Below are 55996 nucleotides of genomic sequence, written 5' to 3' on the forward strand. Positions count from 1 at the left end.
AAAGCAATCTTTGCCATGTATAATCTTTATACTCTAAATGAATGGATGATACAGAGCTTGAAATCGCAAACATCATAAACATAATAGTAAAGCCAAGCGGTATTAAATTCGGTTGCTGACTTGTTTCAACCAATGAAATGGTGCCAGATTCATTTAACTTGTTTAAAGCATTGGTGAGAGAAACACTTTTCTGCTCTTTCACACCCTGATTGATTTGATAAATGATGGTCGCTGTCTCTTTTAAATAGGGAGATAAGACTGCATATTCCTCAGTTTTCTTATAAACTGTCACATCAAAAATCTCTTTATCTTTCAGATGGGACTTTAACGGGTTTGCGACTTTCACAGACGCAATGACCTTTTCTTCAGATACTAAATCTTTTGCATCGCTTTCAGTCGCCTTTACCCAGAGGAATTTGGTGTTTTTTTCGAGAATTTGAAAAATTTCTTGATCAAGTTTACCTTGACTGGACTCTAGAATAAATGCAACTGTTGGTTTCTTTGTATCAGATGCGGTACTTCCAAAGATAAAACTAAATACAATTGGCATAATAAATAAAAAAATGAGCGTCAATGGGGACTTTAATGTTTCTTTTAGCTTTAAAGAAATAATGGCTGATATTTTATGCATAGCGATGCTTCCTTTCAAAAGACATTCTAATTAAAGCAGTGATGAAGAAAACTAGTCCCATCCCGCAGCTTAGTATAAACCCGCTTTGAATTTCACTAAAATCAGCACCTGCCATACTTTTCAAAAACATTTGAAGTGCAAGAGAATTAGGTAAAAAATAGCTGATATCAATTACCCATTGTGGGAATAAGTATAAGGGCACCATACTCCCACCTAAAGCAGCTAACACTTGTGTTCCTAAAATCCCCACACTGTTAAACGTTTTTTCTCTATTGATAAAAGAACCAATCAGCACCCCGAAACCCGCAGCATTTAATATAAAACTACATCCGATCATAACAACAGTAAAAGGCTCTCCCCAGTTCACTTTAAAGACAAAGCTAGTAAATAAAATAATGACCGCAAGTTGAATCATACTCATCAAAACAATACCCAATAACTTCCCAACGATGTAACTAGTATTACTTAATTTTGATACAATCAGCCTTTTATAAACATCTTCCTCTTTTTCCTCTATCATACTTCCAACTAGAAAAACAACTGTCATTAATAAAAAAAGCACACCCATCCCGCCTGCGTAGTATTGGAAAGACGTAATCGGCTGGCTGTTGATATGGATATTCCTCTCGTTCACCAGTTCTTTTTTCAGTTGATCAGACACAATTTCCACTTCTTTACCTTGATTCAACGGCACCAGAATACGATTCATATGATAATGTTGAAAGAATTGCAAAACCACATTTTGAAGAACCATTTCCTGTAAATCCGAATTAGGTCCTCTCAAAATATCCAATTGCACATGATCGTGATTTAATAGACTTTTTTCAAAATTCGGCTTGATGATTATGCCCATTGTAATGTCTCTACTATTTAGATCTTTCTCTAATTGATTTTTCGAGGTGACCTTCACCTCAAATATGTCACTGAGTTCACTCTTAGACAATGTTGAAAGAAACATCTTACTTGTAGTGGACTTATCTTGATCTGTTATTCCTACACGAAATGAATTGATCTTGACTTCACTATCTTTCTTCATGTTATCTCCAAATGCTGCACCTAAAATAGCAATCAATATAATAGGCATAAAAAAAAGTGTAAAAAAGCTTTTCTTATCTCTAAAAAACAATAATAGATCTTTTAGTACAACCCAGATGCTCATGTGTCCACTTCTAAACAGTCTAATCCCTCAAATTTTTACTAGTTACATACAAAAAGACATTTTCTAAATTTGGTTCTACGATTTCTGCTGAAATAATTTGAATATTTAATGCGGTCATTCCTTGAATGAGATGACTTAATAATTGCTGAGGATGTTGATCAAATATTTTTATTTGATTTCCTTGAACCACGATTTCTTTCATAGGATCGGCTTCTTGTATGAAATGACGCACTCGATCTATATCATTTTGTCCATGTTCATTTTTTATGGTCAAAACAATTTCTCTTTGATTTCCGACAAGCTCACTTAATTCATGCTGATCCCCTAAAGCAATGATAGACCCATGATCCATAATGGCCATTCTTTCACATAAAAATTCAACTTCTTCCATGTAATGACTAGTATATATAATGGTCATTCCTTCTCCATTTAATGTCTTAACTGTTTCTAATATATGACTTCTAGATTGGGGATCTATGCCTACAGTAGGCTCATCCATGATTAATAGTTTTGGTTGATGTAATATCGCGCAACCGATATTTACTCTTCTTTTCATTCCTCCAGAGAATACTTTCACTTGATCATTTGCTCTATCTTTAAGACCAATTAGCTCAAGTGTTTCTTGTACTCTGCTTTTCAACTCTTTTCCTTTGAGTCCATACATTCTCCCCCAAAACATTAAATTTTCTTTTGCTGTCAAATGTAAATATAAAGCGATCTCTTGCGGAACAATTCCTATCATTTGCTGCGCCTTTTTTGTTTCTTTTTTTACATCTATACCTTCAATCGTTATGGTGCCGCTTGTGGCATGAATCAGCCCTGTCAAGATGCCAATCAATGTGGATTTCCCCGCACCATTCGGACCTAATAGTCCAAAAGATTCTCCTTTTTTTAAGTGAAAGGTTATCCCTTTTAATACCTGTTTATCTTCATAATATTTCTTGATGTTGTGTACGTTTAGCAATCAATACCTCTCCCTAGTCATTTAATATCAATTAAATTATCTGGTATGAACTTCAACTGTAGAATAATTTTTCCAATTCATATATTTTAACATGAGATGTATTGCAGGAGAATAGTACAGGTCATTTTAAAATAGAACATAAAAAAACTTACAGGATATAATCTCCCGTAAGTTTTTTCGATTATTCTCATTGATTCATTATTTAGAAATCAACCCATGCGGGTCAATGACAAATTTTTTCGCCACACCCGAATCAAAGTCGCTGTATCCTTGAGGGGCTTGATCAAGGTTAATGACGGTCGCATTCACCGCTTTGGCGATTTGTGCTCTTCCGCTTAAAATGGATTTCATTAGACTGCGGTGATATTGCATGACAGGGGTTTGACCTGTCACAAAGGTATGCGCTTTTGCCCAGCCAAGTCCAATTCGCACTTTCAGAGATCCAACTTTTGCATCGGCATCCACTGCACCTGGGTCTTCTGTGACGTAGAGCCCTGGGATTCCGAGCTTACCGCCAACTTTGGTAATATCCATAATTGTATTTAATACAGTTGCAGGTGCTTCTCCTTGATCTCCATGACCTGAAGCTTCAAAGCCGACACAATCGACGGCACAGTCGACCTCTGGCTCTCCTAAGATATTGGTGATTTGTTCGCCGATTCGATCATGTTTTCGTAAATTGATCGTTTCACAGCCGAAGCTTCTGGCCTGCTCCAGCCTTTGTTCATTCAAATCACCGACAATGACCGTAGAAGCGCCAAGGAGCTGAGCGGAATGCGCTGCGGCAAGACCTACTGGCCCTGCACCGGCAATATATACGGTTGAACCAGGTTTTACTCCAGCCGTATACGCACCGTGAAAACCTGTCGGGAAAATATCGGAAAGCATCGTCAGATCAAGTATTTTTTCCATCGCTTGATCTTTGTCTGGGAATTTCAGCAGCTGGAAATCTGCATATGGCACCATGACGTACTCGGATTGGCCGCCAACCCATCCGCCCATATCGACATATCCATAGGCAGAGCCTGGACGGTCCGGGTTTACATTTAAGCACACATGGGTTTTTTGTTCCTTACACATGACGCATCGTCCGCAAGCAATATTAAAGGGAACGGACACAAGGTCTCCTTTTTGAATAAACTCCACATCTCGTCCAACTTCAACGACTTCACCTGTAATTTCATGACCAAGGACGAGTCCTGCAGGCGCAGTCGTACGACCTCTCACCATGTGCTGGTCACTTCCGCAAATATTCGTCGTCACTACTTTTAAAATGACGCCATGCTCACATTTGCGCCCCACATTGGCTTTCGGTACACCCGGGCCATCTCTTAAAATCAAATCAGGGTATCCAATATCCTCAACTGCTACATTTCCTGCTCCTTTATAAACGACACCTTTGTTTCCCGACATGTTTTCATTCCTCCCTTTTTGTTTAAAAATGAAGTCTCTACAATTTTCTCTACTTCTGAAGCAATTCCCTGCTCCAAATGGCACAATTGATAAAAAAAAGCGAAAAATGTATCTTCCAGTCAAATAAAAAAAGAAAATATTGAAAAAAAAGCTAAACTTTTGAAGAACGGTGTCGATATAATAAATAAGCCAGACAGGTATCCTTAATCGACAAACAAATTCCTTATATATACTATCATTCCTTACACACCTGGCTGGCGCCTACATCATATACAAAAGTCTCTTCTGGTGAAGAGACTTTTTTTAATTCGTTCAAACATGATTCAATGACACGCAAAGAAGCTCCTCTCACGAAGAGCCTCTTTTAGAATGCTTGTTCATTACCTGGGAAATATTTTCATCATTTTAACGCTTTGATACAGATGTATGTATCATAGTGATAAACCGAAACTTCTCTAAAGTGATACGCTGAAAATAGGCGGCTGATCTCTTGTTCACTATACGATGAAAAAGAATGTGACCGCTTTTGTTCCTTCATCAGTTCCTGCTGTTGGAATGATAAGAATACTTCTCCATCCACTTGAAGAACGCGGTACACTTCCTTCATGACTTGCTCAATATCCTTCAAGTAATAAATGGTCTGCACCGTAAATAATTTATTGAATGATCTGTCTTCAAAAGGTAAATGCTCGGCTTTACCAAGAGTCACAACGGCTTTATCCTGTTCCACAAGCTTCTTATGTTTTCTTTTTGCATATTTGATCATATGACGAGAGGCATCCACTCCATATACTTTACCGCGATCAAGTTTCTCTGCTACCTTCGATAATGTCATGCCTCTTCCAGTACCGATTTCTAAAATCCGGTCATTTTCTTGTATATTTAAGAGTTGAATCGTCCATTCATTGATATTATGATGATTTTTTTCCATATAGCGGGCAACCCATTTTGAGAACAAGCCTTTTGGTTCCCTCATTTGTTTTCCAATCCAGCTTTGAATCAATGTTAACACCTGCTTTGCACCAGTAAATAAAACTATTTACGAATTTTCTTACTTTTCATATCGGCTCACACCTAACAAAGTTTAAGACCTAGTCCTAATCATTTGTTATTGATTAGACGGCATCTTTTCAGAAAATGTTTCGCAGAACTTCAAAAAATTTAATCCGAATAGGCGTTTTCATTAATTGTGCTCAGATTGATTTCGTTTTCTGCATGAGCTGCATATTTTATGAATGTATCTTGATTAGATAAAGGTGGTGCTAGATTATGGGCTTTGGTGGAGGTTATGCTGGAGGCTGCGGTGGTTACGGTGGCGGCTTTGCAGGCGGATTCGCATTGCTTGTTGTACTGTTCATTTTGTTGATCATCATCGGTGCAAGCTGGATTTGCTAATGTAAAAGGAGCAGGAAACGATAACGTTTCCTGCTCCTTTTCTTTAATACCAATAAGCTCGGTACTGATACATATATTGTCTGAGCATTTCCTCTTGCTCTCTTTGCATTCGGTACGGATTGCCGTATCCATGCTTTAAGGAATGCGGAATGGATGTATATCCGTGCCCCACTGACGGAAACCTCATATATGGTGACATCGACATTCGTTGATCACCTCACAATCTCCTTTTACGGATATCATATGTGCAGATGATCAATGTGGAGCGTGTCTAAACCTGGTCCTTCTCCATAGTATAACAATCAAGTATTGCAAGCATCATAAACATGTCAATCTCCTCCTTTTCGCATTTTTCTTTTCGTATTTTAGTTCATGTACTTTAGTTGTTTCTGCTTCATTTCTTCATACAATGTTTCGACTTGTTGTTCATAAAGAACTGTTTCAATGTCTTTGTATTTTCGTCGGATCGTCAATGTGATAAAAAATAAATGGATTGTCATATACGCTCACCTCCCTTCAGTTCGCGGCACGCGAAATAGCCCGCAGATCTTCTTTGTCAGTTGACCTGTGGGCACACAAAAATGCAGATCAAAAGACAGTGTCTTCCAACCTGCAATGGATGATACGTAAAATCCTCGTTTACTTAAACAGTTCTGAAGCGTGCACCGTATAAGGTAAAGGAAGGACACGAGCTCTTCCACAGGCTGATGACATGATGAAATTGTTGGTTGAATTGTTCACAAGTAGATACGAATAACATATTCTTCAGCCTCCTTTACGTTTTTAATTACTTTGTTAGTATATCCAGCAAGCACCATTTTGTAAACCTGTTTTTAGTAAAATAGATGATTTTTGTGTGTTTGACTAAATTTCTACATTTATTCTTGTCCGATTGTCCAATACAATCAAAAAAGCCCCCTCACGTATATGAGGAGACTTTTCGAATTAATCTTCATCTAGTTCTTGCAGTTTCTTTTGAAAAAAGATCGCGCGTCTCACACAAAGAAAAGCTGCTAATAAGAAAATACAATCAATTCCCATCATCAGCATTTTTGGAGATGCTTCGATGTGTTGGCTTGGTATGATCGTACCAATATATAAAAAGGTGCTGACAGCAAGCAAAATAAAAGCGTACTGCTTGTAATCTGTCACTAAACCACTCCACTTTTTCTTCACTTGAATCACCTTCCTGTTTAACATGTCTATTGATAGCTTAACATAGTAAAAGAAAGGTAGTGGCATGTAAATCTATCCATTCACTAGTGCGTTTAGTCCCTGCTTCATATCATTCAGTAAATCATCCACATCTTCAATCCCGACAGATATACGAATTAACCCATCAGTGATGCCAAGCTCCTCGCGGCGGTCTTTTGGAATGGACGCATGAGTCATTCGAGCAGGAACAGAGATTAAGCTTTCAACCGCTCCAAGGCTTTCTGCGATCGTAAACAGCTTAAGCTGACTTAAAAACACATCGACATGTTCTTCTTTTCCAATGTCAAAAGAGATCATGCCGCCGTAGCCTGATGCTTGCGTTTTTGCAAGTTCATGTCCAGGGTGAGCATCAAGACCTGGGTAATAAACACGTGTGACTGCTGGATGTTGTTCTAAAAACTCAGCGATTTTCTGTGCATTTTGCTGATGTGCTTCCATTCTTAGTCCAAGCGTTTTGATTCCTCTCATGAGAAGCCATGAATCCTGCGGTCCAAGAATTCCACCAGTAGAATTTTGAACAAAATGCAGTTCTTCCCCAAGCTCTTCCGTCGCTGTTACAACTAGCCCGCCTACGACATCACTGTGGCCGCCTAAATATTTAGTGGCACTATGCAGGACAATGTCCGCCCCATATTCAATCGGCCTTTGGAAATAAGGTGTGAAAAATGTATTATCAACAATCATTAAGATGTTGGCTTCTTTTGTCAATTGGCCGATCGCTTTGAGATCAGTCATTTTCAGTAAAGGATTGGTTGGTGATTCAATGTAAACCGCTTTTGTTTCAGGTAAAATCGCCTTTTTCACTGCTTCAGGATCACTTGTGTCAACAAAGGTCGCTTGAATGCCAATACGGTTGAGTACCTTTGTGATGACGCGGTACGTTCCGCCGTATACGTCATCTGTCAGGACAATATGATCTCCGCTGTTAAACAGCATCATCACTGCCGTAATGGCAGCCATTCCTGAACCAAATGCGTAGCCGTTTGCTCCTCCTTCAAGGTCACGAATGACGGTTTCTAGTGCCGTTCTTGTTGGATTCGCAGTTCTTGAATATTCATATCCTGTATGTTCGCCTGCTTTCGGCTGCTTATATGTGCTCACTTGATATATCGGCACAGACACAGCGCCCGTTTTTTCATCACCAGTTGTTCCGCTGTGTATCATCATTGTTTTTCGTTTCATTTTATTTTCCTCCCTCATAAATTCCTTTACTTAAATACCGTTCACTGCTGTCAGGAAAAATGGTGACGATGACTGTCCCAGGTGCTGCCTTCTTCGCTTCTTCTAAAGCGGCAAATAACGCTGCACCCGAAGAACTCCCGATGAGAACGCCTTCTTTTTCAGCAGCTACTTTCACCATTTGGAAAGCATCATCATCACTGACGGTATATATCTCATCGAATAAAGCAGATTCCATATAATCTGGGATAAATTCAAGGCCGATTCCTTCCGTTCTATGCGGACCCGGATCTCCTCCATTTAAAATCGATCCTTCAGGTTCGACAACAACTGTTTTTAACGCAGGATGCTGCTCTTTTAAATAGGCAGCACACCCTTGAAAAGTCCCGCCAGATCCCGCTCCTGCCACGAATACATCGATATTTCCTTGCAAATCGGACCATAATTCTGGGCCAAGCGTTTTATAGTAAGTCAATGGATTTACTTGGTTTTTAAATTGTAAAACGCAATAGGCATTGTCAAGGCTTGCCTCTAGTTCAAGGGCTCGATCAATCGCACCCTTCATGCCCTCTTTTCTTGGTGTATGAATAATCTCTGCACCGAGCGCTTTCATGAGCTGTTGTTTTTCTTGACTAAAATGTTCTGGTACGCAAAAAATGGTCCGCAATTGATGCTTTCTTGCACTGAGGGCAAGCCCAATTCCTGTGTTTCCAGCAGTTGCTTCAATGATGGTTCCACCAGGGCGCAATTTGCCAGATGCCAATGCTTCTCTTATGAGCATATCACCTAAACGATCTTTAATACTTCCACCCGGATTCATCATTTCAAGCTTTGCATATACCTCTACACCTTCCGGGATGCCGATTCCTGACAGTTTTAAAAGCGGTGTGCGGCCAATTAATTCTGTAATATCCTTTATGACAGCCATATGATTCCCTTCCTTTGTATGGAAAAGAAGGGGGAATCCCCTTCTTTTATTGAGTTTACTTTATCATACGCAAGACAAGGTCGGTTGAGTGAATCGCTGCTTGTTCAAGAAATTGATCAAATGAGACATTGGATTCTTTCCCTGCAATATCAGATAGCGCTCGAACGACAACAAATGGCGTTCCAAAGAGCTGGCAAACTTGTGCAACGGCTGCGGCTTCCATTTCCACCGCATATAGCTCTGGAAACTTCTCTCTCACAAACGCTACACGATCCGGATCATTCATAAATGAATCTCCGGTTGCAATCGTTCCTTTTGCCACTTGGATATGATCGATCTCTAAAGCCGATTCCTCTGCCAGCTTCACAAGCTTTTCGTCTGCAACAAAAGCAGCTGGCAATCCTGGTACTTGTCCGTATTCGTAATTAAAGATCGTGACATCCACATCATGATGTCTAACATCAGTAGAGATGACAATATCCCCTACATTTAATGTGTGATGGAAACCGCCAGCTGATCCTGTATTGATCACATAATCCGGCTGAAAGCGGTCAAGCAGAAGTGTTGTGCTGACCGCTGCATTCACTTTTCCAATCCCTGATTTTAATAAAATCACTTCTTTATCTTCATAAACACCTGTTGTGAATTCACACCCAGCGATGTTTTCTTGTGTAGCATTCTTTAGTTGATCTCTTAATATCGTCACTTCTTCTTCCATTGCACCTATGACTGCGATTTTCAAATCAAAAACATCCTTTCATTCCCTTTTCTTCGCTTCTACGATCCAAACAAAATCATTCATTTGATGAAAGGACGTACTAAAACCTTCTTCTTCAAAGATTTGCTTTAGCACATCGATGGATGGATAATATTCTGTTTCTAAATCTTCAGCAAGCTGATCGAATCCTGACGCTTTCGCTTTGTCAATTTCAGCTTGATGTGCTGCTTGATTTTGAAACATTGTATCAGCAAAGACTATTTTACCATCTGAGTGAAGGATGTTGCTATAGGTGTGAATGGCTTGTTTTTTTTCTTCGTCCGTTAAATGGTGGAAAGCATATGAACTGACGATTGTATCCGGCTCAAATGGCGGCGCTGGAAATGATAAAAAATCCCCATCATGAATCACATCGGGTATTCCCTTTTGAAGAGCCGCTTTCTTCATGGCGTCTGATGGTTCAACGCCAAATACGTTCTTATCAGCTGCGAGCAGTGCCGCTGTTAAATTCCCCGTGCCGCTTCCAAACTCAAGAACATCTTGACCTGCACGCAGAACAATTTCTTTTAAAATAACCGGATACCGGCGAAACACTTCTTCATACTGCTCATCATGACCACTTACCGTGTCGTCATAAGAGTCAGCCCAATGATCAAATAAAGAAAGAAACTCACGTCCCATTTTCTTTCCCTCCACTTTATCTATTTATTCCTATGCGTATAGTATGTTTTAATCCGTCGAACAGTTCCTATCCTACCACATGTTCAGTTTCTTTCCTACTAAAAAATACTGGGAGGGGTAGAAAAATATTTGCTCTTTTAGAGGAGAGAGATTAAGATGAATGAAGAGTATGGAGAGGTGAATCAAATGGATTTTCAGTTGGATTTTCTAAAGGATAAAATTGAATTCTTTGAAGCATCGTCTTTAAAAGAACTTGAACAAAAGATCCAAAAACAAATTGAACATAATCAGGCAATCTTGCTGACCGTTCATTCTGTCAGTCATCAAACGACTGTGATCGATGACCGGATTTTGTATACAGCGGTTGTTCATTTTAAGGCGAATATCTAAAAAAAAGATAGCATGGCTGCTATCTTTTTTTCATGTTTATTTTAATTTTTCAACCTTTACAGGTTTCCAGCCTTTTTCATCTACCCATGTGATTTCCACGCGGTAGCGTTCGCCTGTTGATTTGTCACGGATGGTTCCCTTTGCATCTTGAGGGCCTCCGTTATTTCCTAACCAAAGAACTGTCATTTGATCTTCTGAAATTCCCGTTGCATAGGACATGGCTTTCATCATTTCTTTCCAGTCTTTTGAGTTAGAATCATAGGTTGCTGTATGTGAACCGGATTGCTCTGTTCCTACAGGCTCCCAGTCATCGCTTTCGTATGTTTTGTCTACGTCACTCGTTTTGCCGCCATCTGTTTCTTTGGCGTCTTTTAACGCATCTTTATTAGGCTCTTTTTCATCATCTGACTTCTTCGCATCGTCGTCTTGATCAGATGAGTCATCTTTTTTTGCATCTGAATCATCGGATGTGTCTTTCTTTTGATCTTTCACATCTTCATCTGATTTTTGTTTATTTTCACTTGTTGCAGGCGCTGTTTTAGATGGTTCTTTCGCTACATCTGTGTCTTTCGGTTTATTAAAAATTAATAAACTCGTTGCGACCACCAAAATAAGCACCACAACGATACCAATTAATATGTTAAGCACCATATTGGCCTTTCTGCGCTTATCACGATGTTCAAATCGAGAATTTCTACTCAAAATCTCTGCACTCCTTTGCCTCTGTTCCCTAAGTCGTTACTATTTTAACATGACATGAAGGGATGTTCTATGTCTGTTTCTTTTCAATTTCGTTGACCTTTTTTACAATATCATAAAACGCATCATTTGTCTTAGCCCGGCCACTTGTCTCATCAAGGTGAACAACGACAAGAGCATATTTTGGTTTTTCCACCGGAAAGTATCCAGCAAACCACTTATGATAAAGCGGATTCCCCTTTTTATCTTTACTGCCAGTTTGGGCAGTGCCTGATTTCCCCGCCACATCAAATGGAAGGTCTCGAAACCTTCTTCCTGTTCCTTTGTCAGACGTTACCACCTGCCTTAAGTACTTTTGCAGTTTTTGTGCTGTATAGCGGTCAATACTGCCCCCTTCTGGTCGTTTGTTTTGAAAGGTTAGCATCGTTGTTCCGTTTTGATACAGCACTTTTTCAGCGATTTTCACTTCTTTTCGTTCTCCGCCTCTTGCAATCGACGCCATCATATTGGCCATTTGCAAAGGAGTCGTTTTGACATTTTTTTGCCCTATTGCGGTTTGGGCAATAGCCTTTTTAACATGCTTGTCTCTTTTATCCCCCCACACATTGCCGGTTTCTTCACGATCAAACTGTTTGAAATGCTGCTTATGATAGACATCCCCTTCCCAGCCAGCTCGATCAATGAGTCCAAGCTTTGCAGCCGTCTTTTCAATGATTTGATCATCTGTTTGGATCAGCTTGTCAGCAAGTGTTGCAAAGGTATAATTACAGCTCTGCGAAAAGCTCTCAGACAGATTCAGCACTTCCTGCGTTCCTTCTGGCTCTCCATATAAATTCTTTCGACAGTCATACATCGTTTGTGGCTGGTCGAGGGTTTTTTCGATTGCTGCGGCAAGTACAGCGGTTTTAAAGACAGAGCCTGGTGCCATGGCAGTCAGCATGTAATTTCTTGCTTCATGCCGGTTTTTGCTTGTGACGTTTGGCATACTTGCCATCGCCAGCACACTGCTGCTTTCAATGTCGAGCAGAACGGCCCCGCCTTTTTCGACGCCCTGGTCTTTCAGTACCTTCTCCATTTCAGCTTGCATGTTTTCATCAATTGTTGTTTGAACTTGAAGAGGATAAAATGAATGAGCCTCTGCTGTATATTTGACGTCCATCCCAAACAAAGGGTTTCCCCTTCCGTCCACATGATATAACAATTTTGTGTCTTGCTCGGGTAATAAAAATTCGTCAAAGGTACTTTCCAGCCCAAAAGTGCCGATTTCTGTACGGATGGAAAGCTCTTTTTTGTCAGGATAACGCTTTCTGAGCAATTCTGGATTCTCGCTCGTGAAGCCTAATGTGTGGAGGGCAAGTCTTTTTTTGTCCTTCTCTTTCATATATACGCCGTACACACCTGAATATTTCATATCATTGATGTCTTTCAGCTTTTTTTTCGTGATGTCATCTTTGAGAATCAGAGGTTTTTTGGTTTCTGTCAGCTGTTTTTTGAGTTCATCTTCTTCCATCTCAAGAATAGAGGCGGTTTGTTTTAAATGAGGAAGATCATATTGCAGGAAAGGAAATAAGATCACCGCAGGCTGTTCTTTTGTGAGAAGCGCCTCGCCGTTTCGATCTAAAAATTCACCGCGGCCATCTGAAATGACCACTTCTTCTGTACGCTGTTTGACACTTTCTTGTATTAAATTGATATCAAGCTTTGAAAAAGATTCTGTGAAAAACAGTTGAATTTCTGCCAGTCTGATGAGAAGACCGAGCAGCAGCATAAATATAATAGCACCTGTCCATTGAATTCTACGTTTTTTGCGCATAAAAACACCTCGTCCCTATTGTGGACGAGGTGTTTATCGTATAAACGTGATTATGAAATTTTTACAATTTGGACGAACATTTCTCCGCCAGGTGTTTGAACGGTTACTTTGTCGTCTACTTGTTTGCCTAATAGGCTTTTTGCAATTGGTGAATCGTTTGAAATCTTTCCTTCGAACGGATCAGCTTCTGCACTTCCAACGATTGTGTAAGACTCTTCTTCTCCGTCTGGTAATTCAACGAAAGTGACTGTTTTACCAAGTGAGACAATATTTGAGTTTCCTTCATCTTCGATAATTTTGGCATTGCGAATCATATTATCAAGCGTAGTGATACGCCCTTCTACAAACGCTTGCTCTTCTTTAGCAGAATCATATTCCGAGTTTTCAGAGAGGTCTCCAAAGCTTCTAGCAATTTTAATACGCTCTACAACCTCTTTACGTTTAACCGTTTTCAAATGTTCAAGCTCTTCTTCTAATTTACGTTTTCCTTCTTCTGTCATTGGAAATACTTTCTCTTGTGCCATGAATCATTCACTCCTTCTATTAATCCTCATCATACATACTTTCTGCACGTGAGTGACGACTGAAATATACAAGAATGAGGACTTCTTCATGCCCTCATTCCTTCTGTCCCATATTTGTAAAAGTCCATCTTACATGGCGTCCCTTTTAGATGCAACTATTATGCCTTTTCTCAGATAGGACCATCCGCAGCGGTCAAAAGATGATCTATCTTATCGCACAAACTGTGGAAAGGCACAGGAAGCTCCTGTACCTCGTTCGCCATTTCGATCATATGTAGAAGAATAGCTTATCCATTCTCCATCTTCCCAATACATAATATGGTCAGTGTACGATATGTCTATGCTATATTATTACATAATTGCTTTTTGATCAAGAATTGTTTGAAAATTTGTGATGATTTGTTTGTCGTTTTTTTAATATAATTTTACAAAATCGAAACCACTTCAATATTCAGCTTGAAAACGACATTTTTCTACATCTATTTCACATCATTGTTTTCCTATCATATCAAATCTTTCATTCAAAGTGTTACTTCTTAAAATATTTAAGCAGCTTCTACTTTTAGAAACAAGTGAAATATGGTATTTATTCTCTTTATTATGATGCTGAAAAGACTTTACAATGTAAAGGTTTTTTTCTCCTCCACCATTTACTCTGCTCGGTTTTGAAGAATCGTTTGAATTTTTGTCACCATTAAGTCAATGGTCTTGATATGTTATTTATTGATAACAAAATCAACTGAAACCCAATGCTTTCAGAGTTTCTCTATGTTCCGCTATGTTGATATTTTCATTATTTTTAGATCAATTATATTTTTTTGTGGGCAAACTGTGGGCAGAGACAGCATTTACAACAGAAATCTTTTTGAATACTGTTTTTAGATTCATTCTTCTACAAAAACCCTTTGTTTTTAAACTTCAATTACGGATATTATGATAAACTTATATGGAAAATAATTGTTACGGAGGGTTTATATTGAATCACATGAAAACGTGTTTCTTCCTATTATTATGTATTACATTGTTAAGTGGATGCAACACCACTTCAAAAGAAAGCGGGACAACAACCACAGAGAGTGAAGGCTATAATTCCAATAACAACTTAGAAAAGAGCAATAAAAAGACATTAGATAAAGTTGGTGACAGTTTATACGACCCTGATACCGGAACAGTCACTTTAAACAATGTAAAAGATATAAGTGATAAAAAGGTCCGAATAGGTGATTTGAAAATCGTTTTCCACAATATAAAAGTTATTACAATCACCGATCTTACTGATAATTTTAAAGCTGAATTGGAGGAACATTTTGATGGGAAACTAAATAAATTCACTTATGCCCAAATCCTTTATGAAACAGAAAACACAGGTAAAGATCAAATCTCTTGGAGAGGATTTAGAACTGCTGTCACTCAGGGAAAACACCAAGTAAATTTAGATTTTAATTTATATATGGGATTACCAAATCCATCATCTATAGAAATGTTGCCAGAATCGAAATTAGAAAATAACATGGTCTGGATTCCTCTAAATGAAAATGAGAGGGCTATTAGAATAAAAGCCGAAGATGTATTAAAGAATGACAACAACAAGCCTGATGCAATCGTCTATGGAAAAGAAGTAAGTTTTGATATCTAAGGAAGTTCATCATGACTGATCTTGAAGAGTGGTCATCATATTTGAAGATTTCGTTGAAAACCATTTATAAATTCCTTTATTGTTATATAATGGTTATTTACTTAAAAGAGCGCCATTCTTAGGGGGAACAAAATGGGAATTTTCATTTCAATATTTGCCGGTTTAATGATTATAGGAATTTGTGTAGGACTTATTCTATTAATTTTCTCGAAATCAAGGAAAGTAGGAAAAGGCGTTTTTATTACTTGTCTTCTTATATTGTTATCAATATCATTTTTGAATTCATTTGTTTGGAAATATGAAAGCTCAGAAATAGCATCAATAACTCCTGAAAAGTATAATCAATTAAAGGAAGGTATGACTCCTAAAGAAGTTAAGAAAATTGTTGGTGGTTCCGCTAGATCAGAAGAAATAAAAGAAGATAATTATTTCATTTGGGAATATGAAGGGGAAAAAGGAATTGAAAATGATGCCTCGGCAGACTTAATATTTGAAGATGATCGACTAAGTTCTAAATTTGAAAGTGGTTTGCTGACAAAGCACAATGAAACAGATTCCGAACAGGTATACGAGTCAGAAGTAGCAGGTGAAGAAGATGAATTAGAATCTTTGAAAAGTGATGCTGAATATGAAATTGAATCTATTGTAGAAGATAATTACACTACTGCCTCAATTGAAAAAATAGAAATAAATGAAGATATGGGATCAGAAAAGCCAAATAAATTAATTGCTCTTGTTCACTTGTCATTTGATGCAAAAAATTCTGCTCAAACATCTTATAATATGGTGGAAATGTATAGTGATGACCTAGCTGCTAAGATTGGATCGGAAAATGATACTGTCAACCAAATCGCTGTATTTTGGAAAGTTCCTTATATAGATGAAGATGAAACATTAGCTAAATTCTCATACGAACGTTCAGGAGAACATATGATAATCACTGATAAAGTATCTTCTTTACGATGACCCTTCGACTTGAAGGGTTTTTTATTTACATTTATAATCGAACATACATTCTTTTATAGGAGGGTACGGTGTGACCGATCTTGAAAGGAAACTTTACCGAATCATCTACAATATGAGCAGATTCAGAAAGAATCCCTCGATGGATGACCTTAAAAGGAAAACGGGTAAAGATGAGCCAACAATTCGTAAGGCGGTTAAAAACTTAGTTTCTGGTAAGGAAATGACGTGGGATAAGGAGAAGAAGGAATGGAGGTTTAAGTAAACAACAAAAGCCGCCCGGATGGACGGCCGACAAGTATCATTTGTTAATGTTTTTCTTTATTTCTTCTATCTCGTTTCTGAGGGATTTATTTTCTCGTTTGATCTTAGAAACCTCTACGACTGTCAGTAACAAAGTTGCGATTATGAGTAAAATCAAAATATATTCAAACATAATCAAATGTCCATGTAGTAGTCATCGAAGCCAAACGTTCCGGGAATACCGATAACAGGTACTAATGCGGCTCTGAATTTCCATCTATGTTTTTTGTAAAACTTCTTGCTGAGCTGTTTACGTTTGTACAGTTGTTTTGCTATGTAACGACCTGCACCATATCCTGTACCAACAACGGCAGCCATGCTTGTAATTGCCGCCATTACTACAAAAAACGGATTATGTACTGTGGCTTTATCTTCTTTGTCGAAAAGACTGTCGATTTTAAAGATGTCATTGTCAGATAGGCCAAGTTCTAAAGCGCCTTGATATAATTCAGGATCATTCTTGGTGAAAGATTCTGTTGTTTCGTTTTGTTGCACATATTGTGACTGATTAGTTTTTGCATCTGCAAACTCTCCAAGCGTACAGGAAATACCCAACGCAGCTACAATGGACAATGATATTCTTTTTATCCATTTTTTATTCAAGTCAAACCCTCCCCCTTTTGTAATCACAGGTTAAGGATAACTTAAAATATACAGTAATTTCCATAGTTACAAATAACCGAATACCAAAGGGCTGGTTAGTAATAAAGTATGGAAATTACGACAAATAAAAAAAGCCCCTCCAATGAGGAAGGGCTTTTCATTTACTTCAAGAGTGCTTCGAGTTTCGCTTTTGTCTTCGGTCCGTAAATGCCGTCAGCAGCAAGCCCATGCATAAGTTGGAATCGTTTGACCGCATTCGCTGTTTTTGGTCCGTAATAGCCATCAATGCCGTTATTTTTTGCGCCTTTGTCTGGATAAAAGTAGAGTGCCGCTATAGCTTCTTGAATTTGCTTTACAGCGTCACCTTTCATCAAAGGTGCTTTTACCTTAAAGATGCCTGTTGGGAGCTTGTACGCCTTCTTAGATGCTTTTTTCTTAGGTGTTGTTGCTGATGATGTTTTCTTAGGCTTAGATGATGATGTTTTACCGCCCAATGCCTTCAGCTCTTTTTCAATGGCTGCTTTAAATGAGCTCCATCTACCTTCAGATAAGATCCGGTGTGGACAATACTTTCCGTTCCAGTCTTGATGCTTGCGAACTCGATCAACACCCCAACTACGTTCTTTTAGTAACTGTGCCACAAATTGAATGGCCAGTTTTTCCGCAGTTTTATATCTAGTTCCACCAGATTGACTATAACAAATTTCAATAGCGATTGACTTGCGGTTACCGGTTCCGTTTGTGCCGTCTCCAGAGTGCCACGCATTTCGGTCTAACGGAATTGCTTGGATTACCTCTTTATCATCAACCGCAAAATGATAGCTCGTTGAGCTAGTATTATTGATCATATAGCTAATTTCACTTTTAGCTGCTGCGTCATTCGCTGTATTGTGGATGGTAATGTATTCTGCATCCATTTTGTTCGGACATTTTAAACCGTATCTGATGGATGGGACCATGTTCTTTTTCACTTTGATTGTCATGCTCATCTACTCCTTAATTTGTTTTTATATAGAAAAAAGCCGCCGATTACTCAGCAGCTTTCTTTTCCTCTTCTTCTTTTTGGCTGTCAGACTCGATCACATGAAGACGGTCTGTGATAGAAGCTGGAATTTTCACGCCGATCTGTGCAAGGTTTTCTGTGATAGAAAGCCCTTCGTTGGCGATATAAAAAAGCACTGTCCCGAAAGTCAGCACTCCATTTAAGCCCATGATCTGATCAATGATGTTAGCAACAATCACGACAACAAAACTAAGCATTTTACGCACGTAACCGAACCATGCTGTACGGCTGCGTAGTTTGCCAACTTTCCACGCTTTGATGATACCCGTCAGAACGTCAATAACACTTAGCAGCACGAGCAAGTCCAAAAATTTCACACCGCCAAATAAATAAGTCTTCGCTAAATCCAAAGTTTCAAAGTTAATAAACACTATCGTTTCCTCCATTTCGTTAATCACCTCCTTTAAGAAGGCAAAATAAAAAGCACCTGTTAAGATGCTGTTGTTCCTAAATCTACTGATACACTTGGCTTGTCGAATGCAAGACCTGTTATCTCTTCAAATTCTTCTTTTGTAATGACGCCCATTGCTACATAATCACGCATAATCTCAGGTGTATAAACTTCCCAAGCCCAAAACACTTTTAAATCTTCTGCTGTAGGGTATATCACGATGTGCCCCCTCGCTGTAGCTGTGCTACTTGATGCGTTAGCATGGCAACTTGTTTTTTAAGCATTGTGACAGCATCAGCAGGTTGCGGCTTTGGCTTCAAGCTATCAATATACTCCTTAGATGCTGATTCAAACCACTCTTTCTTGCTCTCATCGTATTCAGGAAGATATAAACCCTTTTTCGGCCGTACATCCGTAGCATTTTTCGGAATCTCTTCATAATCACTTATCACATCTTCACCTTGATATTTAAAATTTTCGTCATAGTAATAAACGTGCATGATGCTTCCCTCCCTTACCACAATGGAATTTCTTCGTTTATCTCAATACGTGTTACTTTTGAGTTATCGTTCGCATTTAACCCGTCGAACTTGAGTGCACCATCTACGCCAAGCGTCAAACGTGCTGCTCCGTATGATCCAACTGTAGTGCCTCCAAAAGTAGTTATACCGGATGGTTTTTGAGCAAAACGAGCAATGATAGTCTCGTTCGCTGGTATTCCTTCGAAAGACCCCCGAAGATGTAAAGAGTTTAGACGTATCGAGAATTTGAGTGGATTTCCGGCAAAGTGTTTTGTTGTTCCAGTAACAAGTGTGACTTGATTCCAAGTGCTGTTTAAGTCTTTTTCGGATAACACTCGATCCCATCCTTTGAAACCTTGGGCATGAAACGTACCGATCCAAGTTATGTTATCAAAAGACCTTGTAGCGATAATGCACTTATAAACTACTTCATTTTGTTCATATGCCGTCTCCAACACATTGATGTAATAGAAACTCGTATCATTATCTACTGGTGCATTCAACAATTGTGCCCCCATGTAAGGACCTGTAGGTAGGGTGAATATGTCGGTACCATTCGGTACCCTTGCAACTTTACCATTGTTAGGCGTGAGTTTATAAAGCTGTCCGTTGTTCCATTTATCTTTTTCGCTCTGGGTTATTTTATCTTTTTCATTAAGGGCACGTGTCCAATCAGCCCATGTAGAATCTTGATTGCGTACTCTGTAAAACGAATCCTTACCGTTCGTGTCATATGCAGTCTGTAAAAGAGTACTACCATAACTTATCACTATCATGAATGACCTATTAACTGCTGGTGGTCCATTTAAACCCTTGTTATAGATAAGATAAAGACCGGTATCAGTTATCTCGTTGTAATCTGTGGTCTCACTTGTCCCTTTATAAATGGGCTTACCATTACTTTGGGTCAATCTAAATAATTGACCATTATTCCATTTGTCTTTTTCTGCTTCTGTAACATGGATTTCGCTATTCTTAGCATGTTCATCCGTATATTTCTTGGCTGCTAAAAGTGCTGCGTCTACTTTAGCCTGTGATCCAGTAGTTGTTTCTTTTGCATCCCATGATTTTTGTTTTGCTTCTGTGACATGCAACTTTGTATCCTTAGCGTGTTCATCTACTTTACCTTGTGCGCCTTCTTTAGTCTCGATCTTATCCAAGTCCTCAAACTTGGCCCTCAGATCATCAATCGTTTGTATAGACTCTTCGTAAAGCTCATTTATCTTTGCTCTTAAAGCCTCGAACTCGTCCACATAGTGTTCTGTGATTGGGACAATATCTTGATCAATGAGGGACTTTGAAATGTTAAAAGAGAACTGATGCACGGACATAGATTGATCATTTGTATAATACAAATTCAGCTCAGCTTGTACATTTCCATAATGCTTGATCTCTTTATCTGACAAAACGTACTCGGCGTGACCATTCACTCTATCAACTATCGTTACGTCTCTAATGAATCGGCTGCCGTCGGCCATAACTAATACAAGTTTGCCCGTGACAGCCGCAAGTGGCAAAGGTACGCCATCTTTTGCGAGTTTGAAAGTGAGCCTTGCGGTCTGACGATCCTGCGTCCAAAAGTTTATGCTGGTTGATACACTTGAACTGGTATATGCGTTTACATCAAAATCTAATCTCCCATTTTTAGAAACCATACATGACACCTCCTATCTAATAAATACTTTTGCAATCCCATAACCCATTTCGGAATCATAAGGCGTTTCAATATTCATCACTTGCCAATTGGACTGCCCTTTGGTCGCAACACCGTTTTTAGCTTTGACTGAATCACCAACGCTTACCGTATCATCAATCCGTACCATGACTTGTCCAACCAATCCAATCACATGCCATTCTTTACGTTCGGCTCTTGACTGATAGGCTTTTGACTTATTAGGGTCATAGGCAGGGTTTTCCATAGGCAAATCTAGCACCTCGAAAGATTCATTACCTTCTTCATCATAGTGAGCAACTTCAACTTTTTGAGTTATCAAGGCACCAAAACGATCACGTAAATACTTCCCTTGCCATTCAAATGTGGATTCTCCAAGAACAACTGCGGCAGTATTTGACACCACTCCTAGTAGATAGTCCCCTGATTGTGCTGGCGTAATTTTTCCGCCTCGTAAAGTAACGATTGTACCAGTCGAAATCTCATGACCACTTACGCTCTCGAAATACTCTGCGTAATCCGAAAGAGAAGATCCGCCACGTACTTGACCTGCACTCGTGATGTTCCCAGACTTAGATGAAATTTGCCATTTCAGCCCGTTGTATCCCCCTGAAACAGTGTAACTCTTTGATTGTTTGACGTTATGTGATGACAAGATTGTGCGGGCATATCCATTACCCTTCGTGTGACTGTTGTTGGATGCAATGACAGCTTGTCTTGATCCTTCCGTTGATGATCCCGCCCTAGAAGCTAATACACTATTTGCAGGACCTTTAGTTTTACATGAACCTGTAGCCGCAATGACCGCGCTCGAACCTGACAAAGCGTGTCCTGACGTTGAACCAGCAACCAAGCCACCTTTTAAGCGTGTTGGCATCTGCTTATTTGTATTTTTAGCCAGCTCAGCTGCTTTGCTATAACCGTAAGCATGTACGCCTACAATCGTTGTTTGTGTGTTAGGAGAATACACCCCAATGTTGCCGTTAGAATGAATAAGATTTCCTGCCATCAATTTGACTGAATAGACCCTTCCACCTACCCCAATGCCTATAGGTGCGGAATTCTCAATATTAAAATTCGTGATTGTCACATTGTCGGCTCTTTGCGGACCACCGAAGACACGGACATCGTGAGAAGCCTTTTTAAATCCAGTGATTGATAACCCGTTTATATCAACCTGTCTACTTTTATATTGAACAGCAATAACTGGGTAGTTTTTATAGTCATAAGATGGGTTACCTATTGCTGTAAAATTAGTGACTTTAACACGATGATAAGCAGATACCACAAGTGCTCTAGGCGATAATCCCTTGTACATATCGTTAAAAACAGGTTCAATCGAAACGCAATTTGTAAACGATACGTCATGGGCGGTTGTACTATGTGGATCAGAAGCAATGTGATGTCCAATGTGTCGTGCATCATAACTCCGCACATCTCGATAAGATACATGATCTGAAACATGGACATTTTGAGCCGCCGGCCATTCTGCATGTGCTTTGACCTCTACCCCTCTAATATTCCCGCTTGTGTAAGATCCGTTCACCCAAACATTTCTAGAACCATCATCTATCTCAATACCGTTTGAATTTGACTCGCCTTCTTTATGAGCCTTTCCGCTAGGATTAGTGCAATGGCATGAATTGATAAAGATGTATTCGCTATAATGAGTCGTAATACCGTCATCTCCATATCCACTCGCCTCACAGTTCTCAACCCAAATATATCTACATCCATCTTTTGTGTACTTAGATCCTGATATATTGTAAGACGGCGCGGTGAAGTCAAAACCATGTAAACCCGGATTAATGGATTCAACATTTTCCACCCAGCCAAAATGCACTTTGGCGAAAGTTAATGCACTTGATGCAATACCACCCGTTGCCCTCATGCCGCCCTGTCGATCACGATTCCAGTCTAATGAAAAACCATCAACATATATGTTTTTGTTACCGCTATGGTCTTTGTTTGTTAAAAGAATCGTGCTGGCAGGTGCATCCTCATGAAGTTTGAAAGTAGTAATCCCTTTTCCCTGTCCGATCAATGCCGAATTAGAAGGAATACGTATTCCGCGAACGATGTATACGCCAGCAGATGCTTTTACACGAACTCGCCCGTTTCCAAACGCCTTTTTAAAAGCCTCTGTCGAGTCTGTCTTTCCATCGGGTACGGCTCCAAAATCGTCCACATGCACCTCACGCTTAAATCTTTTTTCAATCTTTGCGAACTCGTAGTCTAGGCGATCTTTAGCTGTCCTATGAATACTAGCGTCCTTTGCGACTCGTATATCTACAACCTCTTTTACGTCCTTGCCATCATGATTCAATACAAGGTTTGTCAATCTAGCCCACACATTATCAATCCGATTGGCAACAGTAAACATGCCATGTTTAATTTGATCTGATGTATGAACTAAAATGCCCTTTTTGTGTACTTTTAATTGGTCTTCATTTTGATTTAATTGATCTTCAATTTTTTGCATGTCTTCGCTCAACTGATGAGCATATCTTGAGTTTCGTGTTGTATCATATTGTTTTCTCAGCCTTACCATATGTTCTCACTCTCCTTTTTGGCAAAAATAAAAAGACACTATCTTAGCGTCTTGAGCATGTCGTTTATATATCGTTGTAAGTTTTTCACTTGTTTTGCTTGATCTACTGATATTCGTTGTATGTCCTTACGGAAGTTTGCAAATGTGATCGTTGGGCTGCTATATGGATTAAGAGGGTTATGCTGAATGGATACGACCCTAAGATCATCCTCAAAGGTTATTCCGTCTGCAGTGTCAGCGATGACGTGGATCGTGTCACCTAACCAAAAATCTTGTTCAATTTCAAGCAATTTCGGTTCATATATTTTTTGGAATTCTACTTCCACGGTCATTTCTGGGTAAGGATTAACATGTTTCTTTAACGCAGAAATGATGCTCCCAGCTTTCTTATATCTCTCATCTTTAATTGGCTCCGCCCAGCGCGGTTTGCCTTCAACGAGAAATTTATCTTCATCGGGATGAATATAAAGAACTGGCTCAAATACATACTCAGGCTCTTTTTCTTCATCTTTTTTCACTTCTTTTTGATCTTTGCCATCACCTTTTGATTCAGAAACGGAATCTGTTTCTTTTTGTGCGCCGTATCCCCACGCACGAGTGGTACAATTCTGGGAATCTGTCGTAATAGTAATACCTGGCATGTTATAGCGACTATCAAGCACAAAGTCTATTACTTGACCCATTTTTTTGTAAACATGGATTTTGTAATTATCTACGTCTAACTCTATGCCATAATCTTCGATGATTTCATCCATCAATTCAGTGGAATTCTTTTCACCAAAGTTCTCCTGTTCCACAGATGGAATATCTCCGTCTTTTGCATGGATAACATATTTGAAATCAGTTCCCTTAAGAGCAATATCAAGGGCTTCTTTTATGCTTAATTTCTTAGAAACTGTTTTTTCAATTCTGTTATTAATTAATAGGACGGAGAAAATATGCGCAGCTGTAACCGTTTTTGTTAGCACTCCGTTTTCCTGATGCAAACTTACATTCGTAATGTAGTATTTTTGATGATTATATTTCTTTTCATCAAGATATAAAATGTTGTCCACAACCAACAGCTCAAACTCTGTGGCATTTTCCTGTGTGCGCGGCAGTGTAAAGCTGAACGTTTTTTTACCTGTTGGATCGGCCATGAAGTCAACAGACATACCCGTGACCTCTATGACATCCTTTCCGTCCTTGCTTGATACGTGAAGCTGCGGGAAATCCACATCAGACGGCAAATGTTGATTGAGTGGCATGTCCTTCCCATCGTATTCTTTGCTTGGATATGTCGGTTTAGTTGGTGTTTCTGGTTCACTTGGTTCTTCTGGAACATCGGGAACATCAGGAACGATTTCGCCATCGTACTTCGTCAGATTATATTTTTCAATGATGCTGTTGAGTTTTGATGGGTAATGTATATCAGTAGCGTACCCAGCTTTTGAAACGGCTGCAGTAGCTTTTTTGTAATCTTTTTCACCGACCACTGCCTTGTAACGACTTAAACGAGTGTACAAACTTCCTAAATCCGCGAGACTCTCAGCATATGATGGATATTTTCTAAATTTCGCTTGTATCCTAGTAACGTTTCCCTTTTTGTCCTGCTCACTAGTCCACATTAAGACGTATTTGCCGTTATAAGTTCCTTTGATTCCGAATAGGTTGTTGGCTTGTTTAGAAAGACCACTCGTCCCGAAACCACTTTCTAAGCACCCTTGAGCAATGACAAGGCTCGCAAGTACGTTATATTTTTTATAAACTTTCTGCGCACCCGGTGCCAGTTTCTTAATGAAATCAGCCGCAGCCATGCCATCCCTCCTTATGCATAATAGAATCTCGTGTCGAAAACAATTTCAATTGCACTTGCGTTTTGGATTTCAAAGTCGTTACGGCCAATATCAAGTGAAGGGAGCCTACCAGATGTCTTGAGACGTTTCTTGTTAGCGACGGTGTACTGTTTAATAAAAGAAACCTCTCTGGATTTGGATATTTCATCTTCAATTTTCAAACGTTCACCTGTCGTATGATTGATGATGGTTACACCTTTTCCTTTTGCTCTCAACTTCACTTGATAATCATGCCTCAAAGGGTTGATTCTAAAATCTCCGATGTTGTAGATGCTGAACGTTTTTTTATTCTTGAATGAATACTCTAGGTCGTCAAGCATGTCAATATTCATTCCGGGACTCCACCGTTCACCCTCAAATGATTGACGATTTAATGATGTACTTTTCGATTCAGCAGCACCCAAAATATCGGTGAATTCAACGCTAAAAACAACATGGTTCTTTTCTTTTTCCTTTGGAGTAGTGAAATTCCCCTCACACGTCACTAAAAACCTTCTGTTCGGAAGCAGGTCACATGAGATGTAGTATGGGAACGGTTTAACTAATAAAGCATATAGTTCACTTCTGTAACTGTAGAAATTTTCAGCAATGATTGAGTTCATATATATTTCAAGCTGAATCTGTCTTTCTTTGTACTTCACATCCCGTGGATGTTGCGGTAACACGATACCGTTAATTCGTGGCAATGACACTGTCTCAAATTCAACAATTGGTGAGGCAGGTGTCAGGCTTAACGGATGGAAGTGAGGAAGCAAGTCATTTAGACTTTGCTCACCCAATCCATTGTTAAAATCAATATATAATTCCATCTACCTCACCCCACTCAAAAATGCTTGTTGTCTATAACGCTCACCAGTCGTTTGATCAAGCTTTCGACCATCCATATAGTTGTTGCTATCTTTGGATACTAATTGTTCAAACCCCTTCTGCATCATCATTAATCCTTGAGACAGTAGGTCTATTTGTTGAGCCATCAGACCAATTTGCTTGTTTTGGTTCTCGATCATCTGTCTCATATCAAATCCATCTTGCTGCCTGCTCTGAGGCTTGTCTCCTTTGTTACTAATACGGTCAAGCATCTGCAAAGCCGTGGAGATCATACCATCCCCAAAACTAGGCACTCCAAGCTCTTTACCGAGATTAGAGTATAACTGTAAAGAGCGTTTGCGATACTTAGGCTCAGTCGTGATCGCATATTCGCGCCAACCGTTCTCCCCTAGCTGCGCAATTTGATGATTGTCAATGACACCACCAGATGCATAACCGATGTAAGGGCCACCGCGCGCCATAGATTTTAATCCCGGATGGTTATAGATACCGCCATAACGCTTGTTAAGATAGTTAATTGCGGCAACAATTTGGTGTACTGGATGTTTGATGTTTCCATATCCGGGCTTTTTGTATGCAGAAAATGTGCTTGGTATAAACTGCATAAGCCCTTGTGATGGGTGTCCTGCTTTCCAGTTACTATCCCATCTGTTAACTAATGTCGGGTTACCACTTGATTCCTTCATGGCAATGGTTTCTAATGCTTTTGCATAGGATGGAGAAATTCCAGTGATGCTTATAGCCTGTGCAACCCACTTTTTGACCGCAGCACTACCACCTACACCTTTGAATGCTCCGCCATCGCCTCCAAAATCACCTAACGATTTTGTTAGAAATCCTAGAGCTCCTTTTTGAATCGTCTTTAAAATACCTGTTCCAAGACCATCTATTCCTTTACCAGTTTTAAACGGGATAAGACCACCAAATATATTGCTGATAATTTTCTTTGGGCCAGCCATCACAAGGTCAAAGATATCTGATCCGAAATCTTTCACCTTGCCGACTACTTCACCAGCTTTTTTGGCGCCCTTTTTAAAGAAATCACCAACACCACCTGCATAACCCGGTAAGCCCTGTGAAGTGATTTTTTTGGTCTGATCATGAGGAAGAACCGATGTTCCACGCGGTAGATCCCAAATTTGAGGACCACCAACGCCGACCATATATGTTCCAATACCAGGAGTATGTGCAAGCTCATATCCTTCCTCTCCGACCAATGCACGGCCTCCCGGATGGTAGTCGGTACCATTTGCATATGCATGTTTTGCGCCGTCCTTTTTACTTCCGTATCCTTTAGGTTTCCACTCTGGTATTGTCGGAATATTCATGAATTCAAGGACTTTATTAATGCCGTAAGTAATTGTATTGACTACACCAGCTAAATCAACTAGAAATGTATCCCATGCTCCTAGCACTTCACCAGTCTCCCAATCAACTTGATCAATATGTCCTTCTGCTTGTTTCTTGGCTTCCTTCACAACGCCCTTATGACTTTTTTCAGCTTCTTTTATTGTTTTTTCTCGTTGGTCTTTGGCGGCTTTAACTGTAGCAGCATGTTCTTTTTCACCAATATTTTTTTTGATGTAAAATTGATCATCTGCTTCTTTAATAACTGCGTCTGCTTGTTTTTTGGCGTTACTAATAACCTTATCCTTGGCATCTTTACTATGTTTCACTGTTGCAGCTGCTTGCTTTGCTGATAAATTGGACGATTCAGCTTTTAGCTTTTTGGAGATGAGTGTTTGTTCATCCATGCTTTTTGTAAGAGCCGTTTCAATTTCTTTATTCATTGCTTGTGTATGTTCTTTGACTTCTTTCCATTCTTCTTTAGTTAATTCACGGTGTTCTTTAGCTGCTTTTTCATATATTTTTTTTACTTTATTCTCGTGTTTCTCTATTTCCTTTTGCTTCTCCTCATTACCTTCTTTGATTTTCTTAAGAATTTCCTGTTCGTCTTTACCCTTAAGAGAATCATTTTCCGCATAGAATTTCCCTAACACATCTAGGGCTTTATCAGCACTGTCTTGGTAACCTGTTTTTAACGCCCCTGCCATCTCTGAGAATTTACCTGTCATATCTTTGGCTATGTCTTTGGTGATCTTTTTTTGATTCAGATAGAGACTATCTAACTTTGCATTAGCCTTTCTTTCCATATCCGTATAAGCATTTACTGCTTTGGATGTGGATTCAGATACTTTATCGCCAAAATCTATTGTTGCTGGTAAGACCCGTTTTTGCAGGTTGTCATAATATTTAAATCCTGCTTCACCTAAAAGCGTGACACCCGTTATTAACATCCCTACAGGACCACCAAGCAACGATAAGCCGCCTCTAAGCAAACTCACAACACCTGCGCCTTTTTTGAAGATGTTAAACAGGCCAAAACCGCCCTTTGCAAGTTTTGCAAATCCTCCTGCGCCTTTTACGGCATTTACACCCATCATCACTATACCCTTACCGAATTTTAATATCTCCGGCAAAAATGAGAGTGCTAGACCACCAATCATACCCATTGGTCCACCAAACATCATTAAACCGCCACCAGCAATACGAGACGTACCGCCAAGACCACGCATTGTCCTTGATGTTCTTGTGGCCGTTTGATTTAGACGGCCCATTCGAGTCGTCGCTAGACCCGTATTTTGTTGTAAACGACCCATTCGAGTGGACATAACGGCTGTTGATGCTGCAGCTGTGTTGATGCCAGTTGCCGCAGTTCGTGAAGCAACGCCCGCAGCAGCAACTTGTGTCGAGTATACGCCTAGACTTGCTGATGATCCTCTGACAGTGCCTGTCAGATACGTGCCAGCAGTACGAAGCACTCTCCATCCTTCGGCCATTCTTGGGATGAGACTCAATAACAACAACGAAGCTCCACCTAAAAGACTGAAAGCTGTAACTGCTGCACCAGTAACGGCAATAGTTCCCATAACAGATGGAGGAAGATGATCAAACCAGTTAACGACTTTTGTTAATCCATCTACCACTTTGCGGACTGTAGGAATAAATTGATTACCTAATGAAATAACCGCGTTATTCACGGCAGAACGCAGGTATTCCACAGATCCCGCAAGGTTGTCCATTTGCTCTTTTGCAACTTTTTCAGCTATACCGCCACTGTTTTCTATTTCTTTGGTGAATTTATTAAGCTTACCTTCACCCGCATGTAGCAAAGTGATAAAACCTGATAAGGCGTGCTGTCCTGCCAATTGTTTTGCAATACGTATTTTTTCAGTCTCGGTGTAATTCTTGGTCTTTTCATTAATTTGGCCAATAATATCTGCAAGAGGGCGCATTTTACCAGTAGAATCGGTAACGCTCAAGCCAAGTTCGTGTATTGCATTTCCTGCTTGTTTTGGTGGTGATGCTAACCTTGTTAAGGTGGATCGTAATGCAGTACCCGCCATATCAGCCTTTATCCCACTGTTCGCCATGATACCCGTTGCGGCCGCTAACTCTTCCATGCTGACACCTGCAGTTTTTGCAGCTGGTCCCGCGTACTTCATCGTTTGACCAATCTGCTGCAATGTCGCATTTGAGTTCGTGAACGTGTAGGTCATTGCATCTGCTACTCGGTTTGTATCTTCTGCAGCAATATGAAACTCCGTTAAGATGTCTGATACAATATCTGACGTTACACCTAAATCTGTTTGCCCTGCTGCCGCAGTAGCAAGCAAGCCCGGCATGGCACCGATAATGTTATTTGTTTTATAACCAGCCATTGCAAGGTACTGCATTCCTTCGGCAACTTGTCCGTCTGTAAATTGTGTCGTAGCCCCTAAATGACGCGCCGTTTCTGTGAGACGATCCATTTCGACAGAAGAGGCGTTTGCCACAGCACCGACCCTGCTCATCGCCTTTTCAAAGTCTGCGGCCACTTTAACAGCTCCACCTATTGCGACGGTGCCTGCTACACCGATACCTGTTAATGCCTTCCCTGCCATTCCCGCAGCAGAGTAGACAGATTGCAACTCTTCCGATACTTCCCCGGCATTCTTCTTAAAAACAGAAAAAACACCAGCTGCTTTATTGCTGGTGCTTTGCAAATGCTCAAATTCATTAGATACCTGACGAAGCTCTTTTTCTAGCTTCTGGTGTACAGCGATGGACTCATTGAGTTTTCGAGCGTGAATTTGCGTTTCTCTTTTATCGCGCCCTTTTTCTCTGACCAATTGTTCATAACGTTTACGGTGTTCTTCTACTACTTTACCTTGAATACGATATTTATTGTTAAGTCCATCAACTTTGGCTTGCAATTCTTTCGCCCTGTTGCCAGTATTCTTATAAATTTCAGTAGCCGCTTTAAATTCAGAATTAGCAAGGCGCATTTGCCTTTGAAGCCCTGTTATACCTCTGTTAAAACCCGAGTCATCCAGATTGACTTTTGCGACCATATTGCCAATTGCTTGAGTCATTTATGTACCACCCCGCTTCCCTGACGAAGATTTCAAGACTTAGAATATTTGATCTATCGTTACTTCTTTTGTTTTGCTCGATTCAGCGTTCAATTCTAAGAAATGAAAAATATCCATTTGATCAATTTCATGCATCTTCCAGCCTTGCTCAAGTAATTTAGTATAGATATTATTTAATTGATCTTTGCCGTTTTTTAAAGGCTCATCTACGCCTTCATGTCGGGCAAAAAATCTTTTTCTTCCTGCGTTTCGGCTGCTTTAAATCCCATGATCTCCATCATGATTTTTCTAACTGCATCCGCAATTTCAAAGGATTGGAAGCCTTCTTGAAACTGATCGAAAGTAAATTGATTCTGAAAGACACGTACAATGAATTTAATTCGTTCATTCAGACTTTTAACAAGTTCTTTCGCATTCTCCGCTTCTACTGCTTTTTCATCTAACTCAAAAGCCTCATAGAGTGTTTTTGCGTTTGTTCTTGGCGCAATAAACGTTTTGTGTTTTTTCTCTTCTTCGAACCAAATAGAGATAGAAATTTGTTTTTGAGTCATCGTGACTCCTCCTTGTTTTTTATTTTCCAATGAAAAAAGAGAGCTTTTCAGCCCTCTTAAACACCTTTTCCAATATCAACACTGCTGCCGTTTTCTGTTTTATCATCTTTGTATGCTTCTCCAAAAACAGACTTGTAAAAAGCATCAAGATTAAAGTTTTCAGCATCTTCATCTGTGACCACTTTAAAAAGATCGTCCTGCTCACGGTCAACAAATTCCGCAGACAGTTTAATGGTTTGGAAATCTGTCTTATCTTCTTTTGTCTTCCACTCATCGCCTGGAAGAGAAAAACGCCCTTTTACTAAACCGACATGACGAGACTTCCCGTTTGCTTTTGGACCTTCAAACGTCATTGCGACCCATGGTGGGGTAATGTTCTTTTTGAACAAGTACAACCCGTTTTTGTCCTGTTCGATTCCTAGCAGCTTCGCGAGAATTTCCATAGGAAGATCCCGCATTTCAATTTCTAGCTTTGTAGAACCAGTTGAAACCACTAAATCGACTAGCTTGTTATCTGCATACTGCTTCTCTGTTGATGTCTCAGTTTCCACCTTCATATTGATTGCATATTCATATCTTAAAATTTCAGTAGGCACAAAGAATTTACCTTTCTTTTGCAATGGTGCAAACTGAACGTTTTCCAAACCAGTTACTGAACTGTACTCAGCCATAGTTAGCCTCCTAGTATTATATTTTTTTCAAAACGATACCCTTTTCTTATCAATCTCTCTTTCTCTAAAAAGTCATTGATGGGTATAGTTGGCGCAAAATCTAAACGCTCCATCACATCCCCGATTGCAGCCGTGATAGATTGCGGATCGGCATTGTGATAAACATCAATTTGATAAGTTGCGCTATCTTGTATGGGCCTGTTATCAGCCCATTTGATCGGTTTGTAGTTGATTTCTTGCAGCACGACATACGGTGGACTCGACTTTGTACCCTCTGGCACTGCAAGCTCATAGATGTCATCTTTGTCTATTAAAGACAAAAGCGCTGGATCATTCTCCAACGCTTCAAAAATGGCATTCTTGCAAGTATCTGCACGCCTTATTAAGTTTTGATTGATCATAGTTTGCTCAGCGCCTGTCGGTATTCATCTGCTACTTTACGTATAGCCTCATCCCAGTTCGCATCGACAGTTCTCGTAAAGAATTTTTGCGCAGGCTGATGTAAGGTGCCGAATTCAGGAAAGTGAATTCTCCACTTCGTGTCCTTACGTGACTTTGATTTCGGCCAACCAACCGCAACATATTTTATCCCGTCTCCATCAGTACGAAGCCGCGTAATATCAAGATCATCCTGCATGTGTTTTTGGCCTTTGTCGGATCTTGGTGTGTTTGGGTGAAGTTCATCTTTTATGACTGTTGCGCCAGCTGTAAGAGCTTCTTTATGCATTTTGCTAACTTTTCTTTGCATGTTGCCAATTGCATTCTCTAATTCCTCTAAGCCGTCGATTTGTAAATTAAACATTACTTCGCCGCCTTTACCCTAGCTCTAATTGTGAGGAAATGAAGTCTTGAATAATTGGGTGTAATAGACTCAATTTCGTAAGTTTTTCCTTGGAATAGGAGTCTCATGTGCTCGTCGATATCTTCCCTGTGACGTATGGTGAATTTGATTGTATGTTCTTTTTGAATGGCAGCTGCAGCATAATATTCAGCACCTTTTAATCCCTCTGCTTTGGCCCAACACTCAATCATAGTTTCCCAGCCGTTGTCACCATCGACAGGCAAACGACTCTTTTCTTTTTTCTTTTGGAACTGAATGCGATGCCTCATATCATTCAACATCTTTTTCACCATCCACAACCAAGTATTTGAGTTGATTGACCATTGTTGTGAGCACACCATCAAGATTTGATGTCGTTCCGGATATTTGCCTATTCTCATACCAGTGAGTCACAAAAGACATAACGGCCAGTTCTGCTCGTGCTAAATTATTAGGAAATTTCAGACCCGTTGCAGAGCTGATGTACTCTTTTGCTGCAGCGATAAAATGTAAAATCAAATCATCCTCCGCATCACCATCAATGCGGAGGTATTTTTTTGCTTTTTCAAGCTCTTTTTGTTCTGCCTCAGTCATTTGGCATCACCTTTATTCAGATTTTGGGTTTTCTAAAGCTTCAACCTTATTTTGCAATTCGATGATCAAGTCTTTTACAGCAGAGTTGAGATTTTCCCACATAACGCTGCCTTTGCCGATTGTCCGGGAATTTACTGAACCATCACTTAGATGTTCATTTTTAACAGAGCCAGACTCTAATACTGCAGCGTCACCCTTATCACCTTTCGGCCCCTGCTCTCCCGGATCGCCTTTTTCTCCTTTTGGACCTTGAGGACCAGTATCACCCTTCGGACCCTTTTCACCTTGCATACCTTGAATGAAGAGAGGGTTTTCTTCACTGTTTCCTTTTAAATAAACAGGCGTGATAGGTTTACCGTCTGCTCCCTCCTCTGCAGATGTTAATACTCCATTACTTTCAAACAAATAATCTTTAGCCATGATAGATCAATTCCTTTCAATTTTTATTTTCCAGCGTCTACGGACTTATCTTCAGAAGGTGTTTCAACTACTGCTTCCTCACCTACAACTAAATCAGTAACAATTACTGCGGCTTCTGGATCAACTACTTTTCCGTCAAATCGTTCAATACCTCTGAAATATGTTTGATCTGTTAGGAATGCATCTGAGCCGATGTCAGTTGATTTGATCTCGAATTTTTGACGATCAAACATAAAGTATGCATTTTTAAAATCACCGAATAGAATATGAGTTTTTTGTTTATCGTCTGTGACAATCTCGTCATACACTTCAACGGGTCTACCGAATAAAAGGAAGCTATCCTCATTGCGTGGGTCCTCGGCTAAAATCCCGCGGCCGTTTTTATCTTCAATGTTTGCTAACGTTTCAAATGCCTCTGTATTCATCACCCATTTTGCATTTTTTCGATAGCCTCTTTTGATTTGGTTTTTAACTTTTCTCAAAAACTTAATTGTAATTAGAGAAGGAGCTTTGAGAGATTTATATTTTTTGCTTGTTATAATCCCCTCTACGTTGTTTTCTCCGCCTTTTCCATAGAAGACTTCATCATTTTCAGTTACAGTTGCAGATTCAGAGAGCCATTCTACAATCTCCCTCACAAAATTAATGAAAGAATCATTCAATAATTCGTTTGGAATAGGCAAAAAGCCAGCAAATTTTTTGACGTTGTATGTGATTTGGTCGAACTCCATATTTTTGAGTTCTTTGATCGCTTCTTTTTCAGCAATGTTATATAACTTCCCTGCAGCACCCTTTCTTACTGGATAGCTACCTCCCGGTGCCGTCTTTGGTACAACCCGTACCAAGTTACGAACAGAATTTAATTCTTGAATGGACTTAATTATCTGTTTTGAAATGTCATCCGGTACTGTATACCCGCCATCCTTATCACTTTTGGATGAAAGTTGTCTGTTTTCTTTTAGAACTTCCTGCAGCATTTTCCGTTCTTCGTTCCCTAATTCTTCCTCACGGCCAGTCAAGACCTTGAACCATGCATTTCTATATTCTTGTGTCCCTGTTAAGCTGCGCTCTTCTTCAGAAGATTCAGATTCAGGATCTCTTTTCTGTTCTGGGACATAATGTCTGTCTTCAATTTCTGGTGCATCGAGTTCTCTTTCCTCAGACATCATTTCAATTCTCTTTTGCAAAGACTTTGCCTCATCCAGCATAGAACGTGCTTCTTCGTCTTTTCCTTCACTTAGTAAATTTCTAGCTTCTTGTCTTTTCTGCGTAAACTGCTGACGCAATTGACGTTCCTCTTTACTCATCATTACTGGCATAGATTTTCCTCCTTGATTTTGAGCGTAAAAAAAGACCCACTATATAGTCAGGTCTAATAAGTCTAGTTCCAGCTCAATCCTCTTATTTGATGTGTTTTTTTGTCTTTTTAAAACTTCTACTTTTTCTAAACTTCTTTCTCCCACAACAGCTTCCGTATCGCTATATGCAGGAGTTGTCACAAGCGAGATGTCAAATATGCGATTGATTCGATTGATTCGGCGCTCATATAATTTTTCATCCTCATTTCTTGTCCATTCATCAGGTTCTTCATCACCTGAATGATCAAGAGAAAACGAAAAAGAACATTGATTGATCACACCTGCTCTCAAATTCTTCATCAAATCCTGTCCGTAAGTGGTGTCTGTTGGCTCAAATCTAAATTTCAGCCCTATTGCATCAACAGTTAATTGGAGACTACCAGCGCCCGTTGAAACAGTGTTTCTTGCTAATGGATAATCAATTTTATGATTAAATAAAGCAATTACATTGGACATATCTGCTTCGTCCAACGCTCCACGGCTGATGATTTCCTTAAACCACCCAAGACGCTCAGACCACTTTTCAAACTTAAGGGCATAACCCTCTACATATTCACTTTTGTTTTCATCATCAAGTGACCTAACTTCAATTTCCGTCGTTAGCTGTCTGATTTCCTTCGGCATTATTCGGATCACCTCCTTTATGGCCTGCTTTAGCCATCTGATATTGATCTAACATATCTAAGAAAGTGTAATTAAGTGAGACTAGGTGTCTATCCCCATCAGGAATGGCATTTTTTGATTCAAGAGCACGAATTTCATTTATATTCATAGCCCCGATTCGTTCCATGATTTCATAGAATTCTGCTCTTGATTTTGAATCACCGCGTAATTCACTATTAACATTAAATTGAACATATAGCCCTTGCTTGATTTCAGCATCAGTAAACAGCTTTGTATTGATTTCTTGTTCAAAGGAAACGATCCACGGCTGTAAAGTGTTCTTCACATATTCTATAGATTGATGCTCGATATTACTGAATGTAGCACGATCCAATTCGTTTATCTTATGAAGAGGAACTTTGAATATGGAAGCAATTTGAGCCTTATTGAATTTCATAGACTCTACAAATTCGGCATCTTTTAGAGGCATTGATATAGATTGATAATCGAGACCAGCATCGACAATCGCAATGCTTTCTCCCGCATTTACTCTCATCCATTCTTTTCTTGCAACCTCTTTTGCCTCTGGTTGTAACAGGGTTGGGATTTTCAAAATACCTCTTGGTGTTGCATCATTTTTGTACAATTTCGCGTTAAACTTTGTTGCGGCAGATTGAGCACCAATATGTTCCCTTGCAACCTGAATTGGACTGAGACCAACCATTCCGTCTTCGGTCATTCCTTTAAAGTGCAGAACTTCTTCCGCATGTAATTCAGCTCGTTTGTTATTAATTATTGTTTCGTACCACAAATCCCCTGTGTTTGGATCAAGATAAGGGTGTGTATTAGCTGGATTAAGAGGGATTAGTGTTGTGATATCACCTCTTTTATCTGAAAGAATCAAAGAATATGCATTTCCCCACATACAAACATGCGTCATCATTAATTTTTTCCAAGTAAAAGCTGTCATATATTGATTGGGCTTTAAATAGAGCAATTTAAAAACAGGATGGTCACGTTCTCCAGAAATATTTTCTCCCAGCTTCCTAAACATATGGACAGATAATTTTGCTATATCATCTGACAAAACATTGATACAAGAAAAAACGTCAGGATGTTTTAATGAAGTCGATTCACTCACTTTCTCTCCACTTGCTGTTTTACCACCACCGAAAATATCAAACACCCATTGCGGGATCTGTGACATCCCCCAACCACTGTCTGAATCTGCTGATCTTTTAGAGAACATACCTTCTAATAACAATTAATCACCTCCTTCGGCTCATTAAAATTGCTGTAAATATAAAAAAACCACCTGTCACTAAAAGACCGATGATTTCATGTATTTTATAAGCTGCTATTGTAATAAAGATTGCCCCAGCAAAAAATACTAGGTCATTTAAGATTGAGAATAGAAAAATCATTATTTTTTTTATGGTATTTTTCATTAGAATGAAAAGCCCCCTGACAAAATATACTCATTCAAATCTAAATGATCATCATTTTGACTAGCTCTCACATGAGCGTTTATAAGTGCAGCTGCTGGATCAATACGTTGTGACGATTTTGATTTATCAAGCATGATATTCTCCTGCGCGTCAATCTTCGTGACGGCATTCCCCATCGCCCACGTTAATAGATCATTGTTGTCATGGATTAATTTTCGCGATTTAGCTTTCTCACGTAAATCTTTGGTCGGCTCAGATAAGGTTTGCACCCCTTGCCTAATCTCGATCATGACATATCCATCAGCTTCCATTTGTTGCGCAAATTGCGTTGCGTTATATGGATCATATCCAATCTCTTTGATTTTCCACCCTTTTTCTATTTCCATTCTTTTGATGTACGCACGAATATAGTCATAGTCAACGACAGCACCATCAGTAAGAGTTAGCCAACCTTTTTTGACCCACAAATCATACGGTACCTTGTCAGTTTTCATCCTTTCATGAAACGTATCTTCTGGCATAAAGCCATGCGCTGTAACATAATACATCCCATTTTCGAGTGGAAATTCAAAACTGGCGGCTGTTAAATCAATACGTTTTGATAGGTCAATCCCTGCATAACATTCCTTACCTTTTAAATCTGGTAGACCCTCACTCAACCCGCAATCAGACCATGCTTGCATATCCATATATCCGTTTGATCGCATGTTCACCCAAATATCCATATTTTTGGTGAGGAAATCACGCATTTTTTCCGGTACATTCAAAGCCATTTCCAAACGCCGTCTTAAATAATTTATGCCAAACTCGTGTTTTGCAAGTATCGGATTCGCTTTTTCCCATTTACTCTCGTCTTTAATATCATCATCTGCATCTAACTCATTAATCATTGCAAAGTAATGGTCATTTTTCTCTACCATATTTGGATCTAAAAGACGAGAAGCAAAATTGTACTCGACACGGTAAGCAGGATTATTCAATTCAGGTCCAGCAGTTGTGATAATTACCATTAAAGGTTGTGATCTTGCTCCCATACCCGATTCAATAACATCATATATTTCTGATGTTGGGTGAGCATGATATTCATCAATAATTCCACATTGGGGATTAAATCCATCTCCTGTTTTCCCGGCATCTTTTGCAAGTGGTGTGATAATTGATTTTGTTTTAATATGTTCAATTGTCCCATATGCTACCTTATATTTTTTTGATGGTTTATTGAGAAGATCGCTACCCTCAATTTGAGCATTTATTTCTTTCCAGCAAATCTTGGCCTGCTCTTTTTTGGTGGCACCTATATACACTTCCGACATACTTTCTCCAAGCGCCATTGCTTCATAAGATCCAACAGTTGCTAAACTTTGAGTCTTTGCATTTTTACGGCCAACTTGCCAATATACAGTTGTAAAACGACGAGTGTCAGTATCTTTGTGGACCCATCCATAGACATTGCCAAAAATAAAAATCTGAATAGGATCAGGATCAATATTCTCGCCTGCTAATGGCCCTTTGGTATGTTTAAATTGAGTCATCCAAAAAAGAAATCTGCGTGCTTTTTCTTCATCGAATACATACGGAAACTCTTCTGTTCCTTCTCGTTCAACATCATTCAAAAAACGTTGACAAGCCCAAATGTGTTTTTGGCAAGCTACAATTTCCCCTTGTAGAACATCATTTGAGTAATCAATCATAAACTGCTTAATTGTCACACGTTATCAAACTCCTTCTCAGCAGCCGTCTTTTCCCGAATCTCCTGCGTTTTGGTGATCGCTAGTTTTGCGCGGGCTGATGGAGTAAGACCAAAATCATTTGCAGCTGACTTCATTTGATCAAAGAAGTTCTTTTGTCTTTTCAATAATGGGTGTTCTTCTCCAATCAATTCAATTGGATTTCCGTCCTCATCAAATCCATCTTTATGAACCATGAGTCCATCTTCCTCTATCACCTTGGTAATAGAAATATATTGAGAATAGGCATTACAATAGGCGGCCAACATGCTGATGTCTGCCTCCGTTATAATGTCCACTTCCTTTAATAGCTCGGCAATCCGTTTAAATTCCTTTTTTGCAACCTTATCTAACCAGGATGGAGGTTTGATATTGTTTGATCGCATTTTCATTTTCTGTTCTTGCTCAGCACGCATTTCCAATTCGTTAGTATTTTTCTTGTTTGGGTTACCTTGTATCAATTGAAGCGTTGCGGATTTTGCAGGTCTCGGCATATTTTTCACCTCATTCCGTTTCAAATTTTTGAAATTTATGCTTGTTTTTGAGCATAATCATGCTATGATCGAATTAACAACAAAACCAGTCATACCAAGCCCTCTCGGTATTTTCACCGAGGGGGTTTTTCGTGTTTTTGGAAACTTTGAAAAGCGGTGTTTGTTTGCAGACGACGGCTCACCGATCTTCACAAAGCCGTTTTCTAGGGATTTAATGCCGGGGGGTACTATGACCCTCGCTTGCCATGAACCTTGTTGTGACAGCTATTACACATACTTTCGAGATTATTTAAATCTAATCGACTGTTCCAATCCTGTTTAAGCTCCACTATGTGATGAACCATGACAGCAGGGACGACACGATCTTGTTTTAAACAGCTTTGACAAAGGTAATTGTCCCGCATTAGAACAAGTTGTCTTGTCTGTTTCCATTCTCTTGATTTATAAAAACTTGTTGATTGTTTATCTCGAACATGTTTGTTGTAATACTTCGCTTCCTGCTGCTTACCATCAGCATGAGTAGGACAATAACCATCCCTTGTTAACTCTCTGCACCCTCGCACCTTACACTCCCTCAATGGTTTAGGTGGCATTTGATTCACCAGCTTTCCTCTCATCTATCATCGCTAACAAAACAAAGGCATGAAGATGTCCCACTTTCTGTACAGCATAAAACCCCCTATACTGCCTTTGATATGATGCTAGATAGGATCGTGCTGCTTCATAGGACATAGTCTGGCTGACATGTAGGATGCTGTCTATAGCTTGCCTATCCCTCACACCATAAGACCCAAGCATCCCTAACCCCCTGATGATCTCCCCATCCGCCCATATACAGCCCCTTTTATTAAGGGCTTTAAGACCGTTATACAATTGGTCTGTACTTATTGCGTGTCCAATTGCTGAGTTAATGATTAGTTCCCTTAGTGAGTTGTCCATGTTGTGTCCCTCCCCAAAATAAAAAGCACCCCGAAGGATGCCATTAGTATTCAAACTTTTATTTATTGAATTTTTTAAGTTCAATATACTTGTTTTCAAGTTGCTCAAAAGTTTTATGAAATATAAGACAATACTGTTCAATCTCCTCAAAAGCTTCAACGTAGTTTATGTGTTTTTTTACCTTACCCAATGTTGTCACTTTTTTATTTAATGAGGTACGAATTTCTTTTGCCTTTTCAGCAGATTCATAATCGAGAACACTCATGTAAGCGGCCCTATCTTGAAATATAAGCTCAGTAAATTCTGGAATTAAATAAGATTGATTACTTAAAAATTTTTCACGTTTTTCATTATCTAAATTTCTTGAAATTTCTAACCCACCATATGCCAAGGTTTGATAATTAAAATATTTCCTTATAAATTCTTGACAAGTCTCCATTTTAATGTGTACCGTTTGCAAAAATAATTCCCTATCTCTATGGTTTAATTGCATTCTAATACCATAATAAGTTATTCCCCCACCTATTACCGCACCAGTGAAACCTATTATTCCAGCCCACATTGTTTCCTTCTCTTCAAAAAACAAATTCAATAATCCTGTGTAAATAATAAGATCACCTAATAGTAAAGAAATAATAATAATAAAGAAAACAGTATTTGAATACATATTCGACTTTTTCATTTCTAAAAACCTCCTGTCTTTATATCGACAGAAATTAGAAAATTCGAATTAAAAAACGTCCCCTTAAAGGAGACGACGTTCTTAATCTTAATTTATCACCTAATACCATCATAACCTCTCTCAGACAAAACGTTTTGCCAAGATCGTGCCAAAATTATGCCATTCTAGAGTTCTGAAATTCTGTTAATGTACTTCGTTAGTACCTTTCCTCCAGACGTCATTACATAAAAATTATCTGCTTCTTTTCTTCTATTCTCAAATTTGTTTACATCTGTAGACATGTCAACCGATGTAGTTACAAATAATAATTGAGTTGCTGCAGCTTTATCTAAGGTCATTAGAACACTTAAATCATCTAAGTCATTATGTTTTATCTTAAAAAGAATGTCTGTCAAACCTATTTTCTCTTCTGACTTGTCAATAAATACTGATTCTATAATATTAAAATTTACAATATCCACATCATAAAATTCTTTTAAAGCATTGATCGCAATTAAATCTTCATGTTTAACAACACTTTCCTTATCTACAATATCTTTTAAAATGGTCCCCATTATGACACATGCTTTACTTGAATTAGATAACAATATATTTGAAAAAAATTACTTATAAATTCGACTTTCTCATCATCGACAGAAATATATTTTTCTAATTTTTCTAGTTGAGCTTGTGTAGGATCTTCGTTCATGCTAAATCCATTTAAAAATGCTCTAAATTTTAACATGCTGCCAAACTTATATGATTTATATAAAGTCTTTGCAATTCCAGAAGTCTCTACTATTAATTGAACATTGTCATTATCAAAAATATCGCTTTTTAATTGTGAATAACTCCTATTGTGATTTTTTAATTTCTCTAATATTGTTTTTATATTTCCAACAAGATCACTCATTTTATTCCTCCTTAACTATTATTATACACTTTTAGTTATCCACACAATCCACCATTTCACCATATATATTAATGCTCCATTCACTTGCCAATAAAAAAGCGGTTCCACAATGGAAGCCGCTCTTCAACTTATCACCTAATACCATCATAACCGCTCTGAGACAAAATGCTTTGCCAAGATAGTGCCAAAAGTGTGCCATTTTTATAACTCACGAAGTTTTAAAAAAACCTAAATAAACTTTCAAAGCAATCATTATTTGTTTCATTTTAAATTTGTCTAAATCGGCAACTTTATTTACCAACCTCCTTCTGGAGATTGTGCGAATAATTTCACATGCAGCAAAATAGTCCATTTCCGTCTTTAATATCGACTTTTCTATAAGAACATGAGTTGGCAATGAACTCTCTTTAATTTGATTTGTTAACTTTACTACCCCTACTGAACGAGAATATTTATTTGAGGTATCATTGCTAATTACCAAATAGTACGAGTTTCCATCGTCACTAACTCTAGAGTCCATTTGGTAAATACCGCCTTGTCTAATTTCAGGCTCAAATACTTTATTTCTAACTTTCTTCTTTGCTTGTTTGATTGAAGTTGTACCTCCTTTCCTTTCTTCACTCTTATTATTAACATCTTGTTTCTCTTCATCTTTTAATTGCTCATTGTAAATTGCTTTCGAAGCAGGACTTTCCTCAAAATCCTTATACATTTTAACCATGTCCTCTATTTTGTTATGTGTAGAATTATTTCCTTCCACTATGATATTTTCCATACTTATAAGATTTTTTTCTAATTTACTAATATTCGCATCTAACTTCTCTTCTCTAAAGTGAGTTTTAAAGCCTTCGAACAAAGACATAATAATTGCTAGAATTGCTAATACAATTGATGTTATGCCGCTTCCTATAGAAATAACATCTATAATGGAGTCTTGTTTACCCCATAAATTATAGGTTAATAATAAGACTATTAAACCTATCAAGACACTTACTGTCCATTTCCAATCTCTACTTGTCATTGTATCCTCCTAAATTGACTTTATGAATGTAATTTACATTATTAATTTTCTAATTTCAACCATTATAATCCACACAATCCACCAATTAACCATATCTATTATTGTGTCTAACTCAGGGAAACGCTAAATCTTTTGCCCCTCTTGCTTTTCAGCCATTTTCTTAAAATCAGTTGGACATTTTCTCATTTTGGCCAGCTGATCTAAAAAGCAAAATTAAGACTCACCTTTTACTAAATAGGTGAGTCCATAAATTTATCTTTATTAAAGCATATTTGATATTTTATTCCATAGTGAGCAAATATATAATATTTCTAAAATCGATATGGTATACTTGATTTTTTAATCTCATCAGATGAAATATCAATATCCACTAATTTGAGAAATTTGCGAAGCCCTTCCAAATTAATATCCATATTGTTTTTTGGTCCAATACTTACACCTAAAACAGCTTTTTTATCAAATTTCGATTCTATATAAGGAATAAAAGTCCCATTCGATACTCTACATTGATAGGTTTCTATATTTCTGATAGCTAACCTAAACTCTTCTTCCTGTGCAAAGCAAACATCTTTAAAAAATATAGAGATATAATTTACTAACTCTAAACTGCCAAGCAAAATTGTTGCATAAGTTCTTTCTGAGAGCTCTTTATAAATTTCAGCAAAGCCAGTTGCTGAAACCTTTTCTTTTGAGATCTTTACGGCAGTTTTTTTAAAAATTTCTTCTAAATCAACTGCTGAAGCGTTCTTTTGTAATATCTCTGCTATTGCCTCGTCCAAAATCACTTCTAAATCAGCTGCTGGAGCTTCTGTTTTATTATCTGATGGCGATTTAGCTAAAATTTCATTGAAATCAACTGATTTTCCATTAAGAGTTCTTATGGTATAAAACATACTAATTAATACGGATTCTAATAGCCTTTTTTGCTGAGTAATATCGTAATTTACTTGTGAAACAATCACATTCAATCCAGCCTTTTTAAAGCTGGCAGTTAACTTGTTTAAATCAAGCTTAATACAATAGCCATCATTTTTTGAATAATTTGACCATAGTAAATTTGAATCTGGGTTGGTGCTAAAGGAAAGTGAATAACAATTCTTTTTTTCCTGTTCAAAATACAAAGTAATTAACATGTCATAATCCCTCATGATTGATTCTGTTTCACTTTCACTTAATCCATATTTTTCACAAAAGGAAAACATTATTTCTCTGCTTAACCCTAAAGTATATTTTATTTCATTCATATCATTTAAGAAGTCAATATGAGAAATCCAAAAAGCCTTATTTTCAAGAATCCCCTTAAAACCATGAATATCTGTATAATGATATATTTCTCTTGGTTTCTTTTTACTAGATATAAATGGTCCAAAAATTTGTTCAAGAAATTCATACTCAACCGTCAAAATTATTCACCACTCCTAATATTATTAATTACTATTAATATAAACTTTTGGAGATTTTAATCAAGGATAAATATGGGGGTAAATTAAATATTTGATATTAAGTTCTTACCTTTAGATTCAAATTATTTTGAGTCCTTAATTTCATATCCCAAAATTATCCATCGTTTTGTCCATTGTATCCTGGGTGATTCCGATATATCTCAATGTAATATCCGGACTTGAGTGATTGAACATTTCTTGCAATAGAGCAACATCCTTGAATTTCTTATAATGCCAGTAACCGAATGTCTTCCTTAGTGTATGTGTGCCTATACTATCAAGGCCAACATACTCAGCTGCCTCTCTCAAAATGATATATGCACTACTACGACTAATTGGCTTGTTTAGCCCCTCCCTGCTTCTAAATATATACTCTTGATCATCACGATCTTTAATATATTGATCTAGTGCTTTCCGAAGTGTCTTGTTTATCTTGATTCTTTTTTCTTTGCCTGTCTTCTTCTCCCTTAAAGACACATATTGTTTCTTAACGTCTTTAACACGTAATTGAAGAAGATCAGATATTCTCAAGCCCAAATTGATTCCGGCCACAAAAAGCAGCAAGTTTCTTTTGTTCCGCTCTCCAAGATATTTCTTTATATAATGGATCTGATCAAGGTCCCTAATCGGCTGAACAAAATTCATGATTTATCCCCCTGCTTGTACACTTCTTCTCTCAAAGCAAAGGCCAGTCTATAATACGCTTTATTTTTAACACGATAATAATTCCTTTGACTGAGACCCATCTCCCCGTAAATTTCGTAATCAAACATTTCTTCATCTTGCATATAGAGCATAACTAGAATGCGGCGCTCTTTTTGCGTAAGACGATTGATTGCACGCTGAATCCGTTTCATGAATTGATCACGCTTGATTTCCCAGTCCATTTTTTTAAGGGCTGCATCCTCGGTCGATGAATGAAACTGATTGGAGAAACTCGGCGGCGTTATGGTATATGTTGTTGTGATCTTTGGAAGAAAGTCTTCCGGCGTTTGCAACCTAAGTATTTTATATTTTTCCATCATTTTTTCCATTTTGAATCTTGTTTTTTCTTCGTCGATCTGCGGAATGTCTAAAAGTGTTTGATTCAAGATAATTCCCCCTTTATTTTCTGCGCATTGCCCCGCCTTTGACTCGCTTTAATCGTTGCATGTTTTGCCCCATAAGCTCTCTTAAATCTCTGTCAGTGAGCTTCTGCGGCTGTTTTTTTGGTTTATCCTTCTTAATGTTCATCCTCCGTTCAGACAAATAAAAAACGGACACCAACCAGCACCCTTAAAAGGTGTTGATCAGTGTCCGCAGGCTCTCCGTCTTGGACTTATTTTTTCCTAAGAAGAAATTTTATCACTATCATTATCATGAGAGAAATCACAGCAGATGTTGTTAAGAAAATTAATAAATTAATAGGAGTATCATCCTTAATAAAGTTAAGGTTTTGATTTAGAATATCTAAAACAATCGTTGTAAAAAGAAAAGCGATAGCTGAACCAGTTACAAAACTAAAAAGTGAATGAATACTTTTTTCATTCTCATCACTAGCTTCATTATTGGAATTATTCGAAAGGTTCGAATTCAGACTAGATTCTTTTAAATCTAATAACTCTTCGGATATTTTTGATTTTTGAGAACTCGGTAGAAAACTCGTTTCAAAAATCTCTCTAATGAGACGATTAATTACATTCTCTAAATTATTAATATCTTTACTCTTTATTTTGTATGATTTTGAATATGCCATACACAGTGTTTTTATAAGGGAAACACTCGGGATTTCGCCTTCTGAGATATAATTTTTCAGCGTCTTGTTTAACTCTGAATTTGCAATTTCAACTCTGTTTTTATATTCTTTTCGATCTAACAATCTCATAATAAGGCTATTAATTACTGTAAAAATTAAACCAAAAATAAAAGTAGTCAACCAGTACATCCAAAACAATCCTTTTTGATTTAATTATATAACATTCACAAAATAAATGCTTTTTATTTCACCTCGAAAGCTGGTGTATAGATATGCCCCTTAACGCCTGTCCAATTACTGTTTTTGTAGATTGTCATTTTGATCCGTTGCGTGCCGGATGTGTGATTGACGATGTAAAACTCTTTTGCAGGTGTGGCGGTCTTAAACGATCCAACGAGACTAAACCGTTGATCTTTCCATTTGCCGCTCACCTTCTTTTGTAACGTGAAGCGGTAGTATACTGTCTCATTGCCCGTTTTACGTGCTGTCACGTCGATTGATTTAGCTCTCGGCGTGTAAGAATTAGCATCCGTTGATACGCTGACTGTATGCCCTCCGATTGTTTTATATCCGCTAGTTACCGCTTGAGCAGACGGCGCATAAAGCACCGCCGCAATAATAATAGTTAGTGTGATTAGTAGTTTTTTCACTTCATTGGCCCCTTTTCAATTTAATTTAATGAGAATGATGGAACTGCTTCAAACGCTATTTCTTTACGCTGTCTTGACCAACCGTTTATATATGGTTTTGAATTTCTGTAAAGTATCTCCCACTTTTCCTTGCAAATATCCCTATGAAAATTCCATATAATTACATCTTCATTCAACGATCCTTCAATATCGTTGAGCTCCCACAAACCCCAATTGTCCCAAGCATCACTTTCTAGCCAACGTTCTATATCATAATCTGATCCAAAAACGAAGAAAGGACCGTCATCAATCGAATACAATAAAAACAATTCATCGTTCCAGTTATCTTCCTCCATAGACTCTAATACTCTACTAGGATTTATTTTCAAGGAGATTTCTCTAGCTTCTGTTCTTTCAGCATCAGTTTTTTTCAGTTCGTTTTTTATAAATTCAATCGCTTCCCTAAGCGTTTCAAATTCCTTTAACACATGTTCACTCATTCCGTTTCCTCCTAAGCCGCTAGGCTCTATTTGATATATCAACAATCGCTTTAAAGATTGGGTAAATTTGTTGTGGTACAACGGCGTTTCCTAATCCTTTAATTCTGTCCACCCGATTGGGAACCCCATGAGCCACTCGACCCACGTCGGGTTCAGCTGGCCACCGTTGACCGACGTCATCTGTTTCCGTTCCTCTTCGGTGATAACTCCTTGTTCCTGAAGATCGATCATTGTCTGAAATGACCCAGTGCCGCCGCACATCCCCTTGGTTCTCTTTGTCGGAAAAAGTTGTACAGCTGCAGGAAGTCCATTTCTCTTGTCGTATGGATTTATGTTCCCCCTCTTCTCCGCATCGTTTGCTCTCGGAGTCGGCCAGAGTTTCGTTATAGCTGTGTGAAGGTTCTGACACGATGGAATCACAGCTTTCTTTTCGTTGTAACTCTTGCTGTTTGGATTGTTGAATCTTTTCCGACTGTCTCTTGTGTTCCATGCGTACGAAGCTGTCGGAGTAGGAAACAACGAAAGTTCGATCTCTTCGATGTTTGGCGTCGACGGCACAAGCCGGTATAATAAACGATTGGACTTTGTAACCCGTACTTTCCAAGTCAAGTAGCGTGCGGTCGAGTTCCATGTTTGCGAAGTTAGCAACGTTTTCACCAACAACCCAAGTGGGTCTGAGTTCTTTGATGATCCTAAACATTTCTGGCCAGAGGTCTCGGTCATCTTCCGTGCCTCTTCGCTTCCCGGCACTACTGTAAGGCTGGCAAGGGAATCCTCCTGAAATAATGTCAATTGTTCCATTAGGTTCAATCACTCCTTTGTCTTCTAAAAGTTGTCTATTCAAGGTGCGTACATCATCAAAGACAGGAACGTTAGGGAAGTTTTGATTCAGCAGTTTTTGACAGTAGGGTTCACGCTCACAGAAGGCGACAGTTTCAATGCCCGCCCATTCTGCAGCAAGTGCAATTCCTCCGATTCCTGCGAATAACTCTATACTTTTCATTGCATCAACCCAGCGACAGCAATAATCCCCATAAATGCCAGCAGTGTAAATATGACAGGTCCGTTTGACTCACGCTTTGCCAAGATGACATTGCCCTCTATAACAAGATCATCATTTTCACGCACCAGCATTGGTACAACGTTTTCCGGCACTTTAAGATGGACAGCAGCATCCTGAATCGTGATCGCTTGATGTTTGCAGGCTTTGACAGCCTGCGATAGTTCAACGTGTTTTGGTAGACTCATACTTTTTCACCATCCAATCGCTTCATAAAAGCAAATTCATATTGCTTCTCGATGTTTCTCATGGCTGCTACCCCGCCTCTATGAAACTCATCTTTAGTTCTTTCGAAATGTCGCTGCTCCCAATTCAGTTCGTTTAAGAAAAGCTTTGAGAATCCGTCGATCTGCTGATTCTTTTTATATATTTCTCTTTTCAAACATTCCACCTCATGCAAAAGGTGCTCAACGTTCACTTGATCTTTTGATAACATCGTGATTCCTCCCACGCAGGGGACGAACCCCTGCTATTTTTTAATTTTATGGCTGAAATCAAATCTAACTCGGTCAAAACTGCCTTTAAATGTCTCGATAATCGTGTGACCATGCTCTGGCGCATCGATGCAATAGGCTGTATTGTTGATACCGTCCAGCACGACCACTTGGACTTTTCCTTGTTCGACTGAGGTTGTAAAAAGTTCATTTTTTGCTAATGAAATCGTCTGCGGTTCGTTCACTTTGATCACTCCATGTGATATAATAAAGTTCTCTACGTTTTATTAATCACATGGAAATCATGGTGATCATTGAGACTCGACGGATTGATCTGTGCGCTTCCAACGCCAGTCTTTACGTTTGAGTCTCTTTTTATATGGTTTTGGTGGGTGCTGCTGCCTATAAGCTGCAAGCTCATCCTCTGACATAACCCACGCTTTCACTGGACCTGCTTTGTATGGATTCACTACAGTCTCCAAATTGTTCACCTCCTTATTCGTCACGCTGCGGCACGTTGAGATTAAAGATTCTTTCGAGTTCTTCGTCTGATAGTTTTTCGCAATATTCGCGACCAACGTTGTTGAGACTCAACCACTCGATCATTAACGCTCTATCATCACTGGTCATCACTTAATGCCTCCCCTCTTTTTGAGGTGGCGCACGGCTGCTGTCTTGATCCGTTTTGGACAATCTTCATACCGCGCAATCACTTCCAACTGCCGTGCTGTCGCTTTCTCAAATGGCAACAAGATGCTTTTTCTTTTCATGCTTGTACTCCTTTCCTAGCGCGCCGCCTTTACGTGGTTCGATCTTGCCTAACTCGGCTTGATCTATAATCAGCAACAGGATGTCATGGACATTGCGGGCCAAACGATTGGCCATATGTCTGATCGGCTCATGATCCTGCCACATTTGTCTAAATAAAATAATGTCTTTTTCATCCCATATGAAATCGCTGTGCGGACAAGCATAGTAAACCGGTTGTTGTTCAAACAGCCTGCGTAAATCTCTTTTTTTGTAGCTCATTGCGCTTTTTTTGATATACATGGGCTCGTTTGCGCCGACACCGTTCGGACGCTCCTTGATCTTTCCACGCTTGCTGAAATCAATCATCAGCAACAATACTTCTTCTGACGGTCGGTTAAATAACTCCGCCATCTCTTCAATTGATCTGCCTTCGTACCAGTAATCAAGAAAACGTTTTAGTCCAACAATCGTCCATTCAAAATTCACATGTTCTAAAATGATTCTAGTGACACTCATTTCGCAATTTCCTTTCTGCGACCGACCTCTTTGTGTACAACGTGCACAGATGTCGCTAGATTCTTTTCTACGAGCCAATAAAGTGGGTTTAACCCATTTACCACTAAAATCTTTCTTTCGGCTCTCGTGGGCTTTCTGCCGCCTTTTTTCATGATCGTTCCTCCTTGTGTTTTTCATAGTCTTTTAAATTGGCATCCAAACTGGCTATTAAACTAGCAATTTCGGATGCTGTTGGGTTACTACCGATCATAGCTTCCCTCCTAAAAGGGCAATTCTTCGTCACGCTTATCAAAGGTTTCTTTAAACAAAATGTATTTAGACCTTTTTGTCATTCGTGATACAAGTTTTGTGTCGTACATTTGTTTTAATTTGTCTCCAGTTAAATTGGATGTGTAAATCGTTGCTTTATCCTGTCTAGCTGATGTGACTGCATAAAGTATCTTGTGTATAAAGTTGGTGGCCTCACTCTTTGAGTGTTCAGATCCTGTTTCAGCCCCTACGTCATCAATCACAAGATAATCCACATCACCTATAAGCCCTGTTACATAACCTTGTGTGAATTTACTTTCTTTGTTGTGGAAAGAATCTTGAATTGCAAAAGCAGCATCAGCAAGGTTTACAAACAAGCATGATTTCCCCATATCCTCGGGGTTGTCAGGGTCAGGCGGTACATTGAGTGCTTTAAGTGCTGCATAAGCTAGGTGACTTTTCCCTACACCTGGATGACCTTGAAGAAAAATGTTGAATACTTCCCCTTGTTTTAAATAACCAACCATTTCCATCATGCGGCGCTTATTTGCTGATTCCTCAGGCTCGGCCACTTTGTAATTATCAAACGTCGCATTCGCAATGGTCCTGTCTCGGAAGATGCTTCGCTTTTCAAGTGTGTTGAAATTCTTTGTTCGCTGGCTGAACTCTATCTGACTCTCTAAGTCTCTTTGAAGCTTCTTTTCATCTGCCTCCAGTTCACACCTTGGACAGACAACCTTGCCATTGAGGATCATCATACGAACAGGCTTTACGACATCCTTGTTACCTCTGGTGTATGTGTGTTTCTCACAAAAATCAGAATGGAAGGTCATTCTTGCGTTTAAGGGTCCCGCTGCCACTGATTTGATGCTCTGCACGTTTTATCACCCCCGCACCTTCATTCAGATATCCTTCAAACTTTGTTCCAAACAATGTCGTTGGCTGCAGGTATTTATTCATTTTGTCGTCTTTAAGCCATTGATTAGTTTTTGTCAGGATCACTGTTTTAAAGTCTTCAAATCTGAACCCGTCATTCCAGCGGGCTTTAATTAATCTTTGTGTAGCTGCAGATGAATGTCTGAATGACTTTCCTGTTACTTTGTTCAAAAGATCAACAATCAGTTTGAATGGAATTTCAGATTCTTGAGTTTTAGGATTATCAGTCGGGTTGCCCGACAATATATCTTTTAATTCTTTATCTTTATCTAATTCTTTATCTATATCTGTTGCGTGACTTGGTGTGACGTTGATCGTGACGTCACGTGACATGTCATTTTTTGGTTGTGGAAGGCTCTGTTTTTTGCGTTGCTTTTGCTTTCTCAATCGGTTCTGCTCCCTGATCTTTTCGAGAGCATCCAAATTCTGATGCTTCTCCCAATTACATATACTGATATAATTCTGTTCATTGATTTCTATCATGCCAAATTTCCTGAATGTGTCTAAAGCCATACGAACAATTCCTAATGGTCTTCCAAAGATATGCGCTAGCATTTCGTCTGTGTAAGGCACGTTTTCGCTTAGATAAATAAAACCAGATGCGTTAGTTTTTCCTGCTTGAGCAAGTAACTTAACCCATATAATCAACAGAGTGTCAGATTCAGGCATTTGTTCAATGAGTTTGATTTTTTCATCATCGAACATCTGGGTGCTTAGTTTCACCCATTTGACTTCCCCCATCTTTAAAAGCCTCCTAATGTTTTTCATGAATAGTTTTTCTAATTAAAGCTTGTCCTCTAAAAAAAGGTGAAACAAAAGTTTCAAGCCTCTTTATTTTTTTTGTTCTTCTCTTTTTTTACTGGTGTGTAATAAGGCGCCACAGCCTCAGTAAAAAGTTTTTCTCTGTCTTCTGTTCCAAAGAAAACTTCTCCGAGGAACAGATTGCTTTTTCTCTTTTTCTTACTTTGAACTTTTGATTCACTTGTTTTTTTATTCATGATCTAACCTCCGCCTTATTTGAATTGATTCACAACAATGATTTGAGTTTTATGGTCGTCCCTTTGTGTTTGCTGCAATCCAAGCTTCCACAGCCTTTCGTGAATATCTTTTATGCTGACGCGGGACGCCAGGTAAACTAGGCAAATCCAGTGTCGGAAAATCCGGTCGATTAAAGTAAAGTTCGTCTGCTGTGGCAGCAGTACATTTTAAGATGTTTTCGTATACCTGCTTTTTTGTTAGCAATTCATCTTGAGAAGAAATAACCATAAACATCTCTTCAATTTTTGGAATTAATGCAGCACTTACATTAGCAATAACATCGTTTGTGATTTTTTCAAGATCAGATGCTTCGAGTTCGAATTTCAAAAAATCTCCTCCTCTCTCTTAATTCCTGATAGGTATGAAACTATCCAAAAAAAAGTTTGGCTTTTATGCCAACATGTTCTGAAATTTGCACTAAACTTTTAAAAGTGGGTGAAACTTTTCCATTTTCAAGCCTTGAAATATAGGACCCTGTAAAGCCCAATTTTTCAGCGAAATCTTCTTGAGAAAGACCACTTTCTTTCCTCTTCTGTTTCAACATTCTAGCTAGTTCATTTAAATCAATCACATAGCACCTCCAAATATTCCTATCAGGAATGTAAAATAAATATACCACACAGGAATATTCGTGACAAGTCTTTTTTAAAAGAATTATTCCCGTCTGGAAAGTCACTGTGATATAATAAATATATATTGATTATATATCTGTTGGTTAAACTGTTACGATCAAAGGTGGTTTAAAAATGGAGAACAGAAAAATAGGTTATGCAGTGAAACGTCTAAGATTAAAAAAGAAAAAAACTGTAGAAGATGCTGCTAAAGAAATAGGCATATCTCAAAGTTATTTATCTAGAATCGAAAATAATACACAAACGCCATCTGTTAAGGTTATAAATCAAATAGCTGATTATTTTGATGTACATAGTTCTTATTTATTTTTTGATGAAGAAAGCATAAATAGTTTTACTGAAAATGAGAACGAATTACTTTCAAATAAACATATAAATATTAATGATCTTGAAAAACTGAACCTTGTACATGATAACGGTTCTGAAATCACAAAAGAAGAAATTAAATATGTAATAGATCGTCTTAAGGAACTAAGAAATTTAAGAGAGAATTATTTAAAAGACAAAGACTGATTATTTTTTTTTGCTCTCTTCTTTCAGTTTCTTTATTTTGGATATTTCTTTCTCTATTTTTTCAACAAGCTGTTCGTAACTAGACAAAATGTATTAACCCCCTCTATTTTGTAGGTGTTTCCTATTTTGTGATTTTTCGAAAACAGGAAACACCTCTTTAAAACACGAAAGACGATACCATTTATGGTAACGTCTTTTTTACATTCCTACTCTTACTTCTTTTGTTTGATAAATCATATCGTTTGCGCTGTTTGTGTCAGCTTCTTTTACACCGGCCGCTAAAACAACAATTAATACTAAGAACAAACTTGTAAACAATTTCATATATTCACCCCCCTGACCTTTAAAGTGTAAGGTCTAAATCCATTTTTTGCAACTGGATCTTGGGTATATTGGCTCTAAAGTAATCACGCTGTTCTGAAAAAAAATGCAAAGATAACAAAACTTTATCTGCTCTTCCCTCTCTAATTCCATCGAACAAATACGCGTAAGGACGCAAGGTTTTATCAATATAATAAAGGGAAAGTGACTTATCTTCGCTTAAAACCTGAGTAAAATTTGTCACATTGAATTCCTCGTCGATCTTATTTAACCAGTAATATTGAAGTATAGCAATTTCTTCTTTGTTTTGAATTATTTCATCTGCTCTTTCTGGGAAGTCCTCGTACAATTCTAAAAGCTTTTTATAATAATCAAAGGATATATTATATGACTCATAAAAGTATGACAGACCAATTAAGTAAGTCGCGGTCATTATATGGCTTTTACTAATACCAGTTTTCATTAATGAATGCGCTGAATCCCGTGCTCTCTTAATATTGTTTTCTTGTTTAAGATAAGTGTTTGCAAGGATCTCATCAATTCTTGCTTGAAAACTCTTCTTTAAAAAAGGATCGGTGACTTTTTGTAAACATCCTTTTGCTCTATCGATTGAAAACAAACTCAAGTCGTATTTTCCAATATTATAATGGACATATGATTCGAAAATCTCTAATAATGTCTGACCTTCTGGTGTATTTGCTCGGAGATTTTTTAGAGCTTTTTGATGATCAAGTGGTTTAAAAGATTCCCTAAAATTCAGAGCAAAAAGGTAAGCATCACAAGCATCTCGTGCTACCGAAGAGTAATTTACAATTAAATATCTTATCTCATTGTACATTTGGTTGGTGTAATAATATTCCAAAGCACAATATATGTATTTTTTATCAAACCCGCTTTTTGCATAATCCTTCATCAATTGTTTTTCTTTATCCGGTAAAATTGCTCTAACTGTTTCAATGACCATCCAAAAAGCTATTTCTTTACCGGAGAAAAATTTACTCATATAACCCTTAGTTATACCAATTGCTTTTGCAATACCATTTTGAGATCTTTCCGTTTTTTCTAAGTGTTTTTTCAGTACATATCTAATATTTGTTTCATTCTTAACGGCATTGTACATATGATCACCTTTCAAAACAATTTAGCACACTAAAATAGAAAATGTTGTCGATAATTGACGAAAGAATCAAAATAAGAACAGGAAAATAATTATTCAAAATATTACTTCTTTTCTTAATTATACCACATTCCTCACAGGAATGGTCCTTTTTTGCGTTGTTAGAATAATTTTAATCGGATTATTTTATCCAATATCTATCAACTTTGAGAAAAAATATGTATGATTATTTAAAAGTGGATTATTCAATATTTTACAATGCAAATGGAGTGAGAATACAGTGGTGAGTTTTAGGCAGCGGGGAAAAGACTGGGAATACAGAATACCTTACTACGACCCAGTTACCCAAAAGCGAAGGGAGAAGTCTAAAAAAGGATTTAGAACAAAGAAAGAAGCTGCTACCGAAGCAGCAATTGTTCAAGCTGAAATCAATGGTGATTTTGTCCGAAAAGATGATAATATAACTATTTCCTCTTACATTGATTTGTGGTTTGAGAAATACAAATTAACGGTTAAGAAATCTTCTTGGGACAGCAGGTACGATAGCATAATTGTAATTAAGAAGAACTTAGGCTCATGCAGAGTTAAGGATGTTACAGAAAAAACATATGAAGGTTTTCTGAATAAGATCGCACCAGAGTATGCTAAAAACACATTAACTAATATTCATCAAGTTTTTAATATGATGATCAGAGAAGCTGTGCGAGATTCTTACTTTAAGGATAATCCAATTCATGCCGTGAATCTTCCGAAAAAGGCAAAAGAGAAAAAAGTAGAGGAATTAGATGAAGATTTAAAGGATATGAAATTTTGGGAGAAAGAAGAAATAAAACTATTCCTTCAAGTTGTCAGCAGAAAAGGGCGTCCCAGAGATTTAGCTATGTTTCTCCTGCTCATTTATTCGGGTTTGAGGATAGGTGAAGCAGTTGCATTGACATGGGATAAAGTAGACTTTAAAAAATCAGAGATTAAAGTGAGATACACTCTTTTTAGAGAAAAAGATTTAAAGAGTAATTATGAATTACTCAGTCCCAAAACTGAATCGTCTATTCGAAATGTACCTGTGCCACCTCAAGTCATAATGCAATTAAGGATTTTAAAGAATGTTCAGGAACAAGTAAAGAATGATGTGGGCGAACTATACAAAGATGAAGATTTCGTTTTTGCTGATAATTCTGGAATGCCTGAACCGGCTCGAAACTTCAATTATAGAATGGCCACCTATATAAAAAAGGCGGGTGTTACAAAAATAACACCCCACAATCTTAGACACACATATGCGTCTTTGCTATTTGCAGCAGGAATAGACCTTAAAGAAGCACAAAGGCGCTTGGGACACTCTAGCTCCAAAACCACTCTTGATGCAGTTTAACGCAATAGCAAATGATATTTTCTAGAATATTTGTGGGCAGAA

General features: G+C 38.4%; 74 protein-coding genes (1 of these 74 running past the window's edge). 7 read left to right on the forward strand and 67 right to left on the reverse strand.

The features are described from left to right. From CKW02_RS12110 to CKW02_RS12130, 5 genes are all read right to left on the reverse strand, one after another. On the reverse strand, nucleotides 1-631 hold the 5' portion of the coding sequence (locus CKW02_RS12110; RefSeq protein WP_003216482.1) for an ABC transporter permease. Its footprint begins 470 nt before the window's first position; the window shows 631 of its 1101 coding nt (coding positions 1-631); its start codon is at nucleotides 629-631; the stop codon falls past the left edge of the window. Continuing rightward, on the reverse strand, nucleotides 624-1790 hold the full coding sequence (locus CKW02_RS12115; protein ID WP_003216633.1) for an ABC transporter permease: 1167 nt from the start codon (nucleotides 1788-1790) through the stop codon (nucleotides 624-626). The genes CKW02_RS12110 and CKW02_RS12115 overlap by 8 nt, the downstream gene beginning before the upstream one ends. 19 nt (nucleotides 1791-1809) lie before the next feature. Continuing rightward, nucleotides 1810-2754, reverse strand: coding sequence for an ABC transporter ATP-binding protein (locus CKW02_RS12120; RefSeq protein WP_003216789.1), 945 nt, complete (start codon nucleotides 2752-2754; stop codon nucleotides 1810-1812). A gap of 198 nt (nucleotides 2755-2952) precedes the next feature. Next, nucleotides 2953-4167 carry a formaldehyde dehydrogenase, glutathione-independent gene (gene fdhA / locus CKW02_RS12125; protein WP_003216722.1) on the reverse strand — a complete coding sequence of 405 codons (1215 nt, stop codon included), beginning with the start codon at nucleotides 4165-4167 and terminating at the stop codon, nucleotides 2953-2955. Nucleotides 4168-4567: 400 nt separating this feature from the next. Then, nucleotides 4568-5170 (reverse strand): class I SAM-dependent methyltransferase, encoded by a 603-nt coding sequence (locus tag CKW02_RS12130; protein ID WP_003216605.1) that lies wholly within the window; start codon nucleotides 5168-5170, stop codon nucleotides 4568-4570. A gap of 266 nt (nucleotides 5171-5436) precedes the next feature. On the opposite strand from CKW02_RS12130, the gene CKW02_RS20695 reads away from it, so the two are divergent. Further along, nucleotides 5437-5562 (forward strand): YjcZ family sporulation protein, encoded by a 126-nt coding sequence (locus CKW02_RS20695; protein ID WP_003216180.1) that lies wholly within the window; start codon nucleotides 5437-5439, stop codon nucleotides 5560-5562. A gap of 43 nt (nucleotides 5563-5605) precedes the next feature. On the opposite strand, the gene CKW02_RS20140 is transcribed toward CKW02_RS20695, so the two are convergent. The 7 genes from CKW02_RS20140 to CKW02_RS12165 all read right to left on the reverse strand — a co-directional run bounded on the left by CKW02_RS20140 (nucleotide 5606) and on the right by CKW02_RS12165 (nucleotide 10283). After that, nucleotides 5606-5767 (reverse strand): hypothetical protein, encoded by a 162-nt coding sequence (locus tag CKW02_RS20140; protein WP_155114467.1) that lies wholly within the window; start codon nucleotides 5765-5767, stop codon nucleotides 5606-5608. 160 nt (nucleotides 5768-5927) lie between these two features. Then, the gene (locus CKW02_RS12140; RefSeq protein ID WP_003216232.1) at nucleotides 5928-6062 is read right to left on the reverse strand and encodes a YrzI family small protein; all 135 of its coding nucleotides are present in this window, start codon (nucleotides 6060-6062) and stop codon (nucleotides 5928-5930) included. A 445-nt stretch (nucleotides 6063-6507) separates the two neighbouring features. Next, complete coding sequence (locus CKW02_RS12145) at nucleotides 6508-6738, reverse strand: YrhC family protein (protein WP_003216296.1); 231 nt, start codon at nucleotides 6736-6738, stop codon at nucleotides 6508-6510. A 72-nt stretch (nucleotides 6739-6810) separates the two neighbouring features. Further along, nucleotides 6811-7959, reverse strand: coding sequence for a bifunctional cystathionine gamma-lyase/homocysteine desulfhydrase (locus CKW02_RS12150; protein WP_003216259.1), 1149 nt, complete (start codon nucleotides 7957-7959; stop codon nucleotides 6811-6813). 1 nt (nucleotide 7960) lies between these two features. Beyond that, nucleotides 7961-8884: a PLP-dependent cysteine synthase family protein gene (locus tag CKW02_RS12155; protein WP_003216685.1), complete on the reverse strand. Its 924-nt coding sequence runs from the start codon at nucleotides 8882-8884 to the stop codon at nucleotides 7961-7963. A gap of 55 nt (nucleotides 8885-8939) precedes the next feature. Next, nucleotides 8940-9626 carry a 5'-methylthioadenosine/S-adenosylhomocysteine nucleosidase gene (mtnN, locus tag CKW02_RS12160; protein WP_003216576.1) on the reverse strand — a complete coding sequence of 229 codons (687 nt, stop codon included), beginning with the start codon at nucleotides 9624-9626 and terminating at the stop codon, nucleotides 8940-8942. A gap of 15 nt (nucleotides 9627-9641) precedes the next feature. Next, on the reverse strand, nucleotides 9642-10283 hold the full coding sequence (locus CKW02_RS12165) for a class I SAM-dependent DNA methyltransferase (protein WP_003216751.1): 642 nt from the start codon (nucleotides 10281-10283) through the stop codon (nucleotides 9642-9644). 186 nt (nucleotides 10284-10469) lie between these two features. Here CKW02_RS12165 and CKW02_RS12170 point away from each other — a divergent pair, with 186 nt between their 5' ends. Then, on the forward strand, nucleotides 10470-10673 hold the full coding sequence (locus CKW02_RS12170) for a YrzA family protein (RefSeq protein ID WP_034620637.1): 204 nt from the start codon (nucleotides 10470-10472) through the stop codon (nucleotides 10671-10673). 36 nt (nucleotides 10674-10709) lie between these two features. On the opposite strand, the gene CKW02_RS12175 is transcribed toward CKW02_RS12170, so the two are convergent. The 3 genes from CKW02_RS12175 to greA form a co-directional block, all read right to left on the reverse strand. Next, nucleotides 10710-11375, reverse strand: coding sequence for a YrrS family protein (locus tag CKW02_RS12175; protein WP_050943687.1), 666 nt, complete (start codon nucleotides 11373-11375; stop codon nucleotides 10710-10712). A gap of 67 nt (nucleotides 11376-11442) precedes the next feature. Further along, entirely contained in the window at nucleotides 11443-13185 is a 1743-nt protein-coding gene (locus CKW02_RS12180) for a peptidoglycan D,D-transpeptidase FtsI family protein (protein WP_034620562.1), read from the reverse strand. A gap of 50 nt (nucleotides 13186-13235) precedes the next feature. Further along, nucleotides 13236-13709 carry a transcription elongation factor GreA gene (gene greA, locus CKW02_RS12185; RefSeq protein ID WP_003216248.1) on the reverse strand — a complete coding sequence of 158 codons (474 nt, stop codon included), beginning with the start codon at nucleotides 13707-13709 and terminating at the stop codon, nucleotides 13236-13238. A gap of 985 nt (nucleotides 13710-14694) precedes the next feature. Here greA and CKW02_RS12190 point away from each other — a divergent pair. The 3 genes from CKW02_RS12190 (at nucleotide 14695) to CKW02_RS12200 (ending at nucleotide 16573) form a co-directional block, all read left to right on the forward strand. After that, a complete protein-coding gene (locus CKW02_RS12190) occupies nucleotides 14695-15345 on the forward strand; it encodes a hypothetical protein (protein ID WP_231953232.1) in 651 nt (216 codons plus the stop codon). Between the two features lie 132 nt (nucleotides 15346-15477). Next, the gene (locus CKW02_RS12195; protein WP_003216447.1) at nucleotides 15478-16311 is read left to right on the forward strand and encodes a hypothetical protein; all 834 of its coding nucleotides are present in this window, start codon (nucleotides 15478-15480) and stop codon (nucleotides 16309-16311) included. A gap of 70 nt (nucleotides 16312-16381) precedes the next feature. Beyond that, entirely contained in the window at nucleotides 16382-16573 is a 192-nt protein-coding gene (locus CKW02_RS12200; protein WP_003216765.1) for a WASH complex subunit 5, read from the forward strand. Between the two features lie 173 nt (nucleotides 16574-16746). Here the strand turns inward: CKW02_RS12200 and CKW02_RS12205 are convergent, their stop codons facing one another. The 50 genes from CKW02_RS12205 to CKW02_RS12420 all read right to left on the reverse strand — a co-directional run bounded on the left by CKW02_RS12205 (nucleotide 16747) and on the right by CKW02_RS12420 (nucleotide 52570). Beyond that, a complete protein-coding gene (locus tag CKW02_RS12205) occupies nucleotides 16747-17214 on the reverse strand; it encodes a hypothetical protein (RefSeq protein ID WP_003216594.1) in 468 nt (155 codons plus the stop codon). A 161-nt stretch (nucleotides 17215-17375) separates the two neighbouring features. Beyond that, on the reverse strand, nucleotides 17376-18197 hold the full coding sequence (locus CKW02_RS12210) for a peptidoglycan recognition protein family protein (protein WP_003216237.1): 822 nt from the start codon (nucleotides 18195-18197) through the stop codon (nucleotides 17376-17378). 46 nt (nucleotides 18198-18243) lie between these two features. Then, nucleotides 18244-18663, reverse strand: coding sequence for a phage holin family protein (locus CKW02_RS12215; RefSeq protein WP_003216679.1), 420 nt, complete (start codon nucleotides 18661-18663; stop codon nucleotides 18244-18246). A 44-nt stretch (nucleotides 18664-18707) separates the two neighbouring features. Continuing rightward, nucleotides 18708-18887: an XkdX family protein gene (locus tag CKW02_RS12220; protein ID WP_003216807.1), complete on the reverse strand. Its 180-nt coding sequence runs from the start codon at nucleotides 18885-18887 to the stop codon at nucleotides 18708-18710. Beyond that, nucleotides 18884-19168, reverse strand: a complete 285-nt coding sequence (locus tag CKW02_RS12225; protein ID WP_003216383.1) for a YomQ N-terminal domain-containing protein — start codon at nucleotides 19166-19168, stop codon at nucleotides 18884-18886. The genes CKW02_RS12220 and CKW02_RS12225 overlap by 4 nt, the downstream gene beginning before the upstream one ends. A 14-nt stretch (nucleotides 19169-19182) precedes the next feature. Next, nucleotides 19183-20844, reverse strand: coding sequence for a BppU family phage baseplate upper protein (locus CKW02_RS12230; protein ID WP_003216353.1), 1662 nt, complete (start codon nucleotides 20842-20844; stop codon nucleotides 19183-19185). Between the two features lie 12 nt (nucleotides 20845-20856). Further along, a complete protein-coding gene (locus tag CKW02_RS12235) occupies nucleotides 20857-23412 on the reverse strand; it encodes a peptidase G2 autoproteolytic cleavage domain-containing protein (protein ID WP_003216705.1) in 2556 nt (851 codons plus the stop codon). A gap of 38 nt (nucleotides 23413-23450) precedes the next feature. Further along, nucleotides 23451-25208 carry a phage tail spike protein gene (locus tag CKW02_RS12240; RefSeq protein WP_003216768.1) on the reverse strand — a complete coding sequence of 586 codons (1758 nt, stop codon included), beginning with the start codon at nucleotides 25206-25208 and terminating at the stop codon, nucleotides 23451-23453. A gap of 11 nt (nucleotides 25209-25219) precedes the next feature. After that, nucleotides 25220-26056, reverse strand: a complete 837-nt coding sequence (locus CKW02_RS12245) for a phage tail domain-containing protein (protein ID WP_003216562.1) — start codon at nucleotides 26054-26056, stop codon at nucleotides 25220-25222. Then, complete coding sequence (locus CKW02_RS12250; RefSeq protein WP_003216387.1) at nucleotides 26057-30490, reverse strand: phage tail tape measure protein; 4434 nt, start codon at nucleotides 30488-30490, stop codon at nucleotides 26057-26059. Between the two features lie 206 nt (nucleotides 30491-30696). After that, entirely contained in the window at nucleotides 30697-31041 is a 345-nt protein-coding gene (gene gpG, locus CKW02_RS12255) for a phage tail assembly chaperone G (RefSeq protein ID WP_003216783.1), read from the reverse strand. Between the two features lie 56 nt (nucleotides 31042-31097). Beyond that, nucleotides 31098-31712, reverse strand: coding sequence for a major tail protein (locus tag CKW02_RS12260; RefSeq protein WP_003216480.1), 615 nt, complete (start codon nucleotides 31710-31712; stop codon nucleotides 31098-31100). Between the two features lie 2 nt (nucleotides 31713-31714). Beyond that, nucleotides 31715-32113, reverse strand: a complete 399-nt coding sequence (gp17, locus tag CKW02_RS12265; protein WP_003216298.1) for a tail completion protein gp17 — start codon at nucleotides 32111-32113, stop codon at nucleotides 31715-31717. Next, nucleotides 32110-32514, reverse strand: coding sequence for an HK97-gp10 family putative phage morphogenesis protein (locus tag CKW02_RS12270; protein WP_003216823.1), 405 nt, complete (start codon nucleotides 32512-32514; stop codon nucleotides 32110-32112). Before CKW02_RS12270 ends, gp17 begins: the two co-directional genes overlap by 4 nt. After that, complete coding sequence (locus tag CKW02_RS12275; protein WP_003216322.1) at nucleotides 32514-32834, reverse strand: phage head closure protein; 321 nt, start codon at nucleotides 32832-32834, stop codon at nucleotides 32514-32516. Before CKW02_RS12275 ends, CKW02_RS12270 begins: the two co-directional genes overlap by 1 nt. Further along, nucleotides 32824-33126, reverse strand: coding sequence for a head-tail connector protein (locus CKW02_RS12280; RefSeq protein WP_003216495.1), 303 nt, complete (start codon nucleotides 33124-33126; stop codon nucleotides 32824-32826). Before CKW02_RS12280 ends, CKW02_RS12275 begins: the two co-directional genes overlap by 11 nt. A 12-nt stretch (nucleotides 33127-33138) precedes the next feature. Then, nucleotides 33139-33546, reverse strand: a complete 408-nt coding sequence (locus tag CKW02_RS12285; RefSeq protein ID WP_003216566.1) for a collagen-like protein — start codon at nucleotides 33544-33546, stop codon at nucleotides 33139-33141. Between the two features lie 23 nt (nucleotides 33547-33569). Continuing rightward, nucleotides 33570-34865, reverse strand: a complete 1296-nt coding sequence (locus CKW02_RS12290; protein ID WP_003216735.1) for a phage major capsid protein — start codon at nucleotides 34863-34865, stop codon at nucleotides 33570-33572. Between the two features lie 39 nt (nucleotides 34866-34904). Continuing rightward, nucleotides 34905-35528, reverse strand: coding sequence for an HK97 family phage prohead protease (locus tag CKW02_RS12295; RefSeq protein WP_003216716.1), 624 nt, complete (start codon nucleotides 35526-35528; stop codon nucleotides 34905-34907). Next, the gene (locus CKW02_RS12300) at nucleotides 35491-36771 is read right to left on the reverse strand and encodes a phage portal protein (RefSeq protein WP_003216200.1); all 1281 of its coding nucleotides are present in this window, start codon (nucleotides 36769-36771) and stop codon (nucleotides 35491-35493) included. Before CKW02_RS12300 ends, CKW02_RS12295 begins: the two co-directional genes overlap by 38 nt. A gap of 4 nt (nucleotides 36772-36775) precedes the next feature. Then, a complete protein-coding gene (locus tag CKW02_RS12305; RefSeq protein ID WP_003216556.1) occupies nucleotides 36776-36955 on the reverse strand; it encodes a hypothetical protein in 180 nt (59 codons plus the stop codon). Next, nucleotides 36955-38646 (reverse strand): terminase large subunit, encoded by a 1692-nt coding sequence (locus tag CKW02_RS12310; protein WP_034620640.1) that lies wholly within the window; start codon nucleotides 38644-38646, stop codon nucleotides 36955-36957. Before CKW02_RS12310 ends, CKW02_RS12305 begins: the two co-directional genes overlap by 1 nt. Nucleotides 38647-38660: 14 nt before the next feature. Continuing rightward, entirely contained in the window at nucleotides 38661-39176 is a 516-nt protein-coding gene (locus tag CKW02_RS12315; protein WP_003216465.1) for a phage terminase small subunit P27 family, read from the reverse strand. Between the two features lie 227 nt (nucleotides 39177-39403). After that, entirely contained in the window at nucleotides 39404-39769 is a 366-nt protein-coding gene (locus CKW02_RS12320) for an HNH endonuclease (protein WP_034620643.1), read from the reverse strand. Next, on the reverse strand, nucleotides 39759-40115 hold the full coding sequence (locus CKW02_RS12325; protein ID WP_034620567.1) for a hypothetical protein: 357 nt from the start codon (nucleotides 40113-40115) through the stop codon (nucleotides 39759-39761). Before CKW02_RS12325 ends, CKW02_RS12320 begins: the two co-directional genes overlap by 11 nt. Before the next feature lie 58 nt (nucleotides 40116-40173). Continuing rightward, on the reverse strand, nucleotides 40174-40797 hold the full coding sequence (locus CKW02_RS12330) for a hypothetical protein (RefSeq protein ID WP_003216536.1): 624 nt from the start codon (nucleotides 40795-40797) through the stop codon (nucleotides 40174-40176). 164 nt (nucleotides 40798-40961) lie between these two features. Next, nucleotides 40962-41351, reverse strand: coding sequence for a hypothetical protein (locus CKW02_RS12335; protein ID WP_003216707.1), 390 nt, complete (start codon nucleotides 41349-41351; stop codon nucleotides 40962-40964). Further along, the gene (locus tag CKW02_RS12340; RefSeq protein WP_003216755.1) at nucleotides 41351-41689 is read right to left on the reverse strand and encodes a hypothetical protein; all 339 of its coding nucleotides are present in this window, start codon (nucleotides 41687-41689) and stop codon (nucleotides 41351-41353) included. Before CKW02_RS12340 ends, CKW02_RS12335 begins: the two co-directional genes overlap by 1 nt. Nucleotides 41690-41720: 31 nt before the next feature. Beyond that, entirely contained in the window at nucleotides 41721-41888 is a 168-nt protein-coding gene (locus tag CKW02_RS20145) for a hypothetical protein (RefSeq protein WP_155114468.1), read from the reverse strand. 9 nt (nucleotides 41889-41897) lie between these two features. Beyond that, on the reverse strand, nucleotides 41898-42710 hold the full coding sequence (locus CKW02_RS12345; protein WP_003216373.1) for a type II toxin-antitoxin system PemK/MazF family toxin: 813 nt from the start codon (nucleotides 42708-42710) through the stop codon (nucleotides 41898-41900). Between the two features lie 311 nt (nucleotides 42711-43021). Then, nucleotides 43022-44113: a DUF2971 domain-containing protein gene (locus CKW02_RS12350; protein ID WP_003216827.1), complete on the reverse strand. Its 1092-nt coding sequence runs from the start codon at nucleotides 44111-44113 to the stop codon at nucleotides 43022-43024. 141 nt (nucleotides 44114-44254) lie between these two features. Then, on the reverse strand, nucleotides 44255-44797 hold the full coding sequence (locus tag CKW02_RS12355; RefSeq protein WP_003216618.1) for a site-specific integrase: 543 nt from the start codon (nucleotides 44795-44797) through the stop codon (nucleotides 44255-44257). Beyond that, a complete protein-coding gene (locus tag CKW02_RS12360; RefSeq protein ID WP_003216791.1) occupies nucleotides 44794-45243 on the reverse strand; it encodes an ArpU family phage packaging/lysis transcriptional regulator in 450 nt (149 codons plus the stop codon). Before CKW02_RS12360 ends, CKW02_RS12355 begins: the two co-directional genes overlap by 4 nt. A 13-nt stretch (nucleotides 45244-45256) precedes the next feature. Continuing rightward, complete coding sequence (locus CKW02_RS20615) at nucleotides 45257-45385, reverse strand: hypothetical protein (RefSeq protein ID WP_257736824.1); 129 nt, start codon at nucleotides 45383-45385, stop codon at nucleotides 45257-45259. Nucleotides 45386-45470: 85 nt separating this feature from the next. Continuing rightward, complete coding sequence (locus CKW02_RS12365; protein WP_003216268.1) at nucleotides 45471-46076, reverse strand: hypothetical protein; 606 nt, start codon at nucleotides 46074-46076, stop codon at nucleotides 45471-45473. 53 nt (nucleotides 46077-46129) lie between these two features. Next, entirely contained in the window at nucleotides 46130-46537 is a 408-nt protein-coding gene (locus CKW02_RS12370; protein WP_003216655.1) for a hypothetical protein, read from the reverse strand. Nucleotides 46538-46557: 20 nt separating this feature from the next. Further along, nucleotides 46558-47016 carry a hypothetical protein gene (locus tag CKW02_RS12375; protein WP_003216673.1) on the reverse strand — a complete coding sequence of 153 codons (459 nt, stop codon included), beginning with the start codon at nucleotides 47014-47016 and terminating at the stop codon, nucleotides 46558-46560. A gap of 19 nt (nucleotides 47017-47035) precedes the next feature. Beyond that, on the reverse strand, nucleotides 47036-48019 hold the full coding sequence (locus CKW02_RS12380) for a DNA cytosine methyltransferase (RefSeq protein WP_003216524.1): 984 nt from the start codon (nucleotides 48017-48019) through the stop codon (nucleotides 47036-47038). Next, nucleotides 48016-48264, reverse strand: coding sequence for a hypothetical protein (locus CKW02_RS12385; protein ID WP_003216686.1), 249 nt, complete (start codon nucleotides 48262-48264; stop codon nucleotides 48016-48018). Before CKW02_RS12385 ends, CKW02_RS12380 begins: the two co-directional genes overlap by 4 nt. Next, the gene (locus CKW02_RS12390; RefSeq protein WP_003216213.1) at nucleotides 48261-48512 is read right to left on the reverse strand and encodes a hypothetical protein; all 252 of its coding nucleotides are present in this window, start codon (nucleotides 48510-48512) and stop codon (nucleotides 48261-48263) included. The genes CKW02_RS12385 and CKW02_RS12390 overlap by 4 nt, the downstream gene beginning before the upstream one ends. Before the next feature lie 33 nt (nucleotides 48513-48545). Further along, the gene (locus tag CKW02_RS12395) at nucleotides 48546-48755 is read right to left on the reverse strand and encodes an XtrA/YqaO family protein (protein ID WP_003216388.1); all 210 of its coding nucleotides are present in this window, start codon (nucleotides 48753-48755) and stop codon (nucleotides 48546-48548) included. 66 nt (nucleotides 48756-48821) lie between these two features. Then, on the reverse strand, nucleotides 48822-49001 hold the full coding sequence (locus CKW02_RS20300) for a hypothetical protein (protein WP_231953233.1): 180 nt from the start codon (nucleotides 48999-49001) through the stop codon (nucleotides 48822-48824). Nucleotides 49002-49005: 4 nt separating this feature from the next. Then, on the reverse strand, nucleotides 49006-49140 hold the full coding sequence (locus tag CKW02_RS20150) for a BH0509 family protein (protein WP_155114469.1): 135 nt from the start codon (nucleotides 49138-49140) through the stop codon (nucleotides 49006-49008). 108 nt (nucleotides 49141-49248) lie between these two features. Beyond that, nucleotides 49249-49776: a hypothetical protein gene (locus CKW02_RS12400; RefSeq protein WP_003216670.1), complete on the reverse strand. Its 528-nt coding sequence runs from the start codon at nucleotides 49774-49776 to the stop codon at nucleotides 49249-49251. Next, entirely contained in the window at nucleotides 49773-49928 is a 156-nt protein-coding gene (locus tag CKW02_RS20305) for a DUF6906 family protein (RefSeq protein WP_003216234.1), read from the reverse strand. Before CKW02_RS20305 ends, CKW02_RS12400 begins: the two co-directional genes overlap by 4 nt. Nucleotides 49929-50036: 108 nt before the next feature. Then, nucleotides 50037-50903: a P-loop NTPase family protein gene (locus CKW02_RS12405; protein ID WP_231953203.1), complete on the reverse strand. Its 867-nt coding sequence runs from the start codon at nucleotides 50901-50903 to the stop codon at nucleotides 50037-50039. Then, the gene (locus CKW02_RS12410; protein ID WP_003216567.1) at nucleotides 50842-51702 is read right to left on the reverse strand and encodes a phage replisome organizer N-terminal domain-containing protein; all 861 of its coding nucleotides are present in this window, start codon (nucleotides 51700-51702) and stop codon (nucleotides 50842-50844) included. Before CKW02_RS12410 ends, CKW02_RS12405 begins: the two co-directional genes overlap by 62 nt. A gap of 80 nt (nucleotides 51703-51782) precedes the next feature. Next, complete coding sequence (locus tag CKW02_RS20310) at nucleotides 51783-51959, reverse strand: hypothetical protein (protein WP_003216681.1); 177 nt, start codon at nucleotides 51957-51959, stop codon at nucleotides 51783-51785. 49 nt (nucleotides 51960-52008) lie between these two features. Next, the gene (locus tag CKW02_RS12415) at nucleotides 52009-52326 is read right to left on the reverse strand and encodes a hypothetical protein (protein WP_003216657.1); all 318 of its coding nucleotides are present in this window, start codon (nucleotides 52324-52326) and stop codon (nucleotides 52009-52011) included. Nucleotides 52327-52366: 40 nt separating this feature from the next. Continuing rightward, complete coding sequence (locus CKW02_RS12420) at nucleotides 52367-52570, reverse strand: helix-turn-helix domain-containing protein (protein ID WP_003216339.1); 204 nt, start codon at nucleotides 52568-52570, stop codon at nucleotides 52367-52369. Nucleotides 52571-52745: 175 nt separating this feature from the next. Here CKW02_RS12420 and CKW02_RS12425 point away from each other — a divergent pair, with 175 nt between their 5' ends. Next, the gene (locus CKW02_RS12425; protein WP_003216602.1) at nucleotides 52746-53144 is read left to right on the forward strand and encodes a helix-turn-helix domain-containing protein; all 399 of its coding nucleotides are present in this window, start codon (nucleotides 52746-52748) and stop codon (nucleotides 53142-53144) included. A 198-nt stretch (nucleotides 53145-53342) separates the two neighbouring features. Here CKW02_RS12425 and CKW02_RS20620 read toward each other — a convergent pair whose 3' ends face one another. Together CKW02_RS20620 and CKW02_RS12430 are read right to left on the reverse strand one after the other, a co-directional pair. Beyond that, nucleotides 53343-53468, reverse strand: coding sequence for a hypothetical protein (locus CKW02_RS20620; RefSeq protein ID WP_003216737.1), 126 nt, complete (start codon nucleotides 53466-53468; stop codon nucleotides 53343-53345). A 19-nt stretch (nucleotides 53469-53487) separates the two neighbouring features. After that, on the reverse strand, nucleotides 53488-54585 hold the full coding sequence (locus CKW02_RS12430) for an AimR family lysis-lysogeny pheromone receptor (RefSeq protein WP_003216375.1): 1098 nt from the start codon (nucleotides 54583-54585) through the stop codon (nucleotides 53488-53490). A gap of 277 nt (nucleotides 54586-54862) precedes the next feature. Here CKW02_RS12430 and CKW02_RS12435 point away from each other — a divergent pair, with 277 nt between their 5' ends. After that, nucleotides 54863-55954: a site-specific integrase gene (locus tag CKW02_RS12435; RefSeq protein ID WP_003216214.1), complete on the forward strand. Its 1092-nt coding sequence runs from the start codon at nucleotides 54863-54865 to the stop codon at nucleotides 55952-55954. Nucleotides 55955-55996 lie beyond the last annotated feature (42 nt).

This window comes from Bacillus pumilus (genome assembly GCF_900186955.1).
Lineage (GTDB): Bacteria > Bacillota > Bacilli > Bacillales > Bacillaceae > Bacillus > Bacillus pumilus.

Excerpts from the sequence above, each read along its gene's own strand:
- CKW02_RS12115 (WP_003216633.1), bottom strand. The coding sequence starts at position 1,790 with ATGAGCATCTGGGTTGTACTAAAAGATCTATTATTGTTTTTTAGAGAT.
- fdhA (WP_003216722.1), bottom strand. The coding sequence starts at position 4,167 with ATGTCGGGAAACAAAGGTGTCGTTTATAAAGGAGCAGGAAATGTAGCA.
- CKW02_RS20695 (WP_003216180.1), top strand. The coding sequence starts at position 5,437 with ATGGGCTTTGGTGGAGGTTATGCTGGAGGCTGCGGTGGTTACGGTGGC.
- CKW02_RS20140 (WP_155114467.1), bottom strand. The coding sequence starts at position 5,767 with ATGTCGATGTCACCATATATGAGGTTTCCGTCAGTGGGGCACGGATAT.
- CKW02_RS12140 (WP_003216232.1), bottom strand. The coding sequence starts at position 6,062 with ATGACAATCCATTTATTTTTTATCACATTGACGATCCGACGAAAATAC.
- CKW02_RS12150 (WP_003216259.1), bottom strand. The coding sequence starts at position 7,959 with ATGAAACGAAAAACAATGATGATACACAGCGGAACAACTGGTGATGAA.
- CKW02_RS12155 (WP_003216685.1), bottom strand. The coding sequence starts at position 8,884 with ATGGCTGTCATAAAGGATATTACAGAATTAATTGGCCGCACACCGCTT.
- CKW02_RS12165 (WP_003216751.1), bottom strand. The coding sequence starts at position 10,283 with ATGGGACGTGAGTTTCTTTCTTTATTTGATCATTGGGCTGACTCTTAT.
- CKW02_RS12170 (WP_034620637.1), top strand. The coding sequence starts at position 10,470 with ATGGATTTTCAGTTGGATTTTCTAAAGGATAAAATTGAATTCTTTGAA.
- CKW02_RS12180 (WP_034620562.1), bottom strand. The coding sequence starts at position 13,185 with ATGCGCAAAAAACGTAGAATTCAATGGACAGGTGCTATTATATTTATG.
- greA (WP_003216248.1), bottom strand. The coding sequence starts at position 13,709 with ATGGCACAAGAGAAAGTATTTCCAATGACAGAAGAAGGAAAACGTAAA.
- CKW02_RS12190 (WP_231953232.1), top strand. The coding sequence starts at position 14,695 with ATGAAAACGTGTTTCTTCCTATTATTATGTATTACATTGTTAAGTGGA.
- CKW02_RS12195 (WP_003216447.1), top strand. The coding sequence starts at position 15,478 with ATGGGAATTTTCATTTCAATATTTGCCGGTTTAATGATTATAGGAATT.
- CKW02_RS12210 (WP_003216237.1), bottom strand. The coding sequence starts at position 18,197 with ATGACAATCAAAGTGAAAAAGAACATGGTCCCATCCATCAGATACGGT.
- CKW02_RS12215 (WP_003216679.1), bottom strand. The coding sequence starts at position 18,663 with ATGGAGGAAACGATAGTGTTTATTAACTTTGAAACTTTGGATTTAGCG.
- CKW02_RS12225 (WP_003216383.1), bottom strand. The coding sequence starts at position 19,168 with ATGCACGTTTATTACTATGACGAAAATTTTAAATATCAAGGTGAAGAT.
- CKW02_RS12230 (WP_003216353.1), bottom strand. The coding sequence starts at position 20,844 with ATGGTTTCTAAAAATGGGAGATTAGATTTTGATGTAAACGCATATACC.
- CKW02_RS12235 (WP_003216705.1), bottom strand. The coding sequence starts at position 23,412 with ATGGTAAGGCTGAGAAAACAATATGATACAACACGAAACTCAAGATAT.
- CKW02_RS12240 (WP_003216768.1), bottom strand. The coding sequence starts at position 25,208 with ATGGCTGCGGCTGATTTCATTAAGAAACTGGCACCGGGTGCGCAGAAA.
- CKW02_RS12245 (WP_003216562.1), bottom strand. The coding sequence starts at position 26,056 with ATGGAATTATATATTGATTTTAACAATGGATTGGGTGAGCAAAGTCTA.
- CKW02_RS12250 (WP_003216387.1), bottom strand. The coding sequence starts at position 30,490 with ATGACTCAAGCAATTGGCAATATGGTCGCAAAAGTCAATCTGGATGAC.
- gpG (WP_003216783.1), bottom strand. The coding sequence starts at position 31,041 with ATGACTCAAAAACAAATTTCTATCTCTATTTGGTTCGAAGAAGAGAAA.
- CKW02_RS12260 (WP_003216480.1), bottom strand. The coding sequence starts at position 31,712 with ATGGCTGAGTACAGTTCAGTAACTGGTTTGGAAAACGTTCAGTTTGCA.
- gp17 (WP_003216298.1), bottom strand. The coding sequence starts at position 32,113 with ATGATCAATCAAAACTTAATAAGGCGTGCAGATACTTGCAAGAATGCC.
- CKW02_RS12270 (WP_003216823.1), bottom strand. The coding sequence starts at position 32,514 with ATGTTTAATTTACAAATCGACGGCTTAGAGGAATTAGAGAATGCAATT.
- CKW02_RS12275 (WP_003216322.1), bottom strand. The coding sequence starts at position 32,834 with ATGTTGAATGATATGAGGCATCGCATTCAGTTCCAAAAGAAAAAAGAA.
- CKW02_RS12280 (WP_003216495.1), bottom strand. The coding sequence starts at position 33,126 with ATGACTGAGGCAGAACAAAAAGAGCTTGAAAAAGCAAAAAAATACCTC.
- CKW02_RS12285 (WP_003216566.1), bottom strand. The coding sequence starts at position 33,546 with ATGGCTAAAGATTATTTGTTTGAAAGTAATGGAGTATTAACATCTGCA.
- CKW02_RS12290 (WP_003216735.1), bottom strand. The coding sequence starts at position 34,865 with ATGCCAGTAATGATGAGTAAAGAGGAACGTCAATTGCGTCAGCAGTTT.
- CKW02_RS12295 (WP_003216716.1), bottom strand. The coding sequence starts at position 35,528 with ATGCCGAAGGAAATCAGACAGCTAACGACGGAAATTGAAGTTAGGTCA.
- CKW02_RS12305 (WP_003216556.1), bottom strand. The coding sequence starts at position 36,955 with ATGAAAAATACCATAAAAAAAATAATGATTTTTCTATTCTCAATCTTA.
- CKW02_RS12310 (WP_034620640.1), bottom strand. The coding sequence starts at position 38,646 with ATGATTGATTACTCAAATGATGTTCTACAAGGGGAAATTGTAGCTTGC.
- CKW02_RS12315 (WP_003216465.1), bottom strand. The coding sequence starts at position 39,176 with ATGCCGAGACCTGCAAAATCCGCAACGCTTCAATTGATACAAGGTAAC.
- CKW02_RS12320 (WP_034620643.1), bottom strand. The coding sequence starts at position 39,769 with ATGCCACCTAAACCATTGAGGGAGTGTAAGGTGCGAGGGTGCAGAGAG.
- CKW02_RS12325 (WP_034620567.1), bottom strand. The coding sequence starts at position 40,115 with ATGGACAACTCACTAAGGGAACTAATCATTAACTCAGCAATTGGACAC.
- CKW02_RS12330 (WP_003216536.1), bottom strand. The coding sequence starts at position 40,797 with ATGAAAAAGTCGAATATGTATTCAAATACTGTTTTCTTTATTATTATT.
- CKW02_RS12335 (WP_003216707.1), bottom strand. The coding sequence starts at position 41,351 with ATGGGGACCATTTTAAAAGATATTGTAGATAAGGAAAGTGTTGTTAAA.
- CKW02_RS12340 (WP_003216755.1), bottom strand. The coding sequence starts at position 41,689 with ATGAGTGATCTTGTTGGAAATATAAAAACAATATTAGAGAAATTAAAA.
- CKW02_RS20145 (WP_155114468.1), bottom strand. The coding sequence starts at position 41,888 with ATGGCACACTTTTGGCACTATCTTGGCAAAGCATTTTGTCTCAGAGCG.
- CKW02_RS12345 (WP_003216373.1), bottom strand. The coding sequence starts at position 42,710 with ATGACAAGTAGAGATTGGAAATGGACAGTAAGTGTCTTGATAGGTTTA.
- CKW02_RS12355 (WP_003216618.1), bottom strand. The coding sequence starts at position 44,797 with ATGAATTTTGTTCAGCCGATTAGGGACCTTGATCAGATCCATTATATA.
- CKW02_RS20615 (WP_257736824.1), bottom strand. The coding sequence starts at position 45,385 with ATGAACATTAAGAAGGATAAACCAAAAAAACAGCCGCAGAAGCTCACT.
- CKW02_RS12365 (WP_003216268.1), bottom strand. The coding sequence starts at position 46,076 with ATGTACTGGTTGACTACTTTTATTTTTGGTTTAATTTTTACAGTAATT.
- CKW02_RS12375 (WP_003216673.1), bottom strand. The coding sequence starts at position 47,016 with ATGAGTGAACATGTGTTAAAGGAATTTGAAACGCTTAGGGAAGCGATT.
- CKW02_RS12380 (WP_003216524.1), bottom strand. The coding sequence starts at position 48,019 with ATGAAAAGTATAGAGTTATTCGCAGGAATCGGAGGAATTGCACTTGCT.
- CKW02_RS12385 (WP_003216686.1), bottom strand. The coding sequence starts at position 48,264 with ATGAGTCTACCAAAACACGTTGAACTATCGCAGGCTGTCAAAGCCTGC.
- CKW02_RS12390 (WP_003216213.1), bottom strand. The coding sequence starts at position 48,512 with ATGTTATCAAAAGATCAAGTGAACGTTGAGCACCTTTTGCATGAGGTG.
- CKW02_RS20150 (WP_155114469.1), bottom strand. The coding sequence starts at position 49,140 with ATGACCAGTGATGATAGAGCGTTAATGATCGAGTGGTTGAGTCTCAAC.
- CKW02_RS12400 (WP_003216670.1), bottom strand. The coding sequence starts at position 49,776 with ATGAGTGTCACTAGAATCATTTTAGAACATGTGAATTTTGAATGGACG.
- CKW02_RS20305 (WP_003216234.1), bottom strand. The coding sequence starts at position 49,928 with ATGAAAAAAGGCGGCAGAAAGCCCACGAGAGCCGAAAGAAAGATTTTA.
- CKW02_RS12410 (WP_003216567.1), bottom strand. The coding sequence starts at position 51,702 with ATGGGGGAAGTCAAATGGGTGAAACTAAGCACCCAGATGTTCGATGAT.
- CKW02_RS20310 (WP_003216681.1), bottom strand. The coding sequence starts at position 51,959 with ATGAATAAAAAAACAAGTGAATCAAAAGTTCAAAGTAAGAAAAAGAGA.
- CKW02_RS12425 (WP_003216602.1), top strand. The coding sequence starts at position 52,746 with ATGGAGAACAGAAAAATAGGTTATGCAGTGAAACGTCTAAGATTAAAA.
- CKW02_RS20620 (WP_003216737.1), bottom strand. The coding sequence starts at position 53,468 with ATGAAATTGTTTACAAGTTTGTTCTTAGTATTAATTGTTGTTTTAGCG.
- CKW02_RS12430 (WP_003216375.1), bottom strand. The coding sequence starts at position 54,585 with ATGTACAATGCCGTTAAGAATGAAACAAATATTAGATATGTACTGAAA.